The sequence below is a fragment of the Wenyingzhuangia sp. IMCC45533 genome (genome assembly GCF_054111225.1).
The window spans coordinates 1133175-1190845 of sequence record NZ_CM134197.1 but is presented as its reverse complement, the minus strand read 5'-3'; the positions used below and the strand labels follow the sequence as shown (position 1 = coordinate 1190845).

The window sequence follows — 57671 nt, the reverse complement described above, 5'->3', positions numbered from 1 at the left end:
AGCATCAAACCTATCTAGATTAGATGGGACCAACTACGGAGAACGTATTGAAGGTAAAAACTTAAAAGACACCTACATGATTACACGTTCAGAAAAGTTCACGGAAGAAACTCAACGCAGAATCGTAGGAGGAAATCAAGTGTTATCTCAAGGATTCTCGGATGCTATTTATTTAAAAGGACAAGCATTAAGAAAGGAGATAGAGGCTGCGTTTGAAGCAGATTTTAATAAGGTAGATATTATACTATCGCCTGTAACTCCAGGTCCTGTTCCCAAAATAGGAGAGGTGTTGAGCAATCCTCACGCAATGTATTTATCGGATGCTTACACCGTTGGTTTTAGTTTAGGACAACTACCAACCTTAACTTGTCCGTTTGGTACAGAAACTGGAATTCAGGTAACTGGAGCAAAAAACAAAGAACAAACCATATTACAGTTTGCTAACTTCTTAAACCAAGTGCAATAATGGAATTAGAAAGATTAAATACTCTAATCGCAGAAAACAACATAGAGTTAGTTATTGGTATAGAAACACACGTACGTTTAAATACAAAATCTAAATTGTTTTGTGGGTGTGCTAACGAAGAAAGTGAGCAAGCAAACACAAACATTTGTCCTGTATGTACGGGTCAAATGGGAGTTTTACCAGCCATTAATAAAGAGGCGATTACCAAAGCTATTTATTTTGGAAAGGCCGTAAACTCTAGTTTTTCAAACGAAGTAATTTCTTGGGATCGTAAGCATTACGAATACCCAGATAACCCTAAAAATATTCAGATAACCCAGTTCCACAACCCTATCATTCCTGATGGGGAAGTAGCATGTTATCGTAATGATGGTTCTCAGTTTACTGTACAAATAGAGCAAGTGCATGTTGAAGAAGATGCCGCTAAGTTGGTACACGAGAAAACCATTTCTTTGGTAGATTTTAACAAAGGAGGAGTTCCTTTGATAGAAATTGTAACCAAACCTTGTATTCGCCATATAGAAGATGCTTCTACGTATGCGCAATACATTCAACGTATTGTACAGAACTTAGGAATTTCTGAAGCGAATTTAGAAAAAGGTCAATTTAAGTCAGATGTTTCCGTGTCATTACGTATCAAAGGAACAGAGGTGTTGAACCCTCGTACCGAAATTAAAAACTTGAACTCGTTTAAGTTTATGGTAGAGGCTTTAAAAGAAGAAATAGAAAAGCAGTTAAATTACTTTACAGAGCACAAAGAGTTTAGACCAGACCAAACGACGGTTTTATGGGATGAAGCTTTAAAGCAAACCAAAGTAATGCGTAAGAAAGAGTACGATGCTGATTATCGTTATATTTCTGAGCCAGATTTACCTTTTGTAGCCATCAAAAATGTAGTTGATGGAATTTCGGTAGATCCTAAAGTATTACCCTATTTTGTAGAATCTACATTAATAAAGGGTAAAGTAAAGCCTCAAGATGCTAAGTTCTTTACAGCAGATGCTTTGCGTTCTAAAACAGTAATGAGCTTGGTAGATGCTATCGGAGATGTTGCCTTTGTAGCCAAAACGTTAACCAATAATTTAAAAGCAGAGGACTACGATAAAATAGAAAATATAGATGATTTAATCTCTATTTTCAAATCCTTTAAGGAGGGAAAAGTTACCAATGTATTAGTCCAGAAAGCCCTTGAAGGATTGTTAGCGGATGCTAAATTTGATTATAAAAAATATTTTGCAGATAATACCATTTCTACAGAACAGATTCAAGCTGCCGTGGATGCTGCGATTACCGAAAACGAAGCCATTGCCAACGATATTAAAGGAGGCAATCAAGGAAAAGCAGGAGTTTTAGTAGGAAAAGTAATCGGTAAAATTGGTAAAGGAGCTCCAGGAAATGTGGTTCGTGAAATGATTTTGGGAACCCTATCGGGTAGTACAAAGTCTAAAGTACAAAGTACAAAGAACAACGAAGCACCAGAAGTACTTGATACTAAGGACTCGGTACTAAGTACTAGCGAAGCGTTACCAGAAATTCCTTTAATTGTTAAAGACCAATACAGAACACATATCATTTCAGAGATAACTGAAGATAATTTATCTCAAGACATCGTCTTGTCTGGTTGGGTGTCAAGTGTTCGTGATCACGGTGAATTGATGTTTATTGATTTACGTGATTCATCTTATGAAATTATTCAAGTTCGTTTAGAGCGCGAGACCTTTCCTAATTTAGATGAATTGGTGAAATTAAAACCAGAATCTGTTATTTCAGTTTCAGGAAAAATTGTACAACGTAGAGAAGATGATTACAATGCAGGTTTAAGAACGGGTAAATTAGAGTTAGAAGCGACTGAGTTAGAGATATTAAATTTATCTAGAACCTTACCTTTTGAAATTAAAAAGGCAATGCGTTCTAACGAAGCTGTTCGTTTTGAATACAAATTCTTAGATCATAGAAATCAAGAAGTTCGTAAGGCAGTAGTCAATCGTCATAAAGTAATTAAATTACTTCGTGATATGTTGGATGAACAATCTTTCTTAGAAATTGAAACTCCTATTTTAACTGCGGGTACAGACGAAGGGGCAAGAGAATTTATCGTTCCAGCTCGTAAGCAGCCAGGCTCTTTTTACACGTTACCACAAGCACCACAGCAGTTCAAGCAAATGTTGATGGTAGGTGGATTTGAAAAGTACTTCCAAATTGCACGTTGTTTCCGTGATGAAGATTCCAGAGGTGATCGTCAACCAGAGTTTACACAGTTGGATATCGAAATGGCTTATGCTTCTATGCAAGACATTATCGATTTAAATACCGATATGTTTAATACCATTGTGAAAAAGATTTATGGGAACAAATGGATTTTACGTCCGTTTGAAGTGATTACTTATAAAGATGCCATGGATAAATATGGCTGTGATAGACCAGATTTACGTTTTGGACTGCAAATGCAAGACATAACAGATATAGTAAAAGATACTACTTTTCAAGTATTTTCTAAACCTATTGAGGCTGGAGGTATTGTCAAATGTATCAAAGTTTCTGCCGAAGAACAAGGGGGTAAACGTATGTCTAAAGGACAAATAGAAAAATTAACGTCTATTGCTCAGCAAAACGGATTAGGAGGATTGGCTTATATTTTTGTTAATGAAAATGATTTACAATCTCCTATTATCAAGTTCTTAGGAGAAGAAATAGGAGCTAATATTATTAAAGCCGCTAATGCTAAAGTAGGAGATGTAGTATTTTTCTCCGCTGCAGATTATGCAACCGCTAATAAGGCTTTGGATGCTGTTCGTCAAGAATTGGGAGCTATGCTGAAATTAATCAATCCTAAAGAATTGAGACCTGCTTGGGTGGTGGACTTCCCAATGTTTGAAAAAACAGATGAAGGTAGATGGACTTTTACACATAATCCATTCTCTATGCCAGCAATCTATGATTTAGAAAAGCATATGAAGGGTGAAGAGGCTCAGATAGGAACGATCATTGCTCAACAGTACGATTTAATTCTGAATGGATATGAAATTGGAGGAGGATCTGTTCGTGCTCACAAACCTGAAATTTTAGAGGCAACCTATAAAAATATGGGTTATAATAAAGAAGAAATGTTAAAAAGTGTGGGAACGATGTATGAAGCTTTCCATTATGGAGCACCACCACATGGGGGTATTGCTTGGGGAGTTGACAGGTTGATGATGATTTTAGAGAAAAAAGCTTCTATTAGAGAAGTAATGGCATTCCCTAAAACAGGAAGTTCAGAAGATTTATTGTTTGGGTCTCCATCTCCATTATCGACAAAAAAAGTGGAAGAAATGAATGTTCGTGTAATTTCTAAGAAATAAACTGGGAATTTATACGTTAATTGTTAGTTTCTAAACATATATTAATTTGATATAGGTTAGTTTTGTGTTATGATTTGTATATTTGTGTGATGAAGAAGATACTTGCTAAATTTATGAGAAAGAGAACTTTATCATACAATGATGGAGGGATCACTGTGGACATATCTGGAGAAAACGTGTTTAAAATAAATTGGCAATCGATTCTCAAGCTTGTTTTTGTTGAATATTTTGAAGAGTATAGCGGTTATTTTTTAACGGAAGATTACAAATCAAAGTCATTATATCAAAATATATACGTGGACTGCAACAGAAATGTAGTCAAAATACGAACGGGAGGGACTCCTACTGTTAAAAATAATACTTCTAAGCCTTTTTCAAGAAAATTCGGAACTACCTCTATTGCTCATGTAGTATTTGTAGAATTTAAGGACGACAAAGGTCTCAAAAATCTTTATGCAGTCCATTATCAACCAGAAAAGTTAGGAGAAACAGTTTCAGAAATAAAGGCTTGTTTGGACGATGAAAAAATATATACCGAAGGAACTATAGAAGGATTCAGTTATATTGCTGACCTGTAGCAAAATAAATATAGTTTTGTTGCGAATAGAATTGGGCTAGAGGTTCTGTCTATTTAATGTTGTTTTGAACACCCTAAGGGTTACGGCTAAGCCACAGTATAAAAAAACTACGACTTGTTTTTTATTCCCCCTTTTAAAGATCTCACATTTAAGTTCAGCTCTTTGATTATTAGCTTGCTTCTATTTCCTGTATTGCAATAAAAAACGATGTTTTTGTAATCGTTTAGTAGGTTAGGTTTTTCTCTTATTTCACTTTCGGACAAGTGAATTCCTCCGATATGGGAAATACTTCTTTCCAGCTCAGTTCTAATATCAATCAATTGGTCAGTGGATTTGATTTGGGAGAATTCAATTTCATTGCTAAATTCTTCGTCAACTCCGCAAAATAAATTGTAGTCAATTAACTCAGTTACGTTAAGCGTTTCATTTTTATCAAAACTTAAAGTAAAGTTCTGATTTGTGAGCGTATCAATAGTAAGTAATTTACCACTTAGCACGTTTCCAATACCACAAACAATTTTTAGAACCTCGTTAGCCTGGTAACTTCCAATAATTCCAGGAAGTACTCCTAAGACACCAATTTCTGAACAAGAAGGAACTGAACCCTCTTTTGGAGGTGTAGGATATAGACAACGGTAAGTAGGTCCGTTGTTATAATTAAATACAGAAACTTGGCCTTCAAATTTAAAAATAGAACCAAAAACTAGTGGCTTATTCGTTAAAACAGCAGCATCGTTACATAAATATCTTGTTTGAAAATTATCAGAACCGTCTACAATAATGTCGTATTGCTTAAAAAGATTCAAAGCATTATCAGCGTTTAAAAAGAAGTGGTGGACGTTAAAAATAACGTAGGGATTCAATTTTTTTAGACTTGACGTAGCACTTCTAGCTTTTGATTTGCCAATATCATCAACAGTAAATAATATTTGACGTTGAAGATTAGTTACCTCTACCGTATCACCATCTACCACGCCAATCGTTCCTATACCTGCTGCGGTTAAGTACTGTAAAATGGGACAACCCAATCCTCCAGCTCCAATCACCAATATTCGTGCGGCTTTAATTTTTTCTTGCCCTTCTAACCCTACTTCATTTAATAGTAAATGACGGCTGTATAGTATTTTCTCGTTTTGATTTAATTTCATTAGTACATAGTGTTGAGTACGGAATACAAAGTATAGAGTACGAAGTGCATGATTTGTGATATAAAACTAAAGACTTAGTCCTAACTACTTTGTACTTAGGACTAATTGAATGTTTCCCAATCTTTCCACACAGGTTCTAAACCTTGCTTAGTTAACATATTGGCAATAGTTTCAGTGGGTCTTTCGTCAGAGATTTCAAATTGTTCTAAAGTTTGTGGGTCTACAGTATAACCTCCAGGGTTTGTTTTAGACTCAGCACTTATGGAAGTAATACCCAAATGAACTATATGATTTCTAAATTCTTCGCTCTCGCGGGTACTCATAGATAGTTCCACATCTTCGTCTAGTAATCTAAACGCACAAATGGTTTGTACTAAATGTTTGTCTGTCATTTCTACTTTTGGTTCTAAACCACCGCTGTGCGGACGCAACCTAGGAAAAGAGATGGAGTATTTGGTTTTCCAATAGGTTTTTTGCAAATATTTTAAATGTAGGGCTACAAAAAAACTATCTGCTCTCCAATCCTCCAAACCAAACAAGGCACCAATTCCAATTTTGTGAATACCAGCTTTTCCTAATCTATCTGGAGTATCTAATCGATAGTCAAAATTAGATTTCTTTCCTTTAGGATGGTGTTTTTTATACTCGTTTCTATGATAGGTTTCTTGATAAACCAATACTGAATATAAGTTCGCTTCTATCAACTCTTCGTACTCATCTTGATCCAAAGGTTGTACTTCAATAGTAATGTTAGAGAATTGATCTTTAATCAATTCCATAGCATGTTTTATATAGGGAACCCCAACTGTTTTATTAGCTTCACCTGTGACTAATAAAATATGATCGTATCCTTTCTCTTTTAAAAACGAGACTTCTTTTAAAATTTCCTCATCGGTTAATGTTCTACGAGGAATTTTATTAGTCATACTAAACCCACAGTAGGTACATATATTTTGACATTCGTTAGACAAATACATAGGCACATACATTTGTATTGTGTTCCCAAACCGTTTTCGGGTAGTTGCCATACTTGCCTGAGCCATTTGCTCTAAATAAGGAGCAGCCGCTGGAGAAATCAAGGCTTTAAAATCCTCTAAATCTCTTTTAGTTTTAGATAACGCGTATTCAACATCTTGTGCAGTTTTGTTATTGATACTTGCGAGGGTTTCGTCCCAATTGTAGGTGTCAAATATGTTTTGGAAAGTACTCATAATTTTAGTAGTTAAGAATTTAAGGAGTGAAGTAGTTAAGTATTGCTGTGCTACAGCTCCTTAACTACTACTCATTTAGGAGTTTTGACTCCTGAACTTCTAATTTAAAAATGATGTTAACGGACTGCTAGCTTCTGCATGTTTTTTAACACTTGCTAACTTAGCGTTATATGCCATTCGACCTGCTTCTACAGCCATTTTAAATGCTTTAGCCATTTCCACAGGATTTTGTGAAACTGCAATAGCAGTATTTACCAAAACAGCATCTGCTCCTAGTTCCATAGCATAAGCAGCATGTGACGGACTTCCAATTCCAGCATCAACAATTACAGGTACGTTGCTTTGTTCTATAATAATTTCCAAAAAATCTACGGTTTTGATTCCTTTGTTAGTTCCAATAGGAGCTCCCAAAGGCATTACGCATTGGGTTCCTACTTCCTCAAGTCTTTTACATAAAACGGGATCTGCATGGATGTAGGGCATCACTACAAATCCCTGCTTAACCAATTCCTCAGCAGCTTTTAACGTTTCTATAGGATCTGGTAATAAGTATTTTGGGTCTGGGTGAATTTCTAATTTTATCCAATTGGTTTCTAAAGCTTCTCTAGCTAATTGAGCAGCAAAAACAGCTTCTTTAGCATTTCTTACTCCAGAAGTATTAGGTAGTAAATTTATATGCGGTTGTTGAATACTTTGTAACATTTTGTCTTGTTCATTATCAACGTCTACACGCTTTAACGCTACGGTTACCAATTCACTTTCTGAAGCTAGAATAGCTTCTGCCATCAAATCGTTGGAGCTGAATTTTCCAGTTCCAGTAAATAATCTAGAGTCAAATGTTTTATCCCCTATTTTTAATATATCGTTCATTTTTTATTCAGTAGTTAAGAATTTGAGAAATGGGTAGCTGAAATTGATACCTTCTTTTTTATTTTAAATTCTTATAAGTTATTAAAATCGTATTTCTGCTCTTGACTATTTCCTGCTAATAGTATTTTGTTCAAAGTCTTTATCTTATTAAAGTCCTTTGTGATTTCTCCAGACATAGCAATTCCTGAAACTCCTGTGTTTAAAATATCAGGAATATCTTCTATTGCAATACCGCCAATAGCAATAATAGGAGTGTTTGTCCTTAATTCTTCAATAATCAATCGGTACCCATCCAAACCTAAAACAGGACTCAAGTTTTGTTTTGTATCCGTAAATCTAAATGGACCCAAACCAATATAGTCTACTTCTTCTTGCAACCGTTGTTTACAGTCTTGTAATGTATTTGCTGTACCTCCTATGATTTGCCAAGAGTATAATTCTTTTCGTGCAAGTGTAGGATTTGTATCTGTTAAACCTAAATGTACACCGTCTGCTTTTATTTGTTTAGCAATTTTATAATGATCGTTTACAATTAATCTTGTTTGAAAGTGGTTAGTGATTTCCCGTGCTTCTTCAACAGCTTTTAGAATCTTTTTATCAGATAGATTTTTCAAACGTAACTGAACCAATTCTGCACCAGATTGACAAGCTTGTTGTATGTTTTCTAGATGCTCTTTTGGAGAGTTTCCTTGTGATATATAGTGAAGTTTATTGATGGTCATTGTGTATAGGAATTCAGTAGTTATGAATTTAAGGAGTTAAGAATACTTTTACAGTATCCATTTAAAAGTTTACTTACTTCTTCTATTAATTGAACTTGCCTAGTATTTAAATTCATATAGTTTAGGTCGTTTGATAATATCAAAAAATATCGACATTCTTCCAGCGAAGCTTGAGCGATATTGTAAAAACGTAGTTTTTCTTTGGTGCTAGTTCTTTTGTATCCTTCGGCGATATTAGCAGTAACAGGAACGGATGCTCTTCTAAATTGTGATGATAGTCCATAAATCTCTTCTTTTGGAAAGGATTTTGTAATCTTGTAGACTTCAAGAATAAATTGATGCCCTTTCTGCCAGACCATTAAATCTTGAAATGTATTTGTCTTTTCCATTAACTACTGAAATTATTTTCTAAATTCTCAACTTCTTTATGCTGAATTCTAATATGAGTTCCCAACAAAGAATCATTCGAGTTTAAAAATGTTTCTACATACTGTTTAGTGGCTTTGCAAGCATCTTCGAGTTCTTGTTCCAAAGACAAATTACAAGCCAATGAGGAAGACAGTACACACCCGCTTCCATGCTTTTCTTTGATAATATCGATATTTGGAGGGATGTTAACCATAACTATTCCGCTATGATACAATTCGTCCCATCCTTTTTTGTCCTTTCGATGTCCTCCTTTTAGATAGATATTCGAGAGGCTACTAATATGTTCAATAGTTTCTTCTATGTTTTTTTCGGGATACAATAATTGAATTTCATCGTAATTTGGGGTGATGATATAGCATTGCTCCCAAATTTTATCTAGTAAATCTTGATTTTCAGTGCTATGAAAGTCAAAACCTGCTGTTGCTTTGATAATTGGATCTAAAACGATTTTAACATCACGGTTTAAAGCGTGTAATTTGCCTAATAAAAGAGACAATGTCTCCCAGGATTGGATGATTCCGACTTTAACAATTGGAATTTCAAAACGTTCGAACAAAGTTTCTATTTGAGAAATAATTGTAGCTTCTTCAATCCAAATACATTCTTTAAAATCCACATCGTTTTGAATGGTGATGGCTGTGCAAACAGAAAGTCCATAAAAACCGTGTGCTTCAAACGTTTTAATGTCCGAAGTGAGTCCTGCACCTCCCGAAGGATCGTGACCAGCAATGGTTAATATGTATTTGTGTTCTTTCATATTTTACTTGTCAGTTTGAGTGTTTTATGAAACGTAGAGGAATAAAATGTATCGAAAACTTCTCGATACAAATTTCTTTCATTCCATTACAGAAATTCACTCGAAGTGACTGTTCATCAATTTAAAATCTTCAATAGGCGATTTGCTATTCCAAATCCCTCCTAAAACTCCAACTCCTTTGAAACCTAGTTTGTCAAATTCACCTAAATTCTCGGTAGTAACACCACCCATACCTACAATGGTTTTGTTGATGTGATTTACATCAAAACCACGACCTTCATATCCTTGTTTGGAAATAGAAGAAAAAACAGGACTTAGTAAATGGTAGTCAAATTCAAAATTGCAATTTTCCAATTCTTCTGGTTCGTGAAAAGAACTACTGATGGTTTTACCATACATATTATTTAGTTTAACAAAATAATCACTTGGTGTGTCTAAGCAATCTCTTCGTTTTTGCTCCTGAAAATGAATTCCTTTCAAATTGTACTCATTTGTTAGCTCATGAAAATAATGAACTACGATTCTGTTGTGATATTTTACATCAATTTGATTTAAATAATCACAGTGTTCTTGGTAATTCTTATGCGGTTTTCTGAAATGATAATATTCTAATCCTTCTTGAAATAATTGATTTAGTATTTCAAGTTCGCTAGGAATATCCTTTTCTGGTGCAATTAGAATAATCATTTTTTATTTCTTTTTGGCTTGACCTTTCGATACAATTTTTCGTTCCTCAAAATCACTCGAAGTGACAATTCCTTATTGTTACTCTGAATCAATGTTTAAAATCATATTACAGTTTTGATGTGATGCTGAAACGAGTTCAGCATGACGTTTTGTGTTTTGAAATTCCGATTTTATTCAAAGTTCTACTGGATATTGAGTCGTAGCGTAAAACTGAAACTGTTTCATCATTAGCGACTTTCATTGAGTTAGGGATTGCAGCGACATCCTTTTACTGTCAGTTCGAGTGAATTTATGTAGTGTAACACAATAAATTTGTATCGAGAACAGGTAAAAGATATAGCGGAAAGCCCGACCCAAAACGGTTATCTCGACTCCGCTCGATGACCGTTTTGGGGAACTCCCTAATTATTCTATAAATAAACCTCTGAACCTTTGTCTTTAAATTCTTGAGACTTTTCTTCCATTCCTTTTTGCAACACTTCGTTGTCATCAGAAATTTCGTTTTCGGCAGCGAAATCACGTACTTCTTGAGAAATTTTCATAGAACAGAATTTTGGTCCACACATAGAGCAAAAATGGGCAACTTTAGCACCATCTGCTGGTAGAGTCTCATCGTGATATTCTAAAGCACGCTCAGGGTCTAATCCTAAGTTGAATTGATCTTCCCAACGGAATTCAAAACGAGCCATACTCAATGCGTTATCTCTGTGTTGAGAACCCGGGTGTCCTTTAGCTAAATCGGCAGCATGGGCAGCTAATTTATAAGTAACAACTCCTACACGTACATCTTCTTTATTTGGCAACCCTAAGTGTTCTTTTGGAGTAACGTAACATAACATAGCACATCCGTACCAACCAATCATAGCAGCACCAATACCAGAAGTAATGTGGTCGTAACCTGGAGCAATATCTGTTGTTAAAGGTCCTAATGTATAGAATGGAGCTTCGTCACAAACTTCAATTTGCTTTTCCATGTTTTCTTTAATCATATGCATTGGCACGTGACCTGGCCCTTCTATAAAACACTGTACTTCGTGCTTACGAGCAATTTGAGTTAGTTCTCCTAAAGTTTCTAATTCAGCAAACTGAGCTTCATCATTCGCATCGGCAACAGAACCTGGACGTAAACCATCTCCTAAAGAAAAGGCAACATCGTAAGATTTTAAGATTTCACAAATTTCCTCAAAATGCGTGTATAAGAAACTTTCTTTGTGATGAGCTAAACACCATTTAGCCATAATAGAACCTCCACGAGACACAATACCTGTTACACGTTTAGCCGTCATGGGTACGTAACGTAACAATACACCGGCGTGAATAGTAAAGTAGTCTACTCCTTGTTCTGCTTGCTCAATTAAGGTATCACGGAAAATTTCCCATGTTAAGTCTTCGGCAACACCGTTTACTTTTTCTAATGCTTGGTAAATAGGTACAGTACCAATGGGCACTGGAGAGTTACGTACAATCCACTCACGAGTTTCGTGAATGTTTTGACCTGTTGACAAATCCATGATATTGTCTGCTCCCCAACGACAAGCCCATACTGCTTTTTCTACTTCTTCTTCTATAGATGATGTGGTGGCAGAATTCCCAATATTTGCGTTTATTTTTACTAAGAAGTTTCTACCTAAAATCATAGGTTCTGCTTCTGGGTGGTTGATGTTCGATGGGATGACTGCACGACCTCTTGCCACTTCTTCACGTACAAACTCAGGGGTGATTTTTGCAGGAATAGAAGCTCCAAAATGTTCTCCTGGGTGTTGCTTTCTAATTTCTGTCATTTCATCTATACGCTGATTTTCACGAATTGCAATATATTCCATTTCTGGAGTAATAATTCCTTTTTTAGCGTAGTGTAACTGTGTTACGTTTTGTCCTTTTTTAGCGCGTTTTGGTTTATGCTTTAAATTAAAACGCATGTGGTCCAAACTTTTATCGTTTAAACGCTCATTGCAGTATTCAGAAGAAAAAGAATCCAACTCTTCTACATCTCCACGGTCTAAAATCCACTGCTCTCTAATTCTTTCGATACCTTCGTGAACGTTAATTTCTTTGTTAGGGTCTGTATAAGGTCCAGAAGTATCATATACCGTAACAGGTTCGTTTGGTGTTAATTTGCCTGTCATGGAATCTTTCGTGTCGCTCAAGCTAATTTCACGCATCGCCACATTAATTTGTGGGTGAATTTTACCTTGTACGTAGATTTTTTTTGAGTTAGGAAAGGGTTTCCTAGTGATTTGTCCTTCCTTTGGTGCGGTGTCTTTATTTTTCATCTTTTTTAAAAGTGTTAAATACTGGTTACTTAGTACCCAATAAATTTGTGGTTGTGTTTAATTTTTGATCAAAGCTCAGTACTATGTACTAATCGTTTTGTACTGTTTATCCTCCTTGAGTTGCTTGAATGATTAAAATATCATCTCCATCAATCAATTCTTTTTGAGTCCAATCCGTTTTGGTGATGATTTGTTGATTTACAGCAACCGCTATTCCATGCTCTAGCTGATCTAATTGTTTTAACAATTGAGATACAGAGCTTTTGTCTGAAATTTCTTTGGGTTGGTTGTTCACTTTAATAGTCATCAGCATCACATTTAATTATTGAAATATTCAATAGGTTAAAATTTTTGTTGATAAACTTTGCAAAGATTTGCTTGAAGTGAAATTTAGGAACACGTTTGGCCAGCGTAGCTACAATCACAAAATATGAGGTCCATGACCCCGCTTTTTCCTCCGTAAGTGCTAACTTATTCAGGTTCAAAGGGTAATTCTCAGTTTTCGAATTGATTATTTATATTACTATTAGAGAGTACGATCTCAATAATAGGCAATGTTCAATTGAAAACACCCCTAAAGCTTATCGCTAGCTAATATAGTTAAAATATTATAAAATAGTAATTACTAGTTTTTTGCTTATTGATTATTGGGATTGATTACAAATAAAAAAGGCTACCCAAACTTGGGTAGCCTTTTTAAGCTTTTTATAAAAAAAAGTTGGGCAACTAGTCCAATACAATTTTTACAATTTCTGAAGCATTTCCTTTAGAAATTTTTACGATGTATATACCGCTAGCCAAGCCAGTAGCAGCTACTTGCTGACCTGTAATAGTATAAACAGCATCTAAATTTGCACCTTCTACAGAAATAGTCCCATTAGAAGCTGAGATATTAGCGTCTAGTTTTTTGATAAAGTTGTTAGATAACGTACCTGGAAGTACAACTGTAACGTTGTTTAATACGGCAGATCTAAAAGTAGATGGTCCGTTAGAAACTTTCATTCTAGATACAATTTGTAATCCAGTTTGTCCTACTGTAATTGCTGATGTGGCAGCATTATTTGGGAAGTTGGTTTTATCGATATCAAAACTAACTGTTCCTCCAGCATCTCCGTCAGATGCAAAAATAGTTCCAGGAGAATTAGTGTGTAATGTACCGTTTACTTCCCCACTTCCATCATTGTTGTCAGGTGGAGTGTATCCGCTTCTTACTCCTGTAAAAACTCTTTCATTTACTTTAGTTGCTAAATCAGCAGTACCTAATCCAATAAAAGTAACTTTTAAGGGGTTAGTAGTTAAATCAAATGGAGCTCCATCGACTTCAATAATTTTACCATCAGTATCAATAGTTACTGATGTAGAGTCAAAAGATCCTGATACTTGTGCTTGTGATGATACGGACAAAGCAATTGTAATTGCTGCAAAAAGTAATTTTTTAATCATAATAAATTATTTTTAGTTAATATGAAGTGTAAATCTAGGACATCAGAGTACACGAAAAGTACTCTTGGATAAATACGGTGTGTTTTTGTGTAAATAATTTGAGTCTATGAGTAAAATTTAGCTTGATTTTATTATCTAATTGATTGATTTGTATGTAGTTGTGTTTTAGGTATTAAAGTGTTCTAAATTAATCATACTAGACTTTTGTGTTTTATAAAATATTATGATGTGTAGTAATGTTCTTAAGAAATTCTTACTTGAATACGAAAAGCTCAAATTATAAGGAGATCGTATCCTATCTAATAATCATCAAGTTTTCATAATTGAAATTTCTAGTCTGCTAATTGATGAGCCTTAAAGTTCGGTTGTCAGCCTTTTGTACAGTTAGCTTAGTAGCGAAACAAAACCCTAAACAGAAAAATTTTGTTTGCTGATAACTGAAAAGTATGATAACCTTTATAAATTGAGTAGCTAGCTAACCCCGATTATGTGAATAACAAGTGGGGAATACATAATAGAAATATAGTGTTATGGACTCTATTCTGTTCTGTATGATTGAATAGGCAACGACGTAGATTTTAAAATTGAAAATAACAATTTAGTAGTAGTAAATTTAAGTTAACTCTTATTAGCCAACTGTCCGCAAGCGGCATCAATATCTTTACCTCTAGATCTACGCACATTTACTACAATTCCGTTTTTTTCTAAAGTATATACATAGTTGTCTATGGCTGCATTGCTAGCTTGCTGGTATTCTCCATCATCAATAGGATTATATTCAATTAAATTTACCTTGCAAGGGATGTACGAGCAGAATTGCACCAATGCATTAATATCAAGTTGTTTATCGTTAATATCTCTCCAGACCACGTATTCGTAGGTAACTCTACTTTGTGTTTTAGCATACCAATATTCTAATGATTCTTTTAAATCAGTTAAAGGAAAGTTTTTAGAAAATGGCATAATTTTATTTCGAGTTTCTTCCACCGCAGAGTGTAAGGAAACAGCTAAATTAAATTTTACCTCATCATCAGCTAATTTTTTGATCATTTTAGGTAATCCTGAGGTAGAAACAGTAATTCTTTTTGGAGACATTCCTAAACCTTCATCGCTTGTAATCATCTCAATAGATTTCATCACGTTGTTATAGTTCATTAAAGGTTCTCCCATCCCCATATACACAATATTAGAAAGTTTATGTTTATGGGTTTTTAGACTTTCTTGATTAATAGCCGCTACTTGATCAAAAATCTCATCAGCATTTAAATTACGCATACGCTTTAAACGAGAAGTAGCACAAAATTCACAGTCCAAGCTACAGCCTACTTGACTAGAAACGCAAGCAGTGGTTCTAGAACCTGTAGGAATCAATACAGATTCTACAATCATTCCATCGTGTAGCTTTACTGCGTTTTTAACCGTACCATCTTTACTACGTTGCATATTGTCTACTTCAATATGATTGATAGTAAAATGTTCATCTAGCATATCCCTCGTTTTTTTGGAGAGATTCGTCATGTCATCAAAAGTATAAGCAGACTTACTCCATAACCATTCGTATACTTGGTTACCTCTAAAAGATTTGTCTCCGTTTTCTACAAAAAAATCTCTTAATTGTTCTTTACTAAGTGCTCTGATATCTTTTTTAGACATGATGGGTGTTTATAAAATACTGTTTTGCAAAGGTACGTAAGTATTGTAAAAGAAAAATCCCGAAGCGACAAACTTCGGGATTCAAGTATAATTGTTTTATTGATTAGATAATCAACATCGCATCTCCATAAGTACTAAATTTATAACCTTCTTTAATAGCCTCTTCGTAAGCTTGCATTAAAAAGTCGTAACCTGCAAAAGCAGCTACCTGCATCATTAAGGTAGATTTAGAGGGATGAAAATTAGTAATCATTGCGTTGGCAATACTAAACTCATAAGGAGGGAAAATAAATTTATTAGTCCAGCCGTCAAATGGATTTAAAGTTCCGCTAGAAGATACTGTAGACTCTATAGATCTCATCACTGTAGTACCCACAGCACAAACTCTGCGTTTGTTTTTTAAAGCGCTATTTACGGTTTTACAGGTTTCTTCAGAAACTTTCATTTGTTCAGAATCCATCTTGTGCTTAGATAAATCTTCCACCTCAACAGGGTTAAAAGTACCTAAACCAATGTGTAAAGTAATGTCTGTAAAATCTATTCCTTTAATTTCCAAACGCTTCATTAAATGCTTAGAAAAATGTAGTCCAGCAGTAGGAGCTGCAACGGCACCTTCTTCTTTAGCATAAATGGTTTGAAAACGCTCAGCATCTTCAGGTTCAACGTCTCTATCGATATGTTTTGGAATTGGAGTTTCTCCTAGTTCTTCTAATTTTTGTCTGAATTCTTCGTAAGAACCGTCATACAAAAATCTCAAGGTACGTCCTCTAGAAGTTGTGTTGTCAATAACCTCAGCTACTAGAGAATCATCTTCTCCAAAGAACAACTTATTTCCAATACGAATTTTACGAGCAGGGTCAACTAAAACATCCCACAAACGATTTTCGGCATTCAATTCACGCAACAAAAAAACTTCGATTCTAGCACCTGTTTTTTCTTTATTTCCGTACATACGAGCAGGAAAAACTTTGGTATTATTTAAAACCATTAGGTCTCCGTCGTCAAAATAGTCAATTACATCTTTAAACTGTTTGTGTTCAATAGTTTGTTCTTTTCTATTCAATACCATTAAACGAGACTCATCCCTGTATTCAGCAGGGTGTTGAGCGATCAGTTCATCAGGTAAATCAAAGTGAAATGCAGATAACTTCATGTAAATGTTGTTTTTATATAAGGCAGCAAATATACAATCTGGAAATAGGGGTTGTCAAGTATATGAACAGTTTTTTTTAAAGTTGATGAAATTCAGATGATTGAGAGTTCTTAAAAGTCAGTGTTTGTAAGGTGTATATAAAACAAAAGGCTCAAAATTATTTTTGAGCCTTCTGTTTTACGCGAATTTGATTATTATTGAAATCTTTCAAAATTTTCCCAATAACTAGGGTAGGATTTAGAAACAACTCCCGCATCATCAATATTAATGTTTACTTTTAATAATAATGGTGCAAATGCCATGGCCATTCTGTGGTCATTATAAGTAGCAATATGAATGTCATTATTAATCTTCCCACAAAAAGCTTTTACAGTTAACGTTTCATCGGTATATTCTATGGTAGCACCCAATTTTGTTAGTTCGTTGTACAAAGCAATAATACGATCTGTTTCTTTAATTTTTAAGGTATGTAACCCTGTCATATGACATTCCACACCCAAACCAAAAGCAGTAACAGCGATGGTTTGCGCAATATCTGGAGCCTTTACTAAGTCGAATTCTACTCTTTTGGGTAATTCAAAATTCTGAATTTTTTCTAGCGTAATTGTATGTTTGTTAAAAGTGGTGTTTACACCAAATTCCATGTAAATATCCTGTAAAACAGAGTCTCCTTGTAAACTTGTTTGTTTGTAGGAAGAAATATCTAATTTTCCACGACTGGATAACGCGACAAAACTATAAGAGTAAGAAGCTGAACTCCAATCTGATTCTACTGTAAAGTCTGTGTTTTTAATATCTTTAGTGGCTTGTACTTTTATAAATTGACCCTCAAAATAGGTCTCAACACCCAAGTCATTCAACAAGCTCAAAGTCATTTGAATGTAAGGAATGGAAGTAATTTTACCTTCAAACTCAATCGTCAGTCCTTCGGGTAGCGTTGGAGCTATCAGTAACAAAGATGAAATGTATTGGCTACTCACACTTCCATCAATCTTTACCTTATTATCTTTTAAAGTTGTTCCTGTAATTTTTAATGGAGGAAACCCATCGTTTTTGACGTATTCTATATTTGCTCCTAAAGCACGTAAAGCATCAACCAAAATTTTAATAGGACGCTCTTGCATTCTTTGCGATCCTGTTAAAATAATTTCGGAGTTAGGTTTTACAGCAAAATAACTGGTTAAAAAGCGCATGGTAGTACCCGCGTGTCCAATATTAATTTCTTTTTCTGATGATTTTAACGCATTTAACATCAAGTTCGTGTCATCAGAATTGGAGAGGTTGCTAATTTTGATGCTTGGATAAAGTGCTTGTAAAATCAATAAGCGATTACTTTCGCTTTTAGAGCCTGTAATTTCGAAAGAATCATTAACAGGTCCGTTGTATTGTTTTAAAAATTTAGTTCCTATATCTGCGTGTGCCATATTTTATACTAGGTTTTTAGCTTTTCTTTTGGTTAAAAAAGCCATTACAAATCCATATCCCGTAATAACAACAAGTCTGATACCTACAAAAGTGATCCAAGTTCCGTTGCTAAAACTTTCTGGAATAGCATTTAAATTTCCGTTTCTGATGAGTTCTGCAGCTGTTAAAACCACTGCTAAAATAGCTCCGAAAGAAATCATAAACCTAATAGCTAGTCTCCAAATTGGAGTTTCCGCAACTTTTTGGACTTTTTGATTTGCCATTATTTTAATTTTTGATTGTTATGATGACGATCGTGATCGCGTTTGGTTTTTAAGTCTAATTTAGCGTCAAAAGCAGCTTGTAAATCTACCCCTGTTTGGTTGGCTAAACACAATAGGACAAACAAAACATCGGAGAGTTCTTCTCCTAAATCTTTGTTTTTGTCACTTTCCTTTTCTGATTGCTCTCCATATCTACGAGCAATAATTCGAGCAACTTCACCTACTTCTTCCGTAAGTTGAGCCATATTAGTTAATTCGTTAAAGTAACGAACACCGTGTTCCTTAATCCAATTGTCAACTTCTAGTTGAGCGTTTTTAATATTCATCTGTTGATTTTCTTAGGCGGGTTAAGCCTTTTTTATTAAAACGGCTCAAAGATAAGGGTTTGATTGGCAACAAAAAAAGCTATTCAGTATTTGCACGGTTTTTCTGTAAAATATCTAGAAAATCCTGCCTAGGAATTTCATAAGCTCCCAAACTTTCTAAATGATCGTTATGTACTTGGCAATCTAATAAATCGTAATTGTTCTGTGTTAAATAATTGTTTAACCAAGCAAAAGCAACTTTAGAAGCATTACTCACCTTGCTAAACATACTTTCTCCACAAAAAACGTGTCCTTGATCGATACCGTACAAACCACCAACCAACTCATTATTCAGCCAAACTTCTACAGATTTGGCAATACCCAATTGATTCAGTTCTATATAAGCATTTTCCATGTCGTTGGTAATCCAAGTTCCCAAACCATCGTGCCTGTCTATGGATTTACAATGATAAATTACTTCTCTAAAATTTTGATTAAAAGTAACTCTAAACACATTCTTTTTAATGGTTTGTTTCAAACTTTTAGAAGGTTTGTAATGTCTCGGGTCTATTACCATTCTCCACTCTGGGCTGTACCATAAAATAGGTTCTCCATCACAAAACCAAGGAAATATTCCCTGTTTATAGGCAGCTATCAATCTTTCAGTAGACAAATCTCCGCCTACAGCGAGTAAACCATCTTGATTGGCCAAGTTTGGGTTCGGAAATTCTAGAGAGTTCTGATCTAATAAGTACATATAGTAGAATTAAAAAACGCTTTCAAAAATATTGAAAGCGTTTATATGAAAGAACAATTTTCTTTTTTTAGAAAGGTAAATCGTCTGGTTCTTCGTTTTGTGCAATAGAGGTAGTTTCAAAAGAAGCTGGAGCTTCTCCACCCTGTGCAGCAGGTGCACTAGCTTCTATTCTCCATCCAGTAATAGAATTAAAATATTTTGCAACTCCTTCTGGATTGATCCATTCACGACCTCTTAAGTTGATAGAAATAGTTACATCTTGTCCTACCTTATAATTGTCTAAAATATCTACTTTATCTTGAACAAATTCGATCATTAACATTTGAGGATACTGCTCATCAGTAGTTAAAACTAATTCTCTTTTTCTAAATCCGCTAGCTCCAAATGTTTGCGTATCGTTTATCAATTTAATTTTTCCAGTTACTTGCATGGTCTTCATTTATTTGTTGAGATTCAAAATTAAAGAATTGTACTAAATGAACATAGATTAGACAAAAAACTTTATTAACAAAATATTATTTTAAAATATTTGAAACACTATTAATGATTGTTTGAGGTGTGATGGTTTCCATTACATTTTCATAGCCAGGTATAGTTTTGTTTCCGTAAATAGAGGTGGGGAGTAAAGGGTATTTTTCTCTATCTGCAACAATACAATTTTCTGATTGGTTAAAAGGTGCAAAACCAGCATACGGATGTGTAGCTCCCCAAATAGTAATGGTGGGTACACCAAACATAGCAGCAAAATGTCCATTACCACTATCCATACTAATCATGATAGAAAGATTGCTGATGATGCATAACTCTTCTTTTAGCTTTACTTTACCAGCAATACAGTAGGTGTTCTCAATTTTTTTACTTATTTGGGTAAGCAAATCAACCTCTTGTTGCCCACCGCCAAAAAGAAGAACTTTATAATCTTTACTTAATACATCAATTACTTGTTTCATCAATTCTAAAGGATATTTTTTTCCTTGATGAGCCGCAAAAGGAGCAATACCAATTAAAATTTCGTTTTCAGTATGATTGATCTGCGTTTTTATTTCTTGAGGAATGGCTTCTCTCGTTTTTAACTCTGGCTTACTTAAATCGATGGCTAAGCCTAGTTGATTAAACACATCTGCATAGCGTTGATGTGTTGTGGTAAGCTGTTTAAAAACTTTATTTTTAAAAGCGGTTAGCGCTTTTTTTTCTGCTCTTCCTTTATCAATACGATGAACTTTAATGTTGTTTAGTTTAAATAGGGTTCTTAAAAGTTTAGATCTAAGGACGTCGTGCAAATCTGCAACAGCATCAAAATTAAATAGTTTGAGCTCCGTATATAATCTATAAATACCGTTAAATCCTTTATGTTTTCCATGAAGATCTGCGGTGTAAAAAGTTACATTTTCAATTCCATCAAACAAAGGTTTTAAAAAATCTTTAGATACTACGGTAATTTTAACATCTGGATGTTGGGCAACGAGTGTTTTAATCACTGGAACAGTCATAGCAACATCTCCCATGGCAGACATTCGAATGACCAATATGTTTTTTGCTTTTTGCATAGGACGAATTTAGGTATTTTCTACTAGTTTTATAGATGAGTAAATGGATAAACTTTATCATCTTTGCTATATAATCTATCATGATAATGAATAGTAGAAACTTGGCATTATTAGCTGTTTTTAGTACGGCCGTTTTCTACGGAATTACCTATTCTGTAGCCAAAGATGTAATGCCACAATATTTAAGTCCGTATGCTTTTGTGTGGGTGCGGATTGCAGCAACCACTTTGCTTTTTTGGATAAGTTCTTTGTTTGTAAAAGCACCAGAGATGGAAAAGAAAGACTTTCCATATACAGCACTTTTGTCTTTAATTGCAATGGTTGTAAGTGTGTTGTCTTTTTATAAAGGGCTAAGTTTAACAACCCCGATTAACGGAGCCGTTATTATGGTAACCACTCCTATCATTGTTTTTGTTTTTTCTCTCTTTATCCTAAAAGAAAAATTACAGATAAAAAGAGTGTTGGGAATTGTGGTGGGCTTGTTAGGTGCTTATTTTTTAACCACTGCAGGAAAGCAAATAGCTGTAAATGCCAAAAATATTCCATTAGGAAACTTGTTAGTATTTGTAAATGCATCAGGTTATGCCTTGTATTTAATTTTAGTTAGGAAAATGATTGCAAAATATCATCCTATTACTTTTGTAAAATGGTTGTACACCTTTGGTCTCATCATTATGACTCCTTTTGTGTTTGATGAAGTTTTAGAAGTTGCTTGGCAGGAGATACCTATAAAAATTTATTTGATTATTGTCTACGTAATTGTGTTTGCTACCTATTGCAATTTTTTATTTAATCTTTATGGATTAAAGCATTTAAAACCTACCACTGTAAGTGCTTTTATCTACACGCAGCCTGTCATTGCATCAATAGTAGCATTGATTATGGGAACAGATGAATTAACGTTGGTAAAAGTTGTAGCGACCTTAGCTATATTTATAGGAGTATATTTAGTGAGTTTAAAACCCAAACAAGAGACTACCAAACTAACAGGGGAGAGATAAAGACTATCCGCGTTAAAATACCTATTTTTACTGCCAAATTTTTTAGGATACATGATACAGTCTATGACAGGGTATGGGAAAGCCATTGTGCAATTACCAACCAAAAAGGTTACAGTAGAAGTTAAATCTTTAAATAGTAAAAATTTAGATTTAAGCGTTCGTATGCCTCAGTATTACAAGGAGAAAGAAATTAGCGTGCGAAAAACTATTGCTAGCAAAGTTATCAGAGGAAAAGTAGAATTTTCCATTTATGTAGAAATGACGGCAGAAGTATCGCAAACCAAGGTCAACGTAAATGTGGTAGCTGATTACATGAATCAACTAAAACAAATTGCAACAGGTTCTGATGTTGAGTTGCTAGAAATGGCCATGAGGTTGCCAGATACGTTAAAAACAGAAAGAGAAGAGTTAGATCCTGATGAGTGGAAATCGATAGAGTCAGGTATTCAGGAAGCTTTAATAGCTTTGGTTCAGTTTAGAAAAGATGAAGCAGCATCTTTGGAGACAGATTTTAGAGAACGCATTCAAAATATTCAAAAATTGTCGTTAGAAGTAAATCAACACGATGAAGATAGGATGGCAGCGGTAAAAGCAAAATTGAGAAAGGCCATTGATGATTTAGAAGTAACAGTTGACGAAAATAGATTTGAGCAAGAGTTAATTTATTACTTAGAAAAGTTAGACATCAACGAAGAAAAAGTACGTTTGTCCAACCACTTAGAGTATTTTTTAAAGGAATTGAATAGCGAGGTTTCTGATGGTAAAAAATTAGGATTTATTGTTCAGGAAATAGGAAGAGAAATTAATACTACAGGTTCTAAATCCAATTACGCTCCTATGCAACAAGTAGTAGTGCAAATGAAAAATGAATTGGAGAAAATTAAAGAACAAATATTAAACGTACTATAATGGCATCTGGAAAGTTAATTGTGTTTTCGGCTCCATCAGGTTCAGGTAAAACAACTATTGTAAGACATTTATTATCTAAAACAGACTTGCCTTTAGATTTTTCTATTTCGGCAGCTTCTAGAAGTCCAAGAGAAGGAGAAGTTCATGGAAAGGATTATTATTTTTTATCTGCGGATGAGTTTAAAAGAAAGGTAGATGAAAATGCTTTTTTGGAGTGGGAAGAGGTTTACAAAGATAATTTTTATGGAACCTTAAAATCCGAAATTACAAGAATTTGGAAAGAAGGGAAACACGTTATTTTTGATATTGATGTGGTAGGTGGTTTAAACATCAAAAAGCAATTTCCACAAGAAACTCTAGCGGTGTTTGTACAACCTCCATCTATAGAAGAAATGGAAAGAAGGTTGAGAGGAAGAGCCACAGAAACGGAAGAGAAAATTAAAATGCGTGTAGCCAAAGCAGCACAAGAAATTGGTTATGCTGAAAAATTTGATACCATTTTAATTAATGACAATTTAGAAGAGGCTAAAGAGAACGCCTATCAATTAATTTCAAATTTCATCAAACAGTAAAAGAAGTTGGATTTGTAGGCTAGCATCACATTTTTATGAAAATAGGATTGTATTTTGGAACTTTTAACCCCGTACATATAGGTCATACTATTTTGGCCAATCATATGCTGCATTATACTGATATGGATGAGGTTTGGATGGTGGTAACTCCTCATAATCCTCATAAGAAAAAAAGCACGTTGTTAGAAAATCATCATCGATTAGAAATGGTTTTTAAAGCGACGGAATCTTTTGAGCATATCAATCCTACGGATATAGAATTTAAGTTAAGACAACCAAATTACACCATTGATACCTTGGTACACATTTCTGAAAAATACCCGAAACACGAGTTTGTGTTAATTATGGGAGAAGATAATTTAAGGTCGTTTCATAAATGGAAAAACTATGAGGTGATTTTGGAGGACTATGAGGTTTATGTTTATCCAAGAATTGGAGACAGAATATCAACAAGTGAATTGACAAATCATCCTAAGATACATATTGTTGATGCTCCAGTGGTACAAATATCTTCTACTTTTATTAGAAAAGCCATCAAAAACAATAAATCAGTTAAGCATTTGTTATTGCCTAACGTGTGGGAATATATAGATCAAATGAATTTTTATAAATAAAAAGTATAGTATTACATTTGTTAGCCAAAGCCTTTAGTTAGGAAGTATAAACACATGAAAAAAAAACGTAAACAAATAAAGAAAAAACTAGTTGAAAAATACCGTTTGGTAGTTTTAACAGAAGATTCTTTTGAAGAGAAATTCTCTTTTAAGTTAACGCGTTTAAATGTGTTTGTTTTTGGAGGCCTATTTAGTATTATGTTGATAGCTTTTACTTCCGTGTTTATTATTTATACACCGTTAAAGGAATATATTCCTGGTTTTGAGTCTCCGGAGCTTAAAAAAAATGCTCTGGCCTTAAACTTTAAATTAGATTCTATTGAGCAAAAGTTACATGCAATAGAATTGTATACAGAATCTACAAAACCAGTATTAATTGGAGATCATGCCATTGAAGTTACGGAGTTGCCTTACGTTACCAAAGAAGGAGAATCTGTATATCAGTCCGGAGTAAGGAACAACGATTCTGTTTACGTGAGATTAAACAAGTTGTATTCTTTGTTGGAGCAAAAAAACAAAACCATTGAAGATTTAACCAAGAGATATAAAAACTCAGACTTGAACAGTGATAATCAAAATTCTAGTTTAGTTACTGTTGATGATGGAGATGAACTATCTGACGAAGCGTTGGTTTCTTTGGAAAACTCTATACAAGATTCCGTCTTTAGAGCCAAAGTGGAGCAAGAAGAGCGATTTAGTATTTTTGGTCATGAGAATGAAAAAATAGATCAAGTTTTCGTAGTGCCTACGGTAGGTAATATTACGCAAGAATTTCATGCGGCTTCTAATCACTTTGCTATTGATATCGCTACAGCCAAAAATGAATTTGTAAAAGCCATAGCAGATGGTGTTGTTGTGTTTGCAGAGTGGTCCATAGAAACAGGTTATGTGATTATGTTGTTACACAGGGATAGTTTTGTTAGTGTTTACAAACACAATAGTAAAATAAACGTCTCGCAGGGAGATTTGGTAAAAGCTGGTCAAATTATTGCAAATGTAGGATCCACTGGTGAGTTGAGTACAGGTCCTCATTTGCATTTAGAAATGTGGAAAGATGGTTATCCAGTAGATCCTACAAATTTTATGAAGTTTTAAAAAATGAGTATAAAGTCAAAGTTAGCTTTACCCATAGCTAAGATAATTCGTATGCAAGTATATAAATGGGCTAAAAATCCTATCAAAACTCAAGAAAGAACATTCCAGTATTTAATTAAAAATGCAAAGAATACGGCTTTTGGAAAAGATCACGGTTTTAAAAACATCAAAAATTACGAAGATTTTAAAAAAAGCGTTCCTGTAAACGATTACGAAGGGATTAGAAGTTACGTGGATAGAATGGTAGACGGAGAATCAAATGTTCTTTGGAAAGGAAGACCTTTGTATTATGCAAAAACATCTGGAACTACATCTGGGGCCAAATACATTCCTATTACAAAAGAATCGATGCCTACTCATTTAACCGCTGCACGAAATGCGCTGTTGTTTTATATTGCAGAAACTGGGGATGCTTCTTTTGTAGACGGTAAGATGATTTTTTTACAAGGAAGTCCTGTTTTAAAAGATTTAAAAGGGGTAAAATTAGGGAGGTTGAGCGGAATTGTGGCTCACTATGTACCTAAGTACTTACAAAAAAACAGATTGCCAAGTTGGGAGACTAACTGTATAGAAGATTGGGAAACCAAAGTAAATGCTGTGGTAGAAGAAACGGTAAATCAGGATATGTCTGTAATTAGTGGTATTCCATCTTGGGTTCAAATGTATTTTGAGCGTTTGCAAGAAAAGACAGGAAAAACAATTTCCGAGCTTTTTCCTAAATTTAATTTCTTTATCTACGGTGGGGTTAATTTTGAACCTTACAAGAATAAGTTTGAGAGCTTAATTGGTAAAAAAGTAGATTACGTTGAGTTGTATCCTGCATCAGAAGGATTTATTGCTTATCAAGATTCTCAAACAGAACAAGGAATGCTACTGCAATTAAAGAGTGGTATTTTTTATGAATTTATACCAGCAGACAAGTTTTACGAAGAAAATCCGCCGAGATTATCTATTGGAGAGGTAAAGTTAGGAGTTAACTACGTTATTATTTTAAATACTTCCGCAGGATTATGGGGGTATAATATAGGGGATACGGTAGAATTTACATCTATATCTCCTTACAGAATTAGAGTGACAGGTAGGGTGAAACATTTTATATCCGCATTTGGGGAACACGTTATTGGGAAAGAAGTAGAAAAAGCTTTAAAAGATGCTGTTACAGATACCAACGTAATTGTTAGTGAATTTACGGTAGCTCCTCAAGTAACCCCCCAAGATGGTTTGCCATATCACGAATGGTTTATAGAATTTGAAAATGAACCTAAGGATTTGGATAGTTTTGCTGCCAAGATAGACCAATCTATGCAAGACCAGAATATATACTATTTTGATTTGATTAAAGGAAGCGTCCTGAAACCTTTAGTGATAACCAGCGTAAGAAAAGGAGGCTTTCACGAGTATATGAAGTCGATAGGTAAATTTGGAGGTCAGAATAAAATTCCACAACTATCTGACAATCGAAAGATTGCAGATGTGTTGAAAAACTTTGTTGTTTAATTGTACAGTTTATGAAGTATCAGATAAAAGATTCTTTTATTTGTTGCCTGTTACTCAGTACCCATCACGAATAAAATGAAATTATACCTAGTCCCTACACCTATTGGTAATTTAGAAGATATGACTTTTAGAGCCATTAAGGTTTTAAAAGAGGTTGATTTGGTTTTAGCGGAAGATACTCGTACCAGTGGTAAGTTAATGAAGCATTTTGAGATTTCTACTCAAATGCAAAGTCACCACATGCACAATGAGCACAAAACAGTAGCGCATTTGATTTCCAAATTAAAAGGAGGAATGACAATAGCATTGATATCGGATGCTGGTACCCCTGCCATTTCCGACCCAGGTTTTTTGTTGACTAGGGCTTGCGTACAGCACGATATTCCCGTTGAATGTTTACCAGGAGCTACGGCTTTTGTGCCTGCTTTGGTTAATTCTGGTTTGCCTAATGAAAAATTTGTATTTGAAGGCTTTTTGCCTGTGAAAAAAGGAAGACAAACTCGTTTGTTAAAATTAGCTGAAGAAGATAGAACAATTATTTTTTACGAATCTCCTCATAAACTAGTAAAAACATTAGGACACTTAGCAGAATATTTAGGGGTAGATAGACAAGCTTCAGTCTCCAGAGAGTTGACTAAAATGTTTGAAGAAACTAGAAGAGGTACTGTAACCGAATTAGCAGAATATTACACCAACAAACCACCAAAAGGCGAAATTGTATTGATTGTTGCAGGTAAATAAATACTACCTATAAGTTATCTTAAATTCCAAAATAATCCTCCAGTATAGGTGTTCCCTTTCAGTACTAGTTGTCCATCAAAAGTGTTTAAGTAGCTTAAAGATATTCCAAATTTAGGAGTTACGTAATAAGCCAATTCTAAATTAACGCTACGTGTTTCAAAACCGTTTCCAAATAGTTCATTGGCATTTACTCTAGAAGGATTTGGGTCTATATCAACGTTATCCATAGATTGTATATTATCTTGTTTGGCAAACAACCATAGTTTGTTGTTGTATCCAATACCAAACTCTAAACCGTACCTCCATTCGTCAGAAAAATCATCAGGTCTGTTGTTCGCTCCTCCATAAAAATTTGCATAAGTGGCAAATTTGCTAAATCCTATTAAAGGTAAACCAGCAGACATGGTTAAACCCTGATTAAATTCTCCGCCACCTAAAGGTAGTCTCAATTTTCCTGTGATGGCTGTGGCAATCCAATCTCTCTTAAACAACCTGTACTTGGCACCTAGCTCAATATCACCTAGTGGTAAACTATTAGAATTCTCAAAAACTTGATTACCTGGAGTGTCGTCAGATTGCTCTGGAGTATCAAAGTTGGTAAATATTGGCACAAATGCAGTAATGGTAAACTTATCAGATTTTCCATACTCACCATAAACACCCAAGGAGTTGATACCTGCATCATCATTTTTTGTTTCTACACCCTGTTGACTAAAATGTCTATCAGAATTGATACTTTGGAAAGCTGCTTTTACATAATATTTCCCTTTACCTTGGGTCCAACCACTTTGTGCGTTTGTCTTGGAAACAAAAAAAGCAAGTACGATAAAGGTTCCGAATATTTTTAGTTGACTCATAATTTTTTAATGTTAAATATTTTAATCTGAGTCGATAAATGAGACGAAAATTACACCAAAGAATTATTCAACCATTAAACTATTAATCATCCTATCTGTTAACAAGTCATAATCTTTATTCTGATTGATCCATATCGTGGCTAAATTTATAGTAGTTAAATCGTCCTTAAGACAAGTAACGTTTTTAAAATGATAGGTGTCCTTATCTTTTCTAAAAGTTCCTTTTCTTACAATGGTTGGGTGATGATGGATGCTTGTTTTTTCATCGTTGTAAAATACGTCAACTCCTTCAAGTTCGTCGACAACCCCTACCATAAACCCGTGAGAAGCTCCCTGTAAGTTGACTTTGACTACCTTTTGATTGTATTCTGTAATAACAACAGCTGCTGCGAATCCTCCAAAGGTTTCGTACTCATACATATAGATTGCATCTAACAAACCCTCTACCTCTTTTGCTCCCTCTTGCTCGTGATTTTTGTTTTGGGACAATTGATAAGGGCATTCTATAGAAACTTTATTTCCGAGAAAGAATTGTCTTTCCCAAGGTTTGTTCAATGCATCAGAAATTGGATATATAGTTTGATATACAAAGGAAAAAAATTGATTACTATATTGTTTTCCAAAGTAAGAACCGATCACAACAAATAGGGCAATTAAGACCAGTTGCACCATTTTTTGAATAGAAACTTTAGACTTTTTTTTGGATGTAGCTTTTTCAATCCCCACTTCTTGTCTAAAATCATTGACGTTTTTTGTAGGATGTTGCTTTTGCCAGTCCTTAAAATTATTATCTAGTTTCTTTCCACAAGCGTTACAAAAAATCTGATATTCCGAGTTGATTTCGTTAAAATTGGAGCAATGATGACACTTTAGATATCTCATAATTAAATTATAGGTAAATACTATGGAATAAAGATAAATCTAATTATTTTTAGTTGTCTCAATCTAATAAAAAACTATATGAAAATAATTACGTTAACACTCAACCCTGCATTAGACAAAAATGGACAGGTAGAAAAGCTAATACCTTACGAAAAACTAGAAACACACCATGTAACTTACCACCCAGGAGGAGGAGGTATTAATGTGTCGAGAGTTTTACAAAGATTAGGACTTAAAAATGCGTGCTTATTTCCTTATGGGGGTAAAACGGGGGAGCATCTTGTTTCTCTATTAGAACAAGAACAGGTCAATATCTTTAGCAGCGAAATATCAGCAGTGACTAGAGAAAATTTTGCAGTATTGGAAACAAATTCTGCAAAACAATATCGATTTGGAATGCCTACAACTCCCTACAATCAAAACGATTTAAAAATTATAGAAACGAGGCTCAACAGTCTGGTTAATGACGGAGATATATTGGTGATTAGTGGAAGCATGCCTCCAGGATTGCCAGTAGATTACTACAGCAAATTGATAGAAATTTTAGAATGTAGAGAGGTTAAAATTGTAGTAGATACTTCTGGAGAAGCTTTTTTAAATATTCTAAAAAATAAGCTATTTATGATAAAACCCAATCATCACGAACTAGCTACTTTGGCTGGTAAAAAGGAACTAAAATTACAAGAAAAGAAAGATTTTGCCATGGAGTTGGTAGAGAGTGGCAGGGTAAATTACGTTGTTGTTTCTTTGGGAGCTAAAGGGGCTTTTATGGCTCATAAAAATGGAATTGAGCATATAGAACCTCCAAAAATTACGGTAAAAAGTACAGTAGGAGCAGGAGACAGTATGTTGGCAGGTCTGTTATACGGAGTTTATCACAATTACGAGCCTAGCAAAATACTTAAAATGGGGGTTGCTTGTGGTACAGCAGCAACGCAGAGCGAAGGATCGGATTTGGCTCATAAGGACAACATTAATCGATTTTTTGACGAGTTGTAAAGTCTTTGGACGTCGTAATAATTTAGAGCCAGTTTAAGGAATAATGGAAGCTTTTTTTGTAAATTTGCCGTTCTGTAATTCAACGAATTGCAATCATAACAGAAAACAATAAATAAGTCGAAATCAATATGGCAACAACATTATTTGACAAAGTTTGGGATTCACACGTAGTACGTCACGTAGAAGACGGACCGGATGTATTCTTTATCGATCGTCATTTTATCCACGAAGTTACAAGTCCAGTAGCATTTTTAGGATTAGAAAGTAGAGGAAACAGTGTAGTGTATCCAGAGCGTACTTTCGCTACAGCAGATCACAACACCCCTACCATTAATCAACATTTACCTGTAGAAGATGCTTTATCTGCAAATCAGTTAGATGCTTTAGAAAGAAATGCAAAAAAACATGGAATTTCTCACTGGGGATTAGGAGATATTAACAATGGTATTGTACACGTAGTAGGTCCAGAAAATGGAATTACGTTACCTGGTGCAACTATTGTTTGTGGAGATTCACATACTTCTACTCATGGTGCTTTTGGAGCGATTGCTTTTGGTATTGGTACTTCTGAAGTAGAAATGGTTTTGTCTACACAGTGTATTATGCAACCAAAGCCTAAAAAAATGCGTATTAACGTAAATGGTAAATTAGGTGCGGGAGTTACTCCTAAAGATGTTGCTTTATATATTATAGCTAAACAAACAACTTCTGGAGCTACAGGTTATTTTGTAGAATATGCAGGAGATGTTTTTGAAGATATGACGATGGAAGGTCGTATGACTGTGTGTAACTTATCTATTGAGATGGGTGCTCGTGGTGGTATGATTGCTCCAGATCAAAAAACTTTCGACTACATTGCTGGTCGTGCTCAAACTCCTAAGGGAGCAGATTGGGACAGAGCAATGGAATATTGGAAGACTTTAAAAACGGATGAAGGTGCTGAATTTGATGTTGAGTTTAACTACGATGCAGCAGATATTGAACCGATGATTACTTATGGAACTAACCCAGGAATGGGAATGGGAGTTACCAAATCTATCCCTAATGCAGAGGCAGTAGAAGGTGGAGTTGAAACTTACAGAAAATCTTTAGGTTACATGGACTTCAACGAAGGAGATTCTATGATTGGTAAACCTATAGATTTTGTATTCTTAGGATCTTGTACTAACGGACGTATTGAAGATTTTAGAGCTTTTTGTTCTATAGTTGAAGGACGTAAAAAAGCAGATCATGTAACTGCATGGTTGGTGCCAGGATCTCACAAAGTTGTAGATCAAATTAAAGAAGAAGGATTAGATAAGATTATCTCAGAGGCTGGATTTGTATTAAGAGAGCCAGGGTGTTCTGCTTGTTTAGCAATGAACGATGATAAGATTCCAGCAGGAAAATTATCTGTATCTACCTCTAACCGTAACTTTGAAGGACGTCAAGGACCAGGGTCTAGAACTTTATTAGCCTCTCCATTAGTAGCAGCAGCATCTGCGGTAGAAGGAGTTGTAACGGATCCAAGAACATTATTAGTTTAATTAAAATTCAAGAATTGAAGCATTAAAAGATAGATACCACGAGATTGTAATTTTCAATCCTTGAATCTTTTAATTTTTAAATATAAAAAGTATGGCTTACGATAAATTTGAAGTATTAACAAGTACAGCTTATCCATTACCAACAGAAAATGTGGATACAGATCAAATCATTCCTGCTCGTTTCTTAAAAGCTACGGAACGTAAAGATTTTGATATTAACTTTTTCCGTGACTGGAGATTTAATGCAGATGGAACTCCAAAAGCAGATTTTCCATTAAACAAAGAAATTTACGCAGGATCTAAAATTTTAGTAGGAGGTAGAAACTTTGGTTCTGGTTCTTCTAGAGAGCATGCAGCTTGGTCTGTGTACGATTTTGGATTAAGATGTGTAATTTCTTCTGAATTTGCAGATATCTTTAAAAACAACTGTTTAAACGTGGGAGTGTTGCCTGTACAAGTTTCAGCAGCGTTTGCAGACAAATTATTTGCTGCAATCGAAGCAGATCCTAAAACAGAAATTAAAGTTGATTTACCAAACCAAACAGTTACTTTATTAGCTACAGGAGAATCTGAATCTTTTGTAATTAATGGTTACAAAAAAGGAAACATGTTAAATGGTTTTGATGATATTGATTACTTAAAAAACATTGAAAGTGAAATTTCTGCCTTTGCAGAAACTCGTCCTTTCTAGTTTTTTTTTTTGATATTGAATAAAAAAGCGTTTCACTTAGTTGTGAAACGCTTTTTTATTTCTTTTTTTTAGAATATAATAATATTAAAAACTTTTTTGTTTTTATAATCATCAATTTCATCAGAATATGCTGATAATAGAAAAATACTAAATGGAATAGAGTATAATAATGCCATAATTTTTAATGTACTCATAGCCTTTTTTTGTTTTTTATTAAAAATAATTGAGCAAATGAATATAAAATTTAAATGTGATCATAAAAATCATTTTTATATTCATAGATATCAATTTTAGCCTATACTTTTCAGATTTCAAATGCTCAAATCAATAGATAATTAAAACACTTTCTATATATTTGCTTTTCGTATTTTTTAGAGATGTTCTATGTTAAGATTACTGTTTATCAGTAGTTAAACTTAGATTTTTCTAAAAATTAGCTTACACATTATGAGCAAGAAGAAGATAGAAATAATGGATACTACACTCCGTGATGGTGAACAAACCTCAGGAGTGTCATTTGCTGCTAACGAAAAATTAACCATCGCTCAATTGTTGTTAGATGAGTTAAAGGTAGATCGTATAGAAATTGCATCGGCAAGAGTATCGCAAGGAGAGTTTAATGCGGTGAAAAATATCACCGATTGGGCTGTTAATCATAACCATATTGATAAAATAGAAGTTTTAACTTTTGTAGATAAAGGAACCTCTATTGCTTGGATGACAGAAGCAGGGGCAAAGGTTCAGAATTTGTTAACCAAAGGTTCTATGAATCACTTAGAGCATCAACTTAGAAAAACCCCTGAGCAACATTTTTCTGAAATAGCTGATTCTATTAAAGAGGCAGCAGATAAAGGAATAGAAACCAATGTTTATTTAGAAGATTGGTCTAACGGTATGCGTAATTCTAAAGATTATGTATATCAATATTTAGAGTTCATTTCTAAACAGTCTGTTAAAAGGGTAATGTTGCCAGATACTTTAGGAATTTTAACTCCAGAAGAATCGTACACATACATTAAAGAAATTAAAGCTAAATACCCAAATTTACATTTGGATTTCCATTGCCATAACGACTATGATTTAAGTGTAGCCAATGCCATGGAAGCCATTAAAGGTGGTGCTGATGGATTGCACTTAACGTTGAATGGAATGGGGGAGAGAGCTGGGAATGCACCCTTAGCTAGTGTGGTGGCTGTAGTTAACGATTTTTTACCGAGCTACTCGGTTGAGGTTAACGAAAAAGCACTTTATAAAGTAAGTAAAATGGTCGAAGCATTTTCAGGATTCAAAATTCCTGAGAGCAAGCCCATCGTAGGAGAAAACGTATTTACCCAAACAGCGGGTATCCATGCAGACGGAGATAATAAAAAGAATCTCTATTACAACGATTTGCTTCCAAAAAGATTCGGTCGTAAACGTAAGTATGCTTTAGGAAAAACATCAGGAAAAGCAAATATTCAAAAAAACTTGCAAGATTTGGGATTAAACCTAAATGACGAAGAACTAAAGTTGGTCACTCAAAGAGTGATTGAATTGGGGGACAAAAAAGAATTGGTTACTCAAAATGATTTGCCTTATATCATTTCTGATGTGTTAAATTCCAATGCAATTGACGAGAGTGTTAAAATAGAATCGTATGTTTTAACACATGCTAAAGGACTAAAACCATCTACAACTGTAGCGGTGTCTTTTGAAGGAGAAGTGATAGAAGAAAGTGCAAGTGGAGATGGGCAATATGATGCTTTTATGAAAGCACTTAGAAAAATATACGATAAAAAAGAATTGATTTTACCTAAACTGATAGATTATGCTGTTCGTATTCCTCCAGGATCTAATTCTGATGCGCTATGCGAGACCATCATTACTTGGAAGTTAAAAGGGAAAGAGTATAAAACCCGTGGTTTAGATTCAGATCAAACGGTATCTGCAATAATGGCTACGGAAAAAATGTTAAACATTATATAAACTAAGTATGCTGTTACTTAAAACTAACAAGTATTCTAAAATTCTTAAAATAACAAAAAATGAAATTAAACATTGCATTATTAGCTGGTGACGGAATTGGACCAGAAGTAATTGATCAGGCAGTAAAAGTTTCTGATGCAATTGCTGCAAAATTTGGACATGATTTAACTTGGAAACCAGCCTTAACAGGAGCAGCTGCCATTGATGCAGTTGGAGAGCCTTATCCAGATGAAACTCACGAGATTTGTAAATCTTCTGATGCTGTATTATTTGGAGCCATTGGACATCCACGTTTTGACAATGATCCTACGGCAAAGGTTCGTCCAGAGCAAGGTTTGTTAAAAATGCGTAAAGCATTAGGATTATTCGCTAATGTACGTCCTACATTTACTTTTCCATCTCTATTAGACAAATCTCCATTAAAGCAAGAACGTATAGAGGGAACTGACTTGGTTTTTTTACGTGAATTAACTGGAGGAATTTACTTTGGAGAAAAAGGTAGAAGAGACGGTGGAGATACTGCTTTTGATAACTGTGTTTATACAAAAGAAGAAGTGACTCGCTTGGCACGTAAAGGATTTGAGTTGGCAATGACCCGTTCTAAAAAACTTTGTTGTGTAGATAAAGCGAACGTTTTAGAGACATCTCGTTTGTGGAGAGAAACAGTACAAGGTTTGGAAGCTGAATATCCTGAGGTAGAAGTAGCTTACGAATTTGTTGATGCAGTAGCTATGCGTTTGGTACAGTGGCCTAACTCTTACGATGTATTGATTACAGAAAACTTATTTGGAGATATTTTAACAGATGAAGCTTCTGTAATTTCAGGGTCTATGGGGTTAATGCCATCTGCATCTATGGGGTCTGATATTGCTTTGTTTGAGCCGATTCACGGTTCATATCCTCAAGCAGCAGGAAAAAACATTGCAAACCCAATGGCAACAGTATTATCTGCGGCTATGATGTTTGAGAACTTTGGATTACAAGAAGAAGGAAAAGCAATTAGAGCTTCTGTAAACAAAGCTTTAGCAGAAGGTATGGTAACAGAAGATTTAGCTGATGGAGGTAAATCTTATGGAACTTCAGAAGTTGGAGACTGGTTGGCTGCTAATATTTAGTAACCAATTTATAAATACAAAATGGCTATTCACCTACGGTTGGTGGATAGCCATTTTTTTGTCTTTAAGAGCCAAATATTCTATAAGTAGACTTATAGTGTAAGCAGTACATTGGGTTCTTAGCCCAAACATGCGGTTTAATAAAGAATATTTTTGTAGGCTTCTCATCCATTGATTAGGGACCATTAAAGGAATAGAAGTGTAAAAAAAAGAAGTATTTTTTATAAACTCATCAAGTTCTATATCTAATGTTTTTTCAGGTTCAATATTAAGATTCAGTAAAGAAATATTTAATAGCAATTCGTCTACTTTGGTTGTATTCTCATGCTCTTTATATTTTAATATATCTTTAATCAGTATAGGTTTTAAATGAGTCAGCGTTGGATTTTTATTCATGTATTTACCAATCAGCCTACTAATGTGGTAACAAACTTGACTTGTGGTGGGATAGCACGGAGACACAAGATAAGGTTTGGTAATATAGTCTTTAGAACGAACGGCTTTTTCAATAAATAATAAAGAGTCTTTGTCCTGTCTTTTTAAAGGCAAATCGATAGCAAAATTCCATAATAGAATATTGGAAAGCACACAGACATCAATTTCAATGTGCATTTTTTTGCCAAAATACACGCTATAGGCTTTCAAGCTTTTGTATCCTTCAGGAAGAAAGGTGTTCCATGTAAGTGTTCCGTTAGCGTGTTTAATTAATTTTTTTTTAAGTGATTTTTGATTTTGCTGTTTATCTGTTAAATACACATAAGCAGTATCATCTGCATCATCTGCCAACTTAAATTGTTTGAAACGATGCATCACAAATCCGTTAGGAAAATAATCCATAGGATGGGTTTTAAAAAAATTATAAGTAATTCCTCCTTTAAAATTCTCAAAATGGGGATAACAACGTATTGTTTTGTCTATAATTTTTTTAGCAAGTATTTTTTCCTCTTTATTAAAATGTGATAAGTGTTCTTGCAGTGTGTAAGTAATTGCGCTTGAGAAAAATACATTTTCATCTTCTCTTTTATATCCCAAGAAGGGGTGATATCGTTGTGATGCAAAAATTCCATCAAGATAACCGTTGTTAGAGCTGTTAACTTGTAAATTATATAACTCTTGTAGTAATTGATGTTTTTTCAACGAATGATACTTTTTTTAAAAGTACGTTATTTTTTAAAGATACTAAAGATGGGAAAATGGTCGCTAAAACCACCTCTATAGAATTTACCGATGTAGGTTCTTAAAGGTTCCCCTTTATTTCTACCTGTCCAATCTGTTAAAAATTCTTGATTGAAAATCTCGGACTTCACGAATTGATTTCCAATATGACTTTGGTAAGCTTTGCTATGCAAAATTTGGTCGAATAAGTGCCAAGCCCCATTGTGATTTAGAGTTCCGTTTTTAGCAGTATGTAATTTTTCGGTCGGATTGGTAATAGTATTTGATACTAGATACTTAGCAATACTTTCAGAAGTGGGATCGTCATTAAAATCGCCCATGATGATAATTTTGGCATTTTCATCCTCCTTTAGAATCGCGTTTATTTTAACTGTTAGCAATCTTGCGAGTGATATTCTCTTGAGGTGCGTTTTGTCAATACCTTTTCTTCTTGAGGGCCAATGATTAACGAATACATGAGTCTCTTCACCATATAATTTACCTTTAACATATAAAATATCACGAGTATCATCTTTAACTCCGTTAGTTTCAAAGACATCTACGTGAATGGGCTCAGAGTGTTGGAGTTCAAAAAAATCTTTATGGTAAAGCAAAGCTACATCGATACCTCGTTCATCAGGAGATTCGTAGTGAACACAATCGTAGTTCAAATATCTCAAAGTTTCACTATGGATAATATCTAAGGCAACCTGTTTGGTTTCAACCTCGGCCAATCCCATTAAAACAGGAGGAAAAACACACTGTTCGGTTCCTATTTTAGATATAACCTTTGCTATTTTGTTTATTTTGTGTTGGTATCTATAGTGTCCCCACTTTTTTCTACCACCTGGAGTATAATCACTGTCTAAAGTGTGTTTATCGTCCTTATAATCAAATAAGTTTTCAGTATTATAAAAAGCAATTGAAAATAAGTTGTCTTCTGCCACTATCTTTTTTTTAAGAAGCGTAAAGATATCTTTATTCATGATACTTATCAAACAAAGAGGCACGAATGTATGGTAAAATTGAATATTATCAACCACAGCCCATAGCTAGCGAATTAAGTAATTGTTTACCTTTGTGATATGATAGACGAAAAAAAAGTAACTTCTGAAAAAACAGTCCTTGTAGGGGTAATCACACAACATCAAGACGAAGCTCAATCTACGGAGTATTTAGATGAGTTGGAGTTTTTGGTAAATACTGCCGGAGGAGTCGCTGTAAAAAGATTTGTTCAAAAACTAGACAAACCACATCCTAAAACCTTTATAGGTACTGGTAAATTAGAAGATGTGAGGGTGTATATAGAAACGCACGATATAGGAACCATTATTTTTGATGATGAACTATCTCCTGCTCAATTGCGAAATATAGAAAAGGTACTGGACACTAAAATTCTAGATAGAACAACGTTGATTCTTGATATTTTTGCGCAAAGAGCTCAAACAAGTTATGCAAGAACTCAAGTAGCATTAGCTCAGTGTCAATATTTATTGCCACGTTTAACCAAATTATGGACTCACTTGGATAAGCAAAAAGGGGGGATTGGTATGCGTGGACCAGGAGAAACAGAAATAGAAACAGATAGACGTATCGTAAGAGATCAAATATCGTTGTTAAAAAAGAAGTTAGCAACCATAGACAAACAAATGGCTGTGCAACGCAAAAATAGGGGTAAAATGGTTCGTGTGGCTTTGGTAGGTTATACCAATGTAGGAAAATCTACCTTAATGAATGTGATTAGTAAAAGTGAAGTGTTTGCGGAAAATAAACTTTTTGCTACTTTAGACACCACTGTTAGAAAAGTAGTGATTAAAAACGTTCCTTTTTTACTAACAGATACTGTTGGATTTATAAGAAAGTTACCCACTCAGTTAGTAGAATCTTTTAAATCTACTTTAGACGAGGTTAGAGAGGCAGATTTGTTATTGCATGTTGTTGATATCTCTCATCCAACGTTTGAAGATCATATCAATTCCGTAAACACGATTCTAAAGGAAATAGAAAGTGCGAATAAACCTACCTTGATGGTTTTTAATAAGATAGATAATTACACACATCAAGTAATTGATGAAGATGACTTGGTCACAGAGAAAACCGAAAAACACTATACTTTAGAAGAGCTTCAAAAATCTTGGATGTCTAGAATAGAAGAGGATTGTGTATTTATTTCTGCAATTAACAAGGAGAATTTAGAAGAATTTAAAGACAAAGCTTTTGACATGATTCGTGAAATTCATGCCAAAAGATTCCCATACAATAACTATTTGTATTCGGAATATGATGATAATGGAAACGTTCAAAACTAACACTAAAAAAGAGGCTTTAAAGCCTCTTTTTTAGTGTTAGAAATGGTCTAAACAAAGTAATATTAATATTCTCAGCTATTTAGAATTTGTAATTAAATCCTACTCCAAAAACTTCTCTAACCTGTATAGCGGCTACAGCATTTTTATCATAAATAGCTTGTGCAGTAATGTTGGTTGATAAGTATTCGTTAATTTTCATGGCAATATTAAGCGTGTAATCAAAATCGACAGCATCGTGCTTACCATCATCTGCAAGGTAATTTGCAAAAGCATTAAAAATGTTTTCGATGGATACATTTTTAACCACATTGGTTTTATAGTAAATAGCTAAACTCGTACCAACTTCAGTTTTAACAGTATCTCCTTGATCTACTCCAAATGAAGGACCATCTTCAGTAAATTTAGAATCCACAAAAACAAATCTTCCCGTTGCAGGAGCAATGTTAATTTTAAAATTGTCAGATTTTTTCCACAACATACCTGGACCTACCTGTACATATGCAGGAGAAAAGAAATCAGAAATAGCAATTCCATCTTTATTTAAACCCTCATCAAATTGAGTTCTAAGATTTGCAAAGGCTAAATAATACCATCTTTCGGTAGCTTGTTTACCCCATAAAGTGTTAATTTCTAAACGATCGTCCGTTTTTTGAAATCCGTCAGGAGCATCATTTTTTGTACTACCGTAGGCAAGTAAAAATTTAGTATCCCAAATAATATCTTCTTTCTTGTAGTTGATGTCGTAGTTAATGTTGGCGTTAACAGCAATATTGTTAATTCCACCACCTTGCCAGTCGTTATTAAAGGCAGATTGATTGAATAATAAGGTAAAGACTCCTGCTTTTTTCCAGTTGCTTTCCTTGTCTTGAGCAAACGATACAACAGAACAAAGTACCAATGCTAGTGTCGTAATTTTTTTCATTTATAATTTATTTAGTTTTTTTGAATAAAGGTACAGTAGAGCATGCTTCACCGTACATAATTGTTTTGGCAATCGGAATAAGTTTTTCTATCAAAAGTGTATATGCCGATTCTGGTATCGGTTTGTTCGCACATCCTTTTATAATCACAGGCTTATTTTCAAATTGACCAAGGTCAAATTTAGAAATAATTTCTACATATAAAATAGTTTCAAGCGTAGTTAAATCTCCAATAGCACATTTTTTTGCAAACTTAGCTGCTTTGGTTGCTAATAGTAGATATGCCCAAGAAGGAATAATAGCATTTGCGCTACAAGTAAATGCTACGTATTTGTCTTGCAATTGAGACCAATCATACTGGTCAGCTTTTTCTCTAAAGTCTTTTTCTTTTAAGATTAATTCTTGAAACAACCAATCTTTAATGTCAAACAAAACACGTTCGCCTTTTGGGTAAAAATCTTCAAGATCTATATTAATTAGATTGCTGCTGGCTACTCTGTTTACAATTTCGTCCATTTTTATCGTATAATAGTATTCGTTATAAAATAGGTAGTTGCCTGATTTTAAAAAAAACTACGAACTGCCTATTTTAGGTGATGCTGTTAAAGAAATCCTAACTCTAATTTAGCCTCTTCACTCATCATATCTTGAGTCCAAGTAGGATCAAAAGTTAGTTCTACTTCTGCGCTATCAATTTCTTCCAAAGCACAAACTTTATCTTCAACTTCCTTAGGCATGGTTTCCGCCACAGGACAGTTAGGAGAGGTCAAGGTCATTAGTATTTTAGCCTGCTTATTATCGTTTACTAAAACATCGTAAATTAAACCCAACTCGTATATATCTACGGGTATTTCTGGATCGTAAATTGTTTTTAAAACATTCACAATTTTATCTCCTATTTCTACAGTTTCTTGGTGTTCCATAATATGTTGGTTTGTTGTTTTATGAGGTTATGAGTTAAGTTTGCTTTGCATTCCTAAAGCATATAGTTTGATTTGTTTTATCATAGACACCAATCCGTTAGCTCTGGTAGCTGATAAATGTTCTTTAAGTCCTATCTCATCTATAAAACCCAAATCTGCATCTAAAATATCCTTGGGAGTTTGTTGATTAAAAACCCTCAATAGTACAGCTACAATTCCTTTGGTGATAATGGCATCGCTATCTGCATAAAAATTTAATTTGTTTCCATCTAATTCGGAATGTAGCCAAACTTTAGATTGGCAACCTTTAATTAAATTGTCGTCCGTTTTATATTGCTCTTGAATAATTGGAATAGATTTTCCTAGTTCTATCATGTAATCGTAACGCTCCATCCAGTCATCAAACATGGCAAACTCATCTACAATTTCCTCTTGTATTTCTTTGATAGTCATATTTTAAGCTTATTTTTGCAGCCACAAAGATACTGAGTAATAAGCAAGCGTACAATAATAAGTTAGCTAGCTTGTAACTTATAAAAAAACATAAATAACAATGAGTAAACTGTTGGTTGTAGGTACAGTAGCGTTTGATGCTATTGAAACCCCTTTTGGGAAAACAGATAAAATTTTAGGTGGAGCAGGGACCTATATCGGATTATCAGCAAGTAATTTTAACAATGTAAACACAGGTTTAGTGTCTGTTGTTGGAAACGATTTTCCTCAAGAGTATTTTGATCTTTTACACGGGAAGAATATCAATACCGAAGGAATCGAAATTGTTAAAGAAGGTAAAACTTTTTTCTGGAGTGGGAAATATCACACGAACATGAATAAGAGAGATACTTTGGTGACTGAACTAAATGTATTAGAACATTTTAGTCCCGTAGTACCAGATGCTTATAAAGATGCTGAAATTGTGATGCTAGGGAACTTACATCCGTTAGTACAAAATGCTGCTTTGGAGCAATTGACCTCTCAACCAAAAATGGTGGTGTTAGATACGATGGATTTTTGGATGAATATTGCTTTAGACGACTTAAAAATGGTTCTAAAAAAAGTAGACGTAATTACCATTAATGATGAAGAGGCTCAGCAGTTGAGTGGAGAATACTCTTTGGTAAAAGCAGCTAAAATTATCCATGGAATGGGACCAAAATATGTAGTAATTAAAAAAGGAGAGCACGGGGCATTGTTATTTCATGACGAGAAAATGTTCTTTGCACCTGCATTGCCTTTAGAAGATGTCTTTGATCCTACAGGAGCTGGAGATACTTTTGCAGGAGGTTTTACAGGATATTTAGCTCAGCAAGGAGAGTTAACTTTTGAAAATATTAAAAATGCTGTAATTTGGGGGTCAAACTTGGCTTCTTTTACGGTAGAAGAATTTGGTGTTAAGAGAATAGCAGAAGTTACGACCAAGGAGGTTGAAGACCGTTTAGAGAAATTTAAAGAGTTAACGAATTTTTCTTTGTAGTTTTGCAAAAAAATAAAGGCTTTGCTTATTGGTAAAGTTTAAATTCATAAAAGATACAATATGTGTGGTATTGCAATGGTGAGGTTGCTAAAACCTTTAGAGTATTATAAAGAAAAATATGGTACTGCTTTTTACGGAGTAAACAAAATGTATTTGTTAATGGAAAAACAGCACAACCGTGGACAAGACGGAGCTGGTTTTGCAAGTATCAAGTTTAACGTAAATCCTGGGAGTAGATATATTAGTAGAATACGTTCTAACAAACAACAACCTATTCAACATATATTTAAAAAAATTAATGGGAGAATTAGTGAAACCATTGATGCGAATCCAGATAAAAAAGACGACGTTGCTTGGTTAGAGGAAAATACTCCATTTATTGGAAATTTGTTTTTGGGGCATGCACGTTATGGAACTTCTGGAGGAAATTCTATGGAAAATGTACACCCGTTTTTACGTCAATCTAACTGGAGACATAAAAATTTAATTGTTGCCGGGAATTTCAATATGACTAATAACAAACAGTTATTAGATGAGTTGATAGAACTAGGGCAACATCCAAAGGAAAGCACAGATACGGTTACGGTAATGGAAAAAATTGGTCACTTTTTAGATGATCAGGTGGAAGCCATTTATCAAGATATTAAAGAAGATTACACAAAAAAAGAAGCTTCTCCCGTCATTGCAGAGAGAGTAGATCTTCCTAAGATATTAAAAAGAGCAACCAGAAGTTTTGACGGAGGTTATGCTATGGCTGGTTTATTAGGTCATGGAGATGCTTTTGTGATGAGAGATCCGGCAGGAATACGTCCAACGTTCTATTACAAAGATGATGAGGTATTGGTGGTAGCCTCTGAAAGACCTGTAATTCAAACTGCGTTTAATGTAGAAAAAGAAGATGTTAAAGAATTGGATCCTGGTCATGCTATCATTGCTAAGAAAAACGGAAAAGTTACCGTAGAGCAAATTTTGGAGCCAACGGTTAAAAAAGCTTGTTCTTTTGAACGTATTTATTTTTCTAGAGGTGGAGATGCTGATATTTACAACGAGAGAAAAGACCTAGGAGTGAGAGTTTTTCCTCAAATCATTAAAAGTATTGATGGTGATTTAGAGAATACAGTGTTTTCATATATTCCTAACACGGCAGAAACTTCTTATTACGGAATGTGTGAAGCTGCGGAAGACTACTTAAATCAGCAAAAAACACAAAAAATATTAAACGGAGGAAGAAATTTAAGTGCACAAGAAGTAAGCGATATTTTATCTCAAAGACCACGCTTTGAAAAATTGGCTATTAAAGATGCTAAATTAAGAACGTTTATTACTGCGGATGATAGCCGTGATGATTTGGTAGCTCACGTTTATGATGTTACTTATGGTGTGGTTAAAAAGGACGATAATATTGTAATTATTGATGACAGTATTGTAAGAGGTACCACCTTGAAAAAGAGTATTATCAAAATCTTAGATAGAACACAACCAAAAAAGATTGTTGTTGTTTCTTCTGCACCTCAAATTCGTTATCCAGACTGCTACGGTATTGATATGGCTAAGCTAGGTGATTTTATTGCTTTTAGAGCGGCGATTGAGTTATTAAAAGAATCTGGAAGATATCAGATTGTAACAGATGTGTATAATAAATGTATCAAACAGAGAAGTAATACTGATGCAGGGATAAAAAACTTTGTTAAAGAGATATACAAGCCCTTTACTGCGGATGAAATATCTAACAAAATATCGGAAATGCTCAAGACTTCAGAAATATCTGCTGATGTAGAAATTATATTTCAAACGATAGAAGGATTGCATCAAGCGTGTCCAAATCATGAAGGAGACTGGTATTTTACAGGTAATTACCCTACAGATGGCGGTAAAAGAGTTGTGAATGAGGCCTTTATTAATTTTTATGAAGGGAATAATAAAAGAGCTTATTAAGCAGTTCGATTTAAAAATTTTAAAAAATCCGATGTTTTATGCATCGGATTTTTTGTTTGTTAACATTAATTTAACATTAAAGTGTCCTTTTAGCAGTTACTGATTTTTAGCAGTTTGTTGAATTGATAAAATAGTAGCTATTTCTTTAATAAAAATTAAAAAGAGTTTGAGTTAGTTTTTTTTTTAAGTTTTTTTACTTCAATATTATTACCAACTTCATTAAAATGAGGTAAAATGTATTTGTTCACATTAACTTAAAATATACAGATATATGTTTGACTTAACTTTGTATTAAACAAAAATAATGTTATTATGAAAAATTTTATTTTAATCGCAATGATGTCTGTAGTAGGTTTATCTTATGGACAAAGTACTATTTCTTTGTATACTTACGAATCGCTTAATGGTATTAGCCAAAAAGAAGCTGATATAGACGAAGGATATTATAGTGCAGAACTTAACGAAGTAAAAACACCTGCAAGCGATAGTGAAAATCAAAGAGACTATAACTCACAAATTGGAACATATAGTTACGAATCCTTGGCAGGTTTAAATGCTGAGTTTATCAAAGCAAAAGCCAAATCTAAAGAGCAAATATATGCTGAAGCTTCTGCGGCGGATCGAAGTAAATCAAGAAAAAACATTGTAATAAGAAAGGCTAAAACTGAAGTTTTAGTTAGGTACAACGGTGATTATTCTAGTTTAAAACTAATAGATGCTAAAGGGAAAGAAGTTGATGCAAATTTTAGTGAAAAATACAGAGGACTGATAGTTCCAAGATCTAAAAAAGCTAAAAAGTATTTCTTAGAAGTAGAAAAGGAAGATAAATCTAAAGTGTTTTATCACCAAATTGTTTTGTAATATAAAAAGTATTTACAACAATACAATATAAGTTTATTTAAACAAGAGCAGTAATTCTAGAATTACTGCTCTTGTTTTTTGGGGTATATCGACATTCGCTGTGAAATGTTTCACGCGTTTTCTACCATGTGTAAGTGCTCTTTTGAAAGGTGAAAATCTTCCGTTTAAGATTGATTAATTCTTCTAAATTAGACACACAAAAAAAAGCCTCCTGATATTTTATTCAGAAGGCTTTGGTATTTTAAATTTAGCTTTTGATTAAGCAGAGTTTCTACTAGCATTGGTATTACCAAATAAAGAACGAGTTACAATCTTTTCAAAAGTTTCTAAACGTTTAGTATCTGGATTCGTTTGCTTGCTCAAGTTTTGAACTTCTCTTAATGCATACTGTTGTATGGTTAATAAAGGAAGAACAATAGAATCACGAACAGCTATAGAAGCTTTACCATCAGGGTAATTTTGCATTAATTCTGCATGTCCTGTTAGTTTCAATAGCAACCTTTTGGTCAGTTCAAATTCATCGTGAATGATATTCCAAAATTCACCAAATTCTTCGTCTTTAGCCATGTAGCTAGTAAGCTCAAAGAAAGATTTTTCCATAGACATTACACTGTTTTCTAGTAATGTTTTGAAAAAGTTAGAATTGTTATATAAGTCTTGGATTTTATCAAAGTCTCCAGCATCTTCATATTTTTTAAACGCCGTACCTACTCCAAAAAATCCTGGTACATTTTGCTTTAACTGGGACCAAGAACCTACAAAAGGAATTGCTCTTAAATCGCCAAAGTTCAACTGGTCGGATTTGGCACGTTTTGATGGACGAGATCCTATGTTTGCTTTACCGTAGAATTTTAAAGTACTCATGCGTTCTAAGTAAGGCACAAACATTTCATGATTTTTAAAATCTGAATAAGCTTTAAAACTAGATTCAGCTAAGTCTTCTAATAACTCTTTCTGATTATCAGTCAATGAAGCATTCATTGGATCGTTAAATATCTTGTTATTGATACCAGCTCCCAACAACTGCTCTATATTAAACTGAGAAGAATCTAAGTTACCAAAGTTAGAACTAATAGTTTGTCCTTGTATAGTCAACTGAATTTCTTTATTCTCAATATTTTCTCCTAACGAAGCGTAGAATTTAGAAGTTTTTCCTCCTCCACGAGCTGGTGGTCCACCACGTCCATCAAAGAATATTACTTTTATTCCAAATTCACGAGATACTTTGGTCAGTTCTTCTTTGGCTTTGTAAATACCCCAATTGGCCATTAAGTATCCACCATCTTTAGTACCGTCAGAGAAACCTAGCATGATGTTTTGCTTGTTGTCTCTTTTGGCAACGTGTTCTCTATATTCTGGAATAGAATACAATTGTCTCATTACTTGAGGAGCAATAGCTAAATCATCTACAGTTTCAAATAAAGGAGCAACATCAACATTTAATCCGTTGTCAAAACCAGAAAGGTTTAACATAGCAAACGTTTCCATTACGTTTAGTGCTGTTTGATTGTTACTAATGATGTAGCGATTAGCACCTTTTTCACCATTTTCTTGCTGAATAGTACCGATAGCTCTAATAGAACCTAAAGTTCTAACAACCATTTCTTCTGAGAATTGGTCTGGATTGATATCCCCCTTAATCTTAGCTAGAACGTCAATTTGTTCCTCTGGAGATAAATCCAAGTAGTTTGCTGGGAAGGGAGTGTCTCCTTTTTCTTGCAACTCCTTAACAATTCCAGTAAATACATCATGATGTACTCTACTGTCTTGTCTAATATCCATAGTAGCAAAATGGAATCCAAAAATTTTAACTTTATTGATAAAGCTGTCTACCTCATCAACAAATAAATCACTGTGTTCTTCCTTTAGCGTTTTTTTAATAGAAATCATTTTACTTAATAATGATTCTTTGGAAATTCTAATAGGAGAGTTTTCCGTAATACAACTATCGTATAATGCAGATTCTATTTCATTCATCATCTCAAAAATACCAGGGAAAGTAAGTCTTCTTTTTAACTTACGTACATCTCTATAGTAGTTTTTAAGGATAGTTTGTCTTAGTTTTCTAGCTACTTGTAAAGTGGTTTCTGTAGTTACAAATGGGTTTCCATCTCTATCTCCACAAGGCCAAAATCCTAAGTTTATAATTTCGTTATCAATATCATCACCGTTAAATAAATGAGATTGAATATAATCGTAAATTTTACTGATTGAATGATAAAAAACATTTTCTAAGTACCAAATTAAGCTAATAGCTTCATCATACGGAGTTGGTTTTTTATCTGCAAAAAACGTAGTTCTACCTAACTGTGCTAATAATTTTTTAATGAGACTTAGATCATCGTTTTTAATAGCTTCTTGTAAGTCAGTTAAAATAGTTAAAACTGTACCAGGGTAGAACTGAGTTGGGTGTGCTGTTAGTACTAATCGAGTTTTAAATTCTGTTAAATATTGTCTTAACTCTTTGCTTACGCGTTTGGAACTAGCCTCTTCTTTAATATTTCTAATAGTACCAACACCCGCCATATTGTTAATGATAGGAAATGCAGCATCTTCAATAGCGTCAAATAAAACTACTTGTCTTTCTATGTACTGAATAAATTTGAATAAGAAACTAATTTTGTCTTCTTCTGTAGAATCTGTTTTGTATTTGGCAAAAAATTCATCTACAATTTCTGTGGGAGTTTTACCACTTTTAAAGCCTTCAATACAAGTTTCGTTAAATAACGGTAAAAGAGTTCCTGTTTTACTTACATTGTCAAAAGGTAAGGTAGCAAAAACACTATTGTAAACCTGGTATTTAGCAAGAACGTTGTCGTTGAATCTTGTTAATTTGGTTTGTTTAGACATGCTTTATTAGATTAATTTGTCTAAAGATACAACAAGGCTATCTACTGTGAAAAAATATACCAAAAAATTACACTTAACTTTAAATAGTTACAGAGTTAACACAAATGTTATGAGGTGAGAAAAATCATTGTTTTGTTACATAAATAACATTTTCTTTCTCATCTTTTACGGTGGTGTTTTTGTCTGCCCTAAGTCCTACTATCCAAATAATTTTATTTTGATTGTTACATAAAATCCAAATCTGCTCTTTCTCTATTTTAGATAGTTTTAAGTCTTTCAGGTATTTGCTAATTTTTTTTGTACCCATCATTCCTAAAGGAGAAAAAGTATCACCTTCTTCGCGTTTTCTCAGTATAAACGGAAACGGGTTTTTGTCTAAATCAATACAAATGGTATTCGTATTAATTACTTGTTTTTCTGCGGTAATAATTAGATTCACAGGAAGATTACTGAAGTCAGAAATATTTTTTATGACGTACTTGTTACTAGTGTTCTGAGGTTTGTAAAGTATCAAGTATTTTCGATTATTTAACAGCCGAAAATGGTTGCTGATAAGTTCTTTACCTGTTTGAGCTTTCAATATTTTTCTTATTTCTACAACGGAGGTAAAACCATAATTTTTAAAGATTTCATAAATTTCAAAATCGCTTAGAGATTTCATTTCTTCTTTAGAAATATGAATTTCGTCAACAACAGGCTTCAAAAAATTACTTTTTATTTCGTTAATTTTTTTGGAGATAAAGGACTTGCTTTGATGTATGTTCTGAATAGTAGTTTTAAAATTACTTTCAAACTGAGGGTTTAGCTCGTAAAACTCTGGAATGATACGATGTCTAACCTTATTTCTAAGATATTTGGTTTCGGCATTGCTTTTATCTTCTCTCCAAGTGATGTTTTGCTGAATAACGTATTGCTCAATATCCTTTCTCGAAAAAATTAAAAGAGGTCTTATGATATTTTGATTGATAGGAGGAATACTGCACAAGCCTTCAATACCTGTACCTCTGGATAGATTGATGAAAAAAGTTTCCATCACATCGTTTAGATGGTGTGCTGTTAATATATATTTATACTGATGATTGTCTGCTAGCTTTTTGAACCATTGATACCTTAGTTTTCTTGCTCCAATTTGAGTAGAAACTTTATTTTGCTGACAGTATTTTTCAGTATCAAAATCAATAGTATGAAAAGGTACCTCAAATTGTTCGGCTAGCTCTCTTACAAAATTTTGATCTAGATTACTGTCTTGATCTCTCAATTTAAAATTACAATGAGCAATGGCAATATTGTAATTTAAAGTGTGTAACAAGTGGGCTAGTACTACACTATCCATGCCCCCAGAAACGGCTACGAGTAGTTGTTGGCCGCTCAAAAAAGGAAATTTATCGGATAAATGATTTTGTAGTTCTTTAAGCACAGTATTAAGCTTTGTTTATAAAAATAAAGAATTTTATTGGGTTAAAACTTTTCTCATGGCTTTTGCTTTTAACAAACATTCCTGATATTCTGCCCTGGCATCCGCTTTGGCGGTAATGGCACTTCCTACAGAAAACGAAACATACTTTTTTTGTCTGTTGTAAAGAATACTTCTAATCACCACATTAAAATCAAAATTCTTATCAGGAGTAAAGTATCCCACAGCTCCAGAATAGAGTCCTCTTTTAGAAATTTCTAATTCTTCAATAATACTCATGGCAGCAATTTTGGGAGCTCCAGTCATACTCCCCATAGGATAGCAAGCTTTAATAATATTTACTGGGTGAATATTTGGCTTAGCAAAACATGATATGCTAGAAATCATTTGATGCACTTGCTTAAAAGAGTAAATTTTACAAAGCTCATCTACTTTAACACTTCCTGGTTGGGCAATATGAGATAAATCATTTCTAACCAAATCAACAATCATAATGTTTTCGGCAATTTCCTTAGTGCTATTCTGTAAGTTATTTATCTGTGTTTGATCTTTAATAGCGTCTATTTCTCGTTTGGCAGTTCCCTTGATAGGTTCGGAGATAACTTTATCCCCTTGTTTTTTTAAAAACCTTTCAGGCGAGGCAGATAACAAAAAAAGATGTTCCTTTTTAATAAAAGTAGAAAAAGGAGCTTTGGATATTTCGTTTAGTCTTAAATAGGTTACAGCTGGATTTATTACTGCATTTTCTCCGTAAAATTCTTGACAAAAATTAATCTCATAAACTTCTCCTCTGTGAATCAAATCTAAAGCCTTATTTACTTGCTTTACGTAAGTAGACTCTGATATTCTGTTTTTTATACGAACATTGTTCTGACTGTTTTTTTCAAAGCGCATGTCGTTTATCTCTTGCCAATCTTTTTCAATATCTCCTTGCAAATGTTCTGGGTATCTAAAAATCACCTTGTTTTTAGAGATTTCGATAAGTTTTTTGGGTTGAAAAAAATACAACTCAGGAAAATCTAACTCTTCTGTATTTTGAGAGGATAAATTTTCAACTTCATTTTTTAAATCGTAAGATAAAAACCCGAAAGCATAATCATTAACCTCGTTAATGTATTGTTCTAGTTTTTTAAAAGCATCTTTAATGCTACTAGTTAGGTCACTTAGCGTATCAACAGCTAAAAAACCTTCTATACTAGAATTTACATTTTCATTGGAGTCCAACCAAGTTACTACGCTGTGTCTATTTCCCCAAAGTAAAACCTGTTGTTTAAATTGAGTAATATTATGAACAGAAAATGATTTATTTATGCGTTGCATACTTGTTAGTTGAGAGCGCAAATTTAAGAATCTTAGCAAACCTATGCCTTTATAATTTTAAAGAAGTGTAATTTTTAATAGATTTACAGACCAAACCACTGTTATAATTTTAATGTAGAAAGCTGATGTGCACCGTTACCTATATACCCACTCCATCTGGATTTATTTTTACCTCTAACAGAGATGAAAAATTTGATAGAGAAACCAAAAACCCAGACTATTATGTTGAGAGCAAAGTAAATTTATTTTATCCCAAAGATGAAGTGGCTGGCGGAACGTGGATAGGTGTTTCAGAAAATAAACGCTTGGTATGTTTGTTAAATGGAGGTTTTGTTTATCACAATCCGCAATTAAAGTTTCTTAAAAGTAGAGGTGTAGTGGTTAAAACACTTTTAACGTCTTTTGATGTTTTAAAAACAATGAAGGAGTTAGAGCTTGATGGAGTAGCTCCTTTTACGCTGATTGTTGTAGATTGGAATCAAAGCAATCAAATTTACGAGTTGGTTTGGTGTAAGGAGAAAAAACATATCAATAGATTAGATAGTAATAAGCCTAGTATTTGGTCATCATCAACCTTATATAACGATGAGATGAAGACACAAAGGGTGGAGTGGTTTGCCAAAAGTGGATTAAATCAATCAAAAATAAAGCCTATTGACGTGTTAAAGTTTCATCAAAATAAAGACTTTGGAAATGCTGAAACGACTATTAAAATGAAACGAGACCTAGTGGAAACAGTAAGTACAACAATGGTAATTAAGGAAGATAAAAGCTTACACATGAATTACTTTGATTATGTGAATGATAAAGAGCTTAATTACACCAATATTTTTTCACTAGTGAACGCATAATGAGGGTGGCAGACGGAGTAATTGTAGTCTTGTCCTATCCGGATACGGTAGTAAGACCAGCGTATACTGAATTTTCTAGTAAAATTTGGCCTTTTTTTGGAGTGGGTGGGAAAGATGCTGTACAAGCAGGACATGCAGCTTTGTTATTGATAAACAAGCAATCAAGGAGTGTAGATTATTACGATTTTGGAAGATATATTACTTCGTTTGGCTACGGTAGAGTGAGGTCTAAAGATACAGATGTAGAGTTGCAAATACCCTTAAAAGCAGTTTTTGAAGAAGGGAAACTGCAAAATATTGATGAACTGTTGCTATGGTTAGATGCGCATCCAGAGAAAACACATGGGGAGGGCAGATTAGTCGCAAGCGTTAACTATTCTATTAATTACCATAAGGCTCTTAAGTATATAGATTCACTTATTCAGCAGAAAGAAATTCCATACGGAGCCTTTGTAAAGAGAGGTAGTAATTGTGCTCGTTTTGTAACTGATACTGTGATTAATTCATGCCAAGAAAAAAGCGTGAGAACAAAGCTAAAGGCCTCTAATTTATTTACGCCAAGTCCGATAGGGAATGCTATTAAAGGAACAGATAAGGACGAGGTGTTCGTAATAGAGAATCAAATAATAACTCAATATCACAACCGATCAATCTTAAAGGAATACGCAGCATGCTTCTTTAAAAAAATTGACATTGAGGTAAATAAGGTGGGGACTGAATTACCTAACAAAGATCTATTCAATTTAAACAAGGGTACGTGGTTAGGAGGTATAGGAAGTGGAGCTTGGTTTAGGGTGGAGTCTTTTTTAGGAAACAATAACTATGAAATAGCGCGTTACACAGCACAAGGAAACAACGATTTTAAAGGTGTTTTTAAATTAGAAACACCAGGATTTTCACCAGATAGTCCTTACACTTTTTTGCATCCCTCTAATTGTCAAGAGGCATATATTGCCCAAGGTGATGAGTTTTATGAGTTCAAAAGAACTAGTTAAGTATAGATTCTGTTTGTAACTGAAATTTAGGGATTTTAACTTTAAAGTTAATGCTCTTATCTAAATCCAACATATTATAATGTCCTTTCATAGATCCGCAGTTCGATAATAAGATACAGTGAGATTTGTAGGAGTGTTTTTCTCCACTTTTTAAAATAGGTTGGATACCAATTACGCCTTCACCCTCTACAATTTCGGTATGATTCAAAGAATCGTATATTTCCCAATGTCTTGAATGGAGTTGAACAGTGCTTGCTGAAAGATTTTCAACACTTATATAATAATCAAACAAATAATGTTTTTGTTGACTTCTTTCTTGAACGCCGCAAAAAACAGAATTAACAGATACTTTTATACCATGTGTTGTAGCCTCGGTCATCTTATCAAAATAGTTTTTTAAATATAGACAAGTATTTAAAATAAAACAATTAATTCTCTAGTTGTTGTTTGCTGTTCCCAGCACCATACCCTACAACTTGATAATATATAGAGTTTATGGGCGTAAAATATACCAAGGCCTCGTATGTGTTCTCCGTTTCAAAAAAAGAACCGCTAACAGAGTTTCTTTTAGGAATATCATTAATTTTGGTAACAAAATCGAAATTGTAAAACCCCTGTTTTAAATAGATGCTAGTGGTCAAGTATTTTCCTGATGCGTCTTCTACGAGTTTATTTTCGTCGGTTAGTTGATAATTGTTAAAAGCTCCATAAATGTAAATGTCTTTGTCTTGTAAATGTTTTTCGTTTAATAACGAAAAATGAACAATACTATACTCTGCTTCTATATCAGAATCTGAAGCATTCAAGTTTCTGATGACAAAACTTCCATTAATATCTGGATTAAATTTATAGATATCTCGAATTCTACTCTTGGCTGGATAGAGAATAGAATGAAAAAAATCACCCTCTCTATAACTCCTTAAAATAAAACGGGAGTTTCTCAAAATATCATTATTATCAAAATAGTAAAATTCGTTGCCCGCAAAAAACTCAGTTTTTTTACTAGGTCTATAAGTGTAAACATTATTGTCTATAAAAGTAGGTTGTAAAAACTCAGATTTTAAATTTAGATCGCCGTTCTGGAAAATATAAGTTTTGATTTCGGTATTTGGATAATTGATATTTAGGTTCTTTGTATCTATAACCAATGATACAGCTTGTTTCTGATTGAATAGTTCCAAGTCTCTACTTTCTGAAATTTTAACCCCGATATTTACTAAATCTTCTGTGATAACAATTTTTCTTTCGCATACAACTTCATCGTTGTTGTTAACGATTTGGATTAGATAGTTTCCAGATCTAGTAATTCTCGTGTCATTATTAGGGATGGTAAAAGAATAATGTGTGTAATTAGCCAAAGTTCCATACGAATTTTCAAAATCGTTTATCTGAAAATTAGCGTAACCATCAATATAGTAGGAGTTAGATAAATTAGATGGGCTCCAATCTATTTGGCAATGTACAATGTTGTAGTAGTACTCTTCTTGAGTGCCGTTTATATCGTCAAAACTGAAATGGATACTACTACCCAGTTTGTGTACTGGGTGAGAAAATTCGTGTAAACTACTTTTAACGATAACTGTTTTAATCGCTTCGGCATCTTCACTTTGCGGAAAGCAATTAAAGGTTGTTAGAAATACAATCCATAAATAAAAGTAATTCATTCTATAAATATTGTTTGACTAATATACTATTTTGTGAGTAATTGTTTGTCTATATTGTTGTTCTTGTCAAAGACAAAGATCAATGTGTTGATGATTAATATAGAATGACTATAAATAAAATCTTATTAAAAATTAAGACGTTATTATTTACACAAGAATAGTCATTTTAGTTAAATTTGCTTCATATTTTATACGTAAAAAATAAATTAAATCTATAAATATGTCAAAAGACATTAGGGTAAAGAAAGGCTTAACTATCAAGCTAAAAGGACAAGCAGCTTTGACTACAGCTGTAACTTCTCGTTCTGCTTTCTACGCTATAAAACCTACGGATTTTCATGGTATTACACCTAAACTTGCTGTCAAAGCAGGGGAAGAGGTTTCGGTTGGTGATGTGGTTTTTTTCTCCAAAGAGAATGACAGGATTAAATTTACTTCTCCTGTAAGTGGAACTATTAAAGAAGTTAAAAGAGGGGCTAAGCGTAAAGTTTTGGCTATTGTTATCGAAGCAAAATCTGAAGATCAGTTTAAAGATTTTGGGGCAGCTAATCCATTAAATTTGGAGAAAGAAGCTGTTTTGGAAAAGATTTTGGAAAGTGGAAGTTTTGCCTATGTAAAGCAACGTCCTTACGATGTAATTGCTAGTCCTGAGGATGCTCCTAAAGCTATTTATGTTTCGTCCTTTGATACGGCTCCGTTAGCACCCAATTATGCTTATGTTCTAGCAGGTAGAGAGGAGGCTTTCCAAGCCGGAATAAACGCTTTAACGAAGTTAACTAGTGGTTCAGTAACGTTAGGAGTGAATGCTAACGAAACTACGTTTTTCAACAAAATAGAGAATGCAACCATTGTAAATGTAGATGGTGAACATCCTGCTGGAAATGTTGGAACTCAAATTGCAGAAATATCACCCATTAATCAAGGGGAAAAAGTTTGGACAGTAAGCCCGCAAGGAGTTGCTATTATTGGAGAACTGTTCTTAACAGGGAAGTACAATCCAATTAAATTGGTTGCTTTAGCTGGTTCTGAGGTTAAAAACCCACAATACTTTACCGTTGCTGCGGGTCAAAATATCAAAGATATTGTGTCAGCAAATGCAAATGTGCAAGGAGTTCGTGTGATTTCTGGAAACGTTTTGACGGGAACTAAAATTGAAGTAGATGATTATTTAGGATTTTATGACAATGTTATATCCATCATCCCTGAAGCTTCAGAGGCAAGATTTTTTGGATGGCTACCTTTTGTAGGGAGCAAATCTATTCACAGTTTTGCTAAAACGTCTTTTGCTTGGTTAAATCCTGGTAAAGAGTATAGTTTGAATACTAGTTTAAATGGTGAGCAAAGAGCATTGGTAGTAACTGGAGAAATGGAAAAAGTAGTGCCGATTGATATATATCCTTTACAGTTGTTAAAGGCTTGTATCGCTAATGATATTGAGAAAATGGAAAATTTAGGGATTTACGAAGTAGCTCCAGAAGATTTTGCTTTGGTCGATTATATCAATAGTTCTAAGATAGAAGCTCAACATATCATCAGACAAGGATTAGATTTAATGATTAAAGAAGTAGGATAATGGATTTTTTAAGAAAGAAATTTGACGAAATAAGAAAGCCTTTCGACAAGGGAGGTAGATTCGAAAAATTTGCCCCAGCAATTAACTCAATAGATACTTTGTTGTTTGTGCCAAGACACAATACTAACAAAGGAGCACATATTAGAGATGGAGTAGATTTAAAAAGAGTAATGGTAACGGTAATATTTGCTCTGTTGCCTGCTATGTTTTTTGGAATGTATAATATAGGTTATCAACATTTTTCACAATTAGGAGAAAGTACAGCCTTTTTAGATTGTATGATTTTTGGAGCGTGGAAATTTTTACCGATGTTATTGGTTTCCTACGGAGTAGGTTTGGCTATAGAAATTGGGTTCGCTATTTACAACAAACACGAAGTAGCAGAAGGTTATCTGGTTTCAGGAATGTTAATTCCTTTAATTATGCCAATCGATTTTCCATTATGGATGTTGGCTGTTTCAGTTGTATTTGCCGTGTTCATTGGTAAAGAAGCATTTGGAGGAACAGGAATGAATATTTTTAATCCTGCATTGATTGCAAGAGCTTTTGCATTCTTCTCATATGCTCCGCAAATGTCTGGAGATAAAGTATGGGTGGCAGATGCAAGTACTTTAGATGCAGTATCTGGAGAAACTATTTTAGGAGTTTTGGCAGCAGACAATGAGCCAGCGCAACAACTAGTAAGCGGAGCGGCTAATTGGTCCGTAGCAGATATGATATTGGGTTACATACCAGGTTCCGTTGGAGAGACATCGGTAATAGCGATTGCTTTAGGAGCTATATTGTTAATAGCCACAGGGGTAGCTTCTTGGAAAATTATTGCAGGTACTTTTATTGGAGGTGCAGCTATGGGATTAATTTTTAACGCTATAGGATACAATTCTTTAATGAGCTTTCCGTGGTGGCAACACTTAATTGTAGGTAGTTTTGCTTTTGCAGCAGTATTTATGGCAACAGATCCAGTTTCTGGTGCTCAAACTGAGAAAGGAAAATGGATTTACGGATTGTTAATCGGTTTTTTTGGAATCATGATTCGTGTATTTAACGGAGCGTACCCAGAAGGAATGATGATGTCTATATTATTAATGAACGTTTTTGCTCCAACTATCGATCACTACGTGATTGCAGGGAATATTAAAAAGCGTAAGAACCGTTTAAAAGTTGCTTAATTATGAAAAAGAACAGTAACGCATACACGTTTATTTTTGCAATTGTTATCGTAACAGTTATTGCAGGATTGTTAGCATTTACTGCAACTAATTTAAAGCCTTTACAGGCTGCCAATGTAGAAGCAGAGAAAATGCAGAACATATTATCTACCATTGGTGTAGATGTTGAAAGTAGAGATGATGCTCAAGATAATTTTAATAAATATATCAAAGAGCAATTATCGTTAACCTCCGAAGGAGAAATAGATAAGGGTACAGATGCTTTTACAATCGGTTTAAAAAACGAAATTAAAAAGCCCGTAAAAGACCAAAGATTTCCTTTGTATATAGCAGAAAAAGAAGGTAAAAAATATTACATAGTACCTTTACATGGTGCTGGACTTTGGGATGCAATTTGGGGTTATATAGCGTTAGATGAAGATAAAAATACAATCATAGGAGCTAGCTACGATCATAAAGGTGAAACTCCAGGATTAGGTGCTGAAATTAATACCGAATGGTTTCAAGATCAGTACGAAGGAAAGAAAATCTTAGATAAGTCAAATGAGTTCGTATCTGTAGTAGCAATCAAAGGAGGTGCTAAAGAAGGAGATGAGCATGGAGTAGATGCTATTTCTGGAGGAACGATTACTTCCAATGGTGTAACAGCTATGATAGAAGAAAGATTGGAGCATTACTTACCTTATTTTAAAAATAATTAATCATGGCAGAAAAAGAAGCATTATTTTCAAAGCAAAATAAGGCATTGTTAACCGATCCGTTGGAC

General features: G+C 34.0%; 57 protein-coding genes (2 of these 57 cut by a window edge). 25 read left to right on the top strand and 32 right to left on the bottom strand.

Annotated elements, in window-relative coordinates; genetic code table 11:
• The 3 genes from ACXGQW_RS05250 to ACXGQW_RS05240 form a co-directional block, all read left to right on the top strand.
• Window positions 1–466, top strand: the final stretch of a protein-coding gene (locus tag ACXGQW_RS05250; protein WP_457824047.1) for an amidase. Its footprint begins 932 nt before the window's first position; only the last 466 of its 1398 coding nucleotides appear in the window; its start codon lies off the left edge, out of view; it ends in the stop codon at window positions 464–466.
• The gene (gatB/aspS, locus tag ACXGQW_RS05245) at window positions 466–3807 is read left to right on the top strand and encodes a bifunctional amidotransferase subunit GatB/aspartate--tRNA ligase AspS (RefSeq protein WP_457824046.1); all 3342 of its coding nucleotides are present in this window, start codon (window positions 466–468) and stop codon (window positions 3805–3807) included. Before ACXGQW_RS05250 ends, gatB/aspS begins: the two co-directional genes overlap by 1 nt.
• Before the next feature lie 89 nt (window positions 3808–3896).
• On the top strand, window positions 3897–4385 hold the full coding sequence (locus tag ACXGQW_RS05240; RefSeq protein WP_457824045.1) for a hypothetical protein: 489 nt from the start codon (window positions 3897–3899) through the stop codon (window positions 4383–4385).
• Between the two features lie 107 nt (window positions 4386–4492).
• On the opposite strand, the gene moeB is transcribed toward ACXGQW_RS05240, so the two are convergent.
• From moeB to ACXGQW_RS05150, 18 genes are all read right to left on the bottom strand, one after another.
• Window positions 4493–5533 carry a molybdopterin-synthase adenylyltransferase MoeB gene (gene moeB / locus ACXGQW_RS05235; RefSeq protein ID WP_457824044.1) on the bottom strand — a complete coding sequence of 347 codons (1041 nt, stop codon included), beginning with the start codon at window positions 5531–5533 and terminating at the stop codon, window positions 4493–4495.
• Between the two features lie 101 nt (window positions 5534–5634).
• Window positions 5635–6744: a 2-iminoacetate synthase ThiH gene (gene thiH, locus ACXGQW_RS05230; protein WP_457824043.1), complete on the bottom strand. Its 1110-nt coding sequence runs from the start codon at window positions 6742–6744 to the stop codon at window positions 5635–5637.
• 99 nt (window positions 6745–6843) lie between these two features.
• Entirely contained in the window at window positions 6844–7614 is a 771-nt protein-coding gene (locus ACXGQW_RS05225) for a thiazole synthase (protein WP_457824042.1), read from the bottom strand.
• Window positions 7615–7685: 71 nt separating this feature from the next.
• Window positions 7686–8336 carry a thiamine phosphate synthase gene (thiE, locus tag ACXGQW_RS05220; protein ID WP_457824041.1) on the bottom strand — a complete coding sequence of 217 codons (651 nt, stop codon included), beginning with the start codon at window positions 8334–8336 and terminating at the stop codon, window positions 7686–7688.
• A gap of 20 nt (window positions 8337–8356) precedes the next feature.
• Window positions 8357–8725, bottom strand: coding sequence for a four helix bundle protein (locus tag ACXGQW_RS05215; RefSeq protein ID WP_457824040.1), 369 nt, complete (start codon window positions 8723–8725; stop codon window positions 8357–8359).
• Complete coding sequence (locus ACXGQW_RS05210) at window positions 8725–9522, bottom strand: hydroxymethylpyrimidine/phosphomethylpyrimidine kinase (RefSeq protein ID WP_457824039.1); 798 nt, start codon at window positions 9520–9522, stop codon at window positions 8725–8727. The genes ACXGQW_RS05215 and ACXGQW_RS05210 overlap by 1 nt, the downstream gene beginning before the upstream one ends.
• A gap of 96 nt (window positions 9523–9618) precedes the next feature.
• The gene (locus ACXGQW_RS05205; RefSeq protein ID WP_457824038.1) at window positions 9619–10209 is read right to left on the bottom strand and encodes a thiamine phosphate synthase; all 591 of its coding nucleotides are present in this window, start codon (window positions 10207–10209) and stop codon (window positions 9619–9621) included.
• Window positions 10210–10619: 410 nt separating this feature from the next.
• Window positions 10620–12482, bottom strand: a complete 1863-nt coding sequence (gene thiC / locus ACXGQW_RS05200; protein WP_457824037.1) for a phosphomethylpyrimidine synthase ThiC — start codon at window positions 12480–12482, stop codon at window positions 10620–10622.
• A 106-nt stretch (window positions 12483–12588) separates the two neighbouring features.
• Window positions 12589–12789: a sulfur carrier protein ThiS gene (gene thiS, locus ACXGQW_RS05195; RefSeq protein WP_457824036.1), complete on the bottom strand. Its 201-nt coding sequence runs from the start codon at window positions 12787–12789 to the stop codon at window positions 12589–12591.
• A gap of 419 nt (window positions 12790–13208) precedes the next feature.
• Complete coding sequence (locus ACXGQW_RS05190; RefSeq protein WP_457824035.1) at window positions 13209–13925, bottom strand: hypothetical protein; 717 nt, start codon at window positions 13923–13925, stop codon at window positions 13209–13211.
• Between the two features lie 618 nt (window positions 13926–14543).
• Entirely contained in the window at window positions 14544–15578 is a 1035-nt protein-coding gene (gene rlmN, locus ACXGQW_RS05185) for a 23S rRNA (adenine(2503)-C(2))-methyltransferase RlmN (protein WP_457824034.1), read from the bottom strand.
• 103 nt (window positions 15579–15681) lie between these two features.
• A complete protein-coding gene (gene queA / locus ACXGQW_RS05180) occupies window positions 15682–16731 on the bottom strand; it encodes a tRNA preQ1(34) S-adenosylmethionine ribosyltransferase-isomerase QueA (RefSeq protein WP_457824033.1) in 1050 nt (349 codons plus the stop codon).
• Window positions 16732–16925: 194 nt separating this feature from the next.
• Window positions 16926–18155, bottom strand: coding sequence for a 3-phosphoshikimate 1-carboxyvinyltransferase (locus tag ACXGQW_RS05175; RefSeq protein ID WP_457824032.1), 1230 nt, complete (start codon window positions 18153–18155; stop codon window positions 16926–16928).
• A gap of 3 nt (window positions 18156–18158) precedes the next feature.
• On the bottom strand, window positions 18159–18419 hold the full coding sequence (locus ACXGQW_RS05170) for a hypothetical protein (RefSeq protein WP_457824031.1): 261 nt from the start codon (window positions 18417–18419) through the stop codon (window positions 18159–18161).
• The gene (locus ACXGQW_RS05165; RefSeq protein ID WP_457824030.1) at window positions 18419–18745 is read right to left on the bottom strand and encodes a nucleotide pyrophosphohydrolase; all 327 of its coding nucleotides are present in this window, start codon (window positions 18743–18745) and stop codon (window positions 18419–18421) included. Before ACXGQW_RS05165 ends, ACXGQW_RS05170 begins: the two co-directional genes overlap by 1 nt.
• A gap of 79 nt (window positions 18746–18824) precedes the next feature.
• Complete coding sequence (gene aat / locus ACXGQW_RS05160; RefSeq protein WP_457824029.1) at window positions 18825–19481, bottom strand: leucyl/phenylalanyl-tRNA--protein transferase; 657 nt, start codon at window positions 19479–19481, stop codon at window positions 18825–18827.
• A gap of 67 nt (window positions 19482–19548) precedes the next feature.
• Window positions 19549–19911, bottom strand: coding sequence for a DUF3127 domain-containing protein (locus tag ACXGQW_RS05155; protein ID WP_457824028.1), 363 nt, complete (start codon window positions 19909–19911; stop codon window positions 19549–19551).
• Window positions 19912–19996: 85 nt separating this feature from the next.
• Window positions 19997–21028 carry a glycosyltransferase family 9 protein gene (locus tag ACXGQW_RS05150; RefSeq protein WP_457824027.1) on the bottom strand — a complete coding sequence of 344 codons (1032 nt, stop codon included), beginning with the start codon at window positions 21026–21028 and terminating at the stop codon, window positions 19997–19999.
• An 86-nt stretch (window positions 21029–21114) separates the two neighbouring features.
• On the opposite strand from ACXGQW_RS05150, the gene ACXGQW_RS05145 reads away from it, so the two are divergent.
• The 7 genes from ACXGQW_RS05145 to rsmI all read left to right on the top strand — a co-directional run bounded on the left by ACXGQW_RS05145 (window position 21115) and on the right by rsmI (window position 27457).
• Complete coding sequence (locus tag ACXGQW_RS05145) at window positions 21115–22029, top strand: DMT family transporter (RefSeq protein WP_457824026.1); 915 nt, start codon at window positions 21115–21117, stop codon at window positions 22027–22029.
• 51 nt (window positions 22030–22080) lie between these two features.
• The gene (locus ACXGQW_RS05140; RefSeq protein WP_457824025.1) at window positions 22081–22938 is read left to right on the top strand and encodes a YicC family protein; all 858 of its coding nucleotides are present in this window, start codon (window positions 22081–22083) and stop codon (window positions 22936–22938) included.
• Entirely contained in the window at window positions 22938–23510 is a 573-nt protein-coding gene (gene gmk / locus ACXGQW_RS05135; RefSeq protein ID WP_457824024.1) for a guanylate kinase, read from the top strand. Before ACXGQW_RS05140 ends, gmk begins: the two co-directional genes overlap by 1 nt.
• A gap of 35 nt (window positions 23511–23545) precedes the next feature.
• Window positions 23546–24124, top strand: a complete 579-nt coding sequence (nadD, locus tag ACXGQW_RS05130) for a nicotinate (nicotinamide) nucleotide adenylyltransferase (RefSeq protein WP_457824023.1) — start codon at window positions 23546–23548, stop codon at window positions 24122–24124.
• 54 nt (window positions 24125–24178) lie between these two features.
• Window positions 24179–25219 (top strand): M23 family metallopeptidase, encoded by a 1041-nt coding sequence (locus ACXGQW_RS05125; RefSeq protein ID WP_457824022.1) that lies wholly within the window; start codon window positions 24179–24181, stop codon window positions 25217–25219.
• A 3-nt stretch (window positions 25220–25222) separates the two neighbouring features.
• Complete coding sequence (locus ACXGQW_RS05120; protein WP_457824021.1) at window positions 25223–26716, top strand: GH3 auxin-responsive promoter family protein; 1494 nt, start codon at window positions 25223–25225, stop codon at window positions 26714–26716.
• Between the two features lie 75 nt (window positions 26717–26791).
• Window positions 26792–27457: a 16S rRNA (cytidine(1402)-2'-O)-methyltransferase gene (gene rsmI, locus ACXGQW_RS05115; protein ID WP_457824020.1), complete on the top strand. Its 666-nt coding sequence runs from the start codon at window positions 26792–26794 to the stop codon at window positions 27455–27457.
• 14 nt (window positions 27458–27471) lie between these two features.
• Here the strand turns inward: rsmI and ACXGQW_RS05110 are convergent, their stop codons facing one another.
• On the bottom strand, window positions 27472–28314 hold the full coding sequence (locus ACXGQW_RS05110) for a hypothetical protein (protein WP_457824019.1): 843 nt from the start codon (window positions 28312–28314) through the stop codon (window positions 27472–27474).
• Window positions 28315–28377: 63 nt separating this feature from the next.
• Window positions 28378–29196 carry a hypothetical protein gene (locus ACXGQW_RS05105; RefSeq protein ID WP_457824018.1) on the bottom strand — a complete coding sequence of 273 codons (819 nt, stop codon included), beginning with the start codon at window positions 29194–29196 and terminating at the stop codon, window positions 28378–28380.
• Between the two features lie 78 nt (window positions 29197–29274).
• Here ACXGQW_RS05105 and ACXGQW_RS05100 point away from each other — a divergent pair, with 78 nt between their 5' ends.
• The 3 genes from ACXGQW_RS05100 to leuD all read left to right on the top strand — a co-directional run bounded on the left by ACXGQW_RS05100 (window position 29275) and on the right by leuD (window position 32412).
• The gene (locus tag ACXGQW_RS05100; protein WP_457824017.1) at window positions 29275–30195 is read left to right on the top strand and encodes a 1-phosphofructokinase family hexose kinase; all 921 of its coding nucleotides are present in this window, start codon (window positions 29275–29277) and stop codon (window positions 30193–30195) included.
• 128 nt (window positions 30196–30323) lie between these two features.
• Window positions 30324–31721, top strand: coding sequence for a 3-isopropylmalate dehydratase large subunit (leuC, locus tag ACXGQW_RS05095; RefSeq protein WP_457824016.1), 1398 nt, complete (start codon window positions 30324–30326; stop codon window positions 31719–31721).
• Between the two features lie 91 nt (window positions 31722–31812).
• The gene (leuD, locus tag ACXGQW_RS05090; protein WP_457824015.1) at window positions 31813–32412 is read left to right on the top strand and encodes a 3-isopropylmalate dehydratase small subunit; all 600 of its coding nucleotides are present in this window, start codon (window positions 31813–31815) and stop codon (window positions 32410–32412) included.
• Between the two features lie 68 nt (window positions 32413–32480).
• Here the strand turns inward: leuD and ACXGQW_RS05085 are convergent, their stop codons facing one another.
• The gene (locus ACXGQW_RS05085) at window positions 32481–32606 is read right to left on the bottom strand and encodes a hypothetical protein (protein WP_457824014.1); all 126 of its coding nucleotides are present in this window, start codon (window positions 32604–32606) and stop codon (window positions 32481–32483) included.
• Between the two features lie 253 nt (window positions 32607–32859).
• Here ACXGQW_RS05085 and ACXGQW_RS05080 point away from each other — a divergent pair, with 253 nt between their 5' ends.
• Together ACXGQW_RS05080 and leuB are read left to right on the top strand one after the other, a co-directional pair.
• Window positions 32860–34377 carry an alpha-isopropylmalate synthase regulatory domain-containing protein gene (locus ACXGQW_RS05080; protein WP_457824013.1) on the top strand — a complete coding sequence of 506 codons (1518 nt, stop codon included), beginning with the start codon at window positions 32860–32862 and terminating at the stop codon, window positions 34375–34377.
• A gap of 59 nt (window positions 34378–34436) precedes the next feature.
• Window positions 34437–35492 (top strand): 3-isopropylmalate dehydrogenase, encoded by a 1056-nt coding sequence (gene leuB / locus ACXGQW_RS05075; RefSeq protein WP_457824012.1) that lies wholly within the window; start codon window positions 34437–34439, stop codon window positions 35490–35492.
• 33 nt (window positions 35493–35525) lie between these two features.
• On the opposite strand, the gene ACXGQW_RS05070 is transcribed toward leuB, so the two are convergent.
• Window positions 35526–36629 carry a hypothetical protein gene (locus tag ACXGQW_RS05070; RefSeq protein ID WP_457824011.1) on the bottom strand — a complete coding sequence of 368 codons (1104 nt, stop codon included), beginning with the start codon at window positions 36627–36629 and terminating at the stop codon, window positions 35526–35528.
• Window positions 36630–36655: 26 nt separating this feature from the next.
• Window positions 36656–37633: an endonuclease/exonuclease/phosphatase family protein gene (locus tag ACXGQW_RS05065; RefSeq protein ID WP_457824010.1), complete on the bottom strand. Its 978-nt coding sequence runs from the start codon at window positions 37631–37633 to the stop codon at window positions 36656–36658.
• A 99-nt stretch (window positions 37634–37732) separates the two neighbouring features.
• On the opposite strand from ACXGQW_RS05065, the gene hflX reads away from it, so the two are divergent.
• A complete protein-coding gene (gene hflX, locus ACXGQW_RS05060) occupies window positions 37733–38956 on the top strand; it encodes a GTPase HflX (protein ID WP_457824009.1) in 1224 nt (407 codons plus the stop codon).
• Window positions 38957–39035: 79 nt separating this feature from the next.
• Here the strand turns inward: hflX and ACXGQW_RS05055 are convergent, their stop codons facing one another.
• The 4 genes from ACXGQW_RS05055 to ACXGQW_RS05040 all read right to left on the bottom strand — a co-directional run bounded on the left by ACXGQW_RS05055 (window position 39036) and on the right by ACXGQW_RS05040 (window position 41252).
• Window positions 39036–39878: a DUF3078 domain-containing protein gene (locus tag ACXGQW_RS05055; protein ID WP_457824008.1), complete on the bottom strand. Its 843-nt coding sequence runs from the start codon at window positions 39876–39878 to the stop codon at window positions 39036–39038.
• Between the two features lie 7 nt (window positions 39879–39885).
• Window positions 39886–40392, bottom strand: a complete 507-nt coding sequence (locus ACXGQW_RS05050; RefSeq protein ID WP_457824007.1) for a DUF2480 family protein — start codon at window positions 40390–40392, stop codon at window positions 39886–39888.
• 86 nt (window positions 40393–40478) lie between these two features.
• Window positions 40479–40799, bottom strand: a complete 321-nt coding sequence (locus ACXGQW_RS05045; RefSeq protein WP_457824006.1) for a DUF59 domain-containing protein — start codon at window positions 40797–40799, stop codon at window positions 40479–40481.
• 27 nt (window positions 40800–40826) lie between these two features.
• Window positions 40827–41252 carry a SufE family protein gene (locus tag ACXGQW_RS05040; protein ID WP_457824005.1) on the bottom strand — a complete coding sequence of 142 codons (426 nt, stop codon included), beginning with the start codon at window positions 41250–41252 and terminating at the stop codon, window positions 40827–40829.
• A gap of 100 nt (window positions 41253–41352) precedes the next feature.
• Between ACXGQW_RS05040 and ACXGQW_RS05035 the strand changes: the two genes are divergently transcribed.
• The 3 genes from ACXGQW_RS05035 to ACXGQW_RS05025 all read left to right on the top strand — a co-directional run bounded on the left by ACXGQW_RS05035 (window position 41353) and on the right by ACXGQW_RS05025 (window position 45069).
• Window positions 41353–42273, top strand: coding sequence for a PfkB family carbohydrate kinase (locus tag ACXGQW_RS05035; protein WP_457824004.1), 921 nt, complete (start codon window positions 41353–41355; stop codon window positions 42271–42273).
• A gap of 60 nt (window positions 42274–42333) precedes the next feature.
• Entirely contained in the window at window positions 42334–44208 is a 1875-nt protein-coding gene (locus tag ACXGQW_RS05030; protein ID WP_457824003.1) for an amidophosphoribosyltransferase, read from the top strand.
• 312 nt (window positions 44209–44520) lie between these two features.
• The gene (locus ACXGQW_RS05025) at window positions 44521–45069 is read left to right on the top strand and encodes a hypothetical protein (protein WP_457824002.1); all 549 of its coding nucleotides are present in this window, start codon (window positions 44521–44523) and stop codon (window positions 45067–45069) included.
• Window positions 45070–45327: 258 nt separating this feature from the next.
• Here ACXGQW_RS05025 and ACXGQW_RS05020 read toward each other — a convergent pair whose 3' ends face one another.
• The 3 genes from ACXGQW_RS05020 to ACXGQW_RS05010 all read right to left on the bottom strand — a co-directional run bounded on the left by ACXGQW_RS05020 (window position 45328) and on the right by ACXGQW_RS05010 (window position 50653).
• The gene (locus ACXGQW_RS05020) at window positions 45328–47919 is read right to left on the bottom strand and encodes a phosphoenolpyruvate carboxylase (RefSeq protein ID WP_457824001.1); all 2592 of its coding nucleotides are present in this window, start codon (window positions 47917–47919) and stop codon (window positions 45328–45330) included.
• Window positions 47920–48043: 124 nt separating this feature from the next.
• Window positions 48044–49336, bottom strand: coding sequence for a tRNA lysidine(34) synthetase TilS (tilS, locus tag ACXGQW_RS05015; protein WP_457824000.1), 1293 nt, complete (start codon window positions 49334–49336; stop codon window positions 48044–48046).
• 33 nt (window positions 49337–49369) lie between these two features.
• Entirely contained in the window at window positions 49370–50653 is a 1284-nt protein-coding gene (locus tag ACXGQW_RS05010) for an anthranilate synthase component I family protein (protein WP_457823998.1), read from the bottom strand.
• A 125-nt stretch (window positions 50654–50778) separates the two neighbouring features.
• Here ACXGQW_RS05010 and ACXGQW_RS05005 point away from each other — a divergent pair, with 125 nt between their 5' ends.
• Complete coding sequence (locus tag ACXGQW_RS05005; protein ID WP_457823997.1) at window positions 50779–51504, top strand: NRDE family protein; 726 nt, start codon at window positions 50779–50781, stop codon at window positions 51502–51504.
• A complete protein-coding gene (locus ACXGQW_RS05000) occupies window positions 51504–52499 on the top strand; it encodes a DUF6695 family protein (protein WP_457823996.1) in 996 nt (331 codons plus the stop codon). The genes ACXGQW_RS05005 and ACXGQW_RS05000 overlap by 1 nt, the downstream gene beginning before the upstream one ends.
• On the opposite strand, the gene apaG is transcribed toward ACXGQW_RS05000, so the two are convergent.
• Together apaG and ACXGQW_RS04990 are read right to left on the bottom strand one after the other, a co-directional pair.
• On the bottom strand, window positions 52492–52878 hold the full coding sequence (gene apaG / locus ACXGQW_RS04995; RefSeq protein ID WP_457823995.1) for a Co2+/Mg2+ efflux protein ApaG: 387 nt from the start codon (window positions 52876–52878) through the stop codon (window positions 52492–52494). The two genes, ACXGQW_RS05000 and apaG, sit on opposite strands and share 8 nt — an antisense overlap.
• A 49-nt stretch (window positions 52879–52927) precedes the next feature.
• Window positions 52928–54163: a type IX secretion system plug protein gene (locus tag ACXGQW_RS04990; protein ID WP_457823994.1), complete on the bottom strand. Its 1236-nt coding sequence runs from the start codon at window positions 54161–54163 to the stop codon at window positions 52928–52930.
• Between the two features lie 220 nt (window positions 54164–54383).
• Between ACXGQW_RS04990 and ACXGQW_RS04985 the strand changes: the two genes are divergently transcribed.
• The 4 genes in view from ACXGQW_RS04985 to ACXGQW_RS04970 are tightly spaced (at most 2 nt apart) and all read left to right on the top strand, a layout consistent with a single transcriptional unit that may run on beyond the window.
• A complete protein-coding gene (locus tag ACXGQW_RS04985; RefSeq protein ID WP_457823993.1) occupies window positions 54384–55736 on the top strand; it encodes a Na(+)-translocating NADH-quinone reductase subunit A in 1353 nt (450 codons plus the stop codon).
• Window positions 55736–56905, top strand: coding sequence for an NADH:ubiquinone reductase (Na(+)-transporting) subunit B (locus tag ACXGQW_RS04980; RefSeq protein ID WP_457823992.1), 1170 nt, complete (start codon window positions 55736–55738; stop codon window positions 56903–56905). The genes ACXGQW_RS04985 and ACXGQW_RS04980 overlap by 1 nt, the downstream gene beginning before the upstream one ends.
• Before the next feature lie 2 nt (window positions 56906–56907).
• Window positions 56908–57606, top strand: a complete 699-nt coding sequence (nqrC, locus tag ACXGQW_RS04975; protein WP_457823991.1) for an NADH:ubiquinone reductase (Na(+)-transporting) subunit C — start codon at window positions 56908–56910, stop codon at window positions 57604–57606.
• Window positions 57607–57608: 2 nt separating this feature from the next.
• A protein-coding gene (locus ACXGQW_RS04970) for an NADH:ubiquinone reductase (Na(+)-transporting) subunit D (protein ID WP_457823990.1) crosses the window boundary here: on the top strand, window positions 57609–57671 show its beginning. The gene runs 609 nt beyond the window's last position; only the first 63 of its 672 coding nucleotides appear in the window; it begins with the start codon at window positions 57609–57611; the stop codon falls past the right edge of the window.

What these genes read in the sequence shown, in the direction of transcription:
- gmk (WP_457824024.1), top strand. Translation starts at nt 22,938, where the DNA reads ATGGCATCTGGAAAGTTAATTGTGTTTTCGGCTCCATCAGGTTCAGGT.
- leuC (WP_457824016.1), top strand. Translation starts at nt 30,324, where the DNA reads ATGGCAACAACATTATTTGACAAAGTTTGGGATTCACACGTAGTACGT.
- ACXGQW_RS05100 (WP_457824017.1), top strand. Translation starts at nt 29,275, where the DNA reads ATGAAAATAATTACGTTAACACTCAACCCTGCATTAGACAAAAATGGA.
- ACXGQW_RS05125 (WP_457824022.1), top strand. Translation starts at nt 24,179, where the DNA reads ATGAAAAAAAAACGTAAACAAATAAAGAAAAAACTAGTTGAAAAATAC.
- ACXGQW_RS05175 (WP_457824032.1), bottom strand. Translation starts at nt 18,155, where the DNA reads ATGGCACACGCAGATATAGGAACTAAATTTTTAAAACAATACAACGGA.
- ACXGQW_RS05010 (WP_457823998.1), bottom strand. Translation starts at nt 50,653, where the DNA reads ATGCAACGCATAAATAAATCATTTTCTGTTCATAATATTACTCAATTT.
- ACXGQW_RS05000 (WP_457823996.1), top strand. Translation starts at nt 51,504, where the DNA reads ATGAGGGTGGCAGACGGAGTAATTGTAGTCTTGTCCTATCCGGATACG.
- ACXGQW_RS05105 (WP_457824018.1), bottom strand. Translation starts at nt 29,196, where the DNA reads ATGAGATATCTAAAGTGTCATCATTGCTCCAATTTTAACGAAATCAAC.
- ACXGQW_RS05040 (WP_457824005.1), bottom strand. Translation starts at nt 41,252, where the DNA reads ATGACTATCAAAGAAATACAAGAGGAAATTGTAGATGAGTTTGCCATG.
- ACXGQW_RS05020 (WP_457824001.1), bottom strand. Translation starts at nt 47,919, where the DNA reads ATGTCTAAACAAACCAAATTAACAAGATTCAACGACAACGTTCTTGCT.
- rsmI (WP_457824020.1), top strand. Translation starts at nt 26,792, where the DNA reads ATGAAATTATACCTAGTCCCTACACCTATTGGTAATTTAGAAGATATG.
- ACXGQW_RS05080 (WP_457824013.1), top strand. Translation starts at nt 32,860, where the DNA reads ATGAGCAAGAAGAAGATAGAAATAATGGATACTACACTCCGTGATGGT.
- ACXGQW_RS05055 (WP_457824008.1), bottom strand. Translation starts at nt 39,878, where the DNA reads ATGAAAAAAATTACGACACTAGCATTGGTACTTTGTTCTGTTGTATCG.
- ACXGQW_RS05155 (WP_457824028.1), bottom strand. Translation starts at nt 19,911, where the DNA reads ATGCAAGTAACTGGAAAAATTAAATTGATAAACGATACGCAAACATTT.
- ACXGQW_RS04990 (WP_457823994.1), bottom strand. Translation starts at nt 54,163, where the DNA reads ATGAATTACTTTTATTTATGGATTGTATTTCTAACAACCTTTAATTGC.
- ACXGQW_RS05205 (WP_457824038.1), bottom strand. Translation starts at nt 10,209, where the DNA reads ATGATTATTCTAATTGCACCAGAAAAGGATATTCCTAGCGAACTTGAA.
- ACXGQW_RS05120 (WP_457824021.1), top strand. Translation starts at nt 25,223, where the DNA reads ATGAGTATAAAGTCAAAGTTAGCTTTACCCATAGCTAAGATAATTCGT.
- ACXGQW_RS05065 (WP_457824010.1), bottom strand. Translation starts at nt 37,633, where the DNA reads ATGAATAAAGATATCTTTACGCTTCTTAAAAAAAAGATAGTGGCAGAA.
- ACXGQW_RS05035 (WP_457824004.1), top strand. Translation starts at nt 41,353, where the DNA reads ATGAGTAAACTGTTGGTTGTAGGTACAGTAGCGTTTGATGCTATTGAA.
- ACXGQW_RS04980 (WP_457823992.1), top strand. Translation starts at nt 55,736, where the DNA reads ATGGATTTTTTAAGAAAGAAATTTGACGAAATAAGAAAGCCTTTCGAC.
- ACXGQW_RS05240 (WP_457824045.1), top strand. Translation starts at nt 3,897, where the DNA reads ATGAAGAAGATACTTGCTAAATTTATGAGAAAGAGAACTTTATCATAC.
- nadD (WP_457824023.1), top strand. Translation starts at nt 23,546, where the DNA reads ATGAAAATAGGATTGTATTTTGGAACTTTTAACCCCGTACATATAGGT.
- thiH (WP_457824043.1), bottom strand. Translation starts at nt 6,744, where the DNA reads ATGAGTACTTTCCAAAACATATTTGACACCTACAATTGGGACGAAACC.
- ACXGQW_RS05140 (WP_457824025.1), top strand. Translation starts at nt 22,081, where the DNA reads ATGATACAGTCTATGACAGGGTATGGGAAAGCCATTGTGCAATTACCA.
- ACXGQW_RS05210 (WP_457824039.1), bottom strand. Translation starts at nt 9,522, where the DNA reads ATGAAAGAACACAAATACATATTAACCATTGCTGGTCACGATCCTTCG.
- moeB (WP_457824044.1), bottom strand. Translation starts at nt 5,533, where the DNA reads ATGAAATTAAATCAAAACGAGAAAATACTATACAGCCGTCATTTACTA.
- ACXGQW_RS04985 (WP_457823993.1), top strand. Translation starts at nt 54,384, where the DNA reads ATGTCAAAAGACATTAGGGTAAAGAAAGGCTTAACTATCAAGCTAAAA.
- thiC (WP_457824037.1), bottom strand. Translation starts at nt 12,482, where the DNA reads ATGAAAAATAAAGACACCGCACCAAAGGAAGGACAAATCACTAGGAAA.
- thiE (WP_457824041.1), bottom strand. Translation starts at nt 8,336, where the DNA reads ATGACCATCAATAAACTTCACTATATATCACAAGGAAACTCTCCAAAA.
- ACXGQW_RS05085 (WP_457824014.1), bottom strand. Translation starts at nt 32,606, where the DNA reads ATGAGTACATTAAAAATTATGGCATTATTATACTCTATTCCATTTAGT.
- ACXGQW_RS05030 (WP_457824003.1), top strand. Translation starts at nt 42,334, where the DNA reads ATGTGTGGTATTGCAATGGTGAGGTTGCTAAAACCTTTAGAGTATTAT.
- apaG (WP_457823995.1), bottom strand. Translation starts at nt 52,878, where the DNA reads ATGACCGAGGCTACAACACATGGTATAAAAGTATCTGTTAATTCTGTT.
- gatB/aspS (WP_457824046.1), top strand. Translation starts at nt 466, where the DNA reads ATGGAATTAGAAAGATTAAATACTCTAATCGCAGAAAACAACATAGAG.
- leuD (WP_457824015.1), top strand. Translation starts at nt 31,813, where the DNA reads ATGGCTTACGATAAATTTGAAGTATTAACAAGTACAGCTTATCCATTA.
- nqrC (WP_457823991.1), top strand. Translation starts at nt 56,908, where the DNA reads ATGAAAAAGAACAGTAACGCATACACGTTTATTTTTGCAATTGTTATC.
- ACXGQW_RS05050 (WP_457824007.1), bottom strand. Translation starts at nt 40,392, where the DNA reads ATGGACGAAATTGTAAACAGAGTAGCCAGCAGCAATCTAATTAATATA.
- ACXGQW_RS05145 (WP_457824026.1), top strand. Translation starts at nt 21,115, where the DNA reads ATGAATAGTAGAAACTTGGCATTATTAGCTGTTTTTAGTACGGCCGTT.
- ACXGQW_RS05165 (WP_457824030.1), bottom strand. Translation starts at nt 18,745, where the DNA reads ATGAATATTAAAAACGCTCAACTAGAAGTTGACAATTGGATTAAGGAA.
- ACXGQW_RS05005 (WP_457823997.1), top strand. Translation starts at nt 50,779, where the DNA reads ATGTGCACCGTTACCTATATACCCACTCCATCTGGATTTATTTTTACC.
- ACXGQW_RS05110 (WP_457824019.1), bottom strand. Translation starts at nt 28,314, where the DNA reads ATGAGTCAACTAAAAATATTCGGAACCTTTATCGTACTTGCTTTTTTT.
- hflX (WP_457824009.1), top strand. Translation starts at nt 37,733, where the DNA reads ATGATAGACGAAAAAAAAGTAACTTCTGAAAAAACAGTCCTTGTAGGG.
- queA (WP_457824033.1), bottom strand. Translation starts at nt 16,731, where the DNA reads ATGAAGTTATCTGCATTTCACTTTGATTTACCTGATGAACTGATCGCT.
- ACXGQW_RS05150 (WP_457824027.1), bottom strand. Translation starts at nt 21,028, where the DNA reads ATGCAAAAAGCAAAAAACATATTGGTCATTCGAATGTCTGCCATGGGA.
- ACXGQW_RS05190 (WP_457824035.1), bottom strand. Translation starts at nt 13,925, where the DNA reads ATGATTAAAAAATTACTTTTTGCAGCAATTACAATTGCTTTGTCCGTA.
- ACXGQW_RS05225 (WP_457824042.1), bottom strand. Translation starts at nt 7,614, where the DNA reads ATGAACGATATATTAAAAATAGGGGATAAAACATTTGACTCTAGATTA.
- ACXGQW_RS05045 (WP_457824006.1), bottom strand. Translation starts at nt 40,799, where the DNA reads ATGGAACACCAAGAAACTGTAGAAATAGGAGATAAAATTGTGAATGTT.
- rlmN (WP_457824034.1), bottom strand. Translation starts at nt 15,578, where the DNA reads ATGTCTAAAAAAGATATCAGAGCACTTAGTAAAGAACAATTAAGAGAT.
- thiS (WP_457824036.1), bottom strand. Translation starts at nt 12,789, where the DNA reads ATGACTATTAAAGTGAACAACCAACCCAAAGAAATTTCAGACAAAAGC.
- ACXGQW_RS05170 (WP_457824031.1), bottom strand. Translation starts at nt 18,419, where the DNA reads ATGGCAAATCAAAAAGTCCAAAAAGTTGCGGAAACTCCAATTTGGAGA.
- aat (WP_457824029.1), bottom strand. Translation starts at nt 19,481, where the DNA reads ATGTACTTATTAGATCAGAACTCTCTAGAATTTCCGAACCCAAACTTG.
- ACXGQW_RS05215 (WP_457824040.1), bottom strand. Translation starts at nt 8,725, where the DNA reads ATGGAAAAGACAAATACATTTCAAGATTTAATGGTCTGGCAGAAAGGG.
- ACXGQW_RS05025 (WP_457824002.1), top strand. Translation starts at nt 44,521, where the DNA reads ATGAAAAATTTTATTTTAATCGCAATGATGTCTGTAGTAGGTTTATCT.
- leuB (WP_457824012.1), top strand. Translation starts at nt 34,437, where the DNA reads ATGAAATTAAACATTGCATTATTAGCTGGTGACGGAATTGGACCAGAA.